62 protein-coding genes (2 of these 62 running past the window's edge) are annotated in these 57671 nt (G+C 48.5%); 16 read left to right on the top strand and 46 right to left on the bottom strand.

The window, feature by feature from the left end:
• The 7 genes from NYE37_RS06735 to NYE37_RS06705 all read left to right on the top strand — a co-directional run.
• A protein-coding gene (locus NYE37_RS06735; protein ID WP_037997239.1) for a hypothetical protein crosses the window boundary here: on the top strand, window positions 1-71 show its 3' portion. It extends 190 nt beyond the left edge of the window; the window shows 71 of its 261 coding nt (coding positions 191-261); the start codon falls outside the window, past its left edge; the stop codon is at window positions 69-71.
• Window positions 58-339 (top strand): hypothetical protein, encoded by a 282-nt coding sequence (locus tag NYE37_RS06730; RefSeq protein ID WP_037997241.1) that lies wholly within the window; start codon window positions 58-60, stop codon window positions 337-339. Before NYE37_RS06735 ends, NYE37_RS06730 begins: the two co-directional genes overlap by 14 nt.
• A gap of 35 nt (window positions 340-374) precedes the next feature.
• The gene (locus NYE37_RS06725) at window positions 375-806 is read left to right on the top strand and encodes a hypothetical protein (RefSeq protein ID WP_037997244.1); all 432 of its coding nucleotides are present in this window, start codon (window positions 375-377) and stop codon (window positions 804-806) included.
• Window positions 807-1171: 365 nt separating this feature from the next.
• A complete protein-coding gene (locus tag NYE37_RS06720) occupies window positions 1172-1387 on the top strand; it encodes a hypothetical protein (protein WP_037997249.1) in 216 nt (71 codons plus the stop codon).
• Between the two features lie 210 nt (window positions 1388-1597).
• Window positions 1598-2095, top strand: a complete 498-nt coding sequence (locus NYE37_RS06715) for a hypothetical protein (RefSeq protein ID WP_198050737.1) — start codon at window positions 1598-1600, stop codon at window positions 2093-2095.
• A 1-nt stretch (window position 2096) separates the two neighbouring features.
• Window positions 2097-2981 (top strand): Na+/H+ antiporter NhaC family protein, encoded by an 885-nt coding sequence (locus NYE37_RS06710; protein ID WP_198050738.1) that lies wholly within the window; start codon window positions 2097-2099, stop codon window positions 2979-2981.
• A 122-nt stretch (window positions 2982-3103) separates the two neighbouring features.
• The gene (locus NYE37_RS06705; RefSeq protein WP_170151242.1) at window positions 3104-3451 is read left to right on the top strand and encodes a PH domain-containing protein; all 348 of its coding nucleotides are present in this window, start codon (window positions 3104-3106) and stop codon (window positions 3449-3451) included.
• Window positions 3452-3495: 44 nt separating this feature from the next.
• On the opposite strand, the gene NYE37_RS06700 is transcribed toward NYE37_RS06705, so the two are convergent.
• Window positions 3496-5010, bottom strand: coding sequence for a coproporphyrinogen III oxidase (locus tag NYE37_RS06700; protein ID WP_198050739.1), 1515 nt, complete (start codon window positions 5008-5010; stop codon window positions 3496-3498).
• 222 nt (window positions 5011-5232) lie between these two features.
• On the opposite strand from NYE37_RS06700, the gene NYE37_RS06695 reads away from it, so the two are divergent.
• Window positions 5233-6186 carry a DPP IV N-terminal domain-containing protein gene (locus tag NYE37_RS06695; RefSeq protein ID WP_049720241.1) on the top strand — a complete coding sequence of 318 codons (954 nt, stop codon included), beginning with the start codon at window positions 5233-5235 and terminating at the stop codon, window positions 6184-6186.
• Between the two features lie 407 nt (window positions 6187-6593).
• Window positions 6594-7709, top strand: coding sequence for an MGDG synthase family glycosyltransferase (locus NYE37_RS06690; RefSeq protein ID WP_049720242.1), 1116 nt, complete (start codon window positions 6594-6596; stop codon window positions 7707-7709).
• 324 nt (window positions 7710-8033) lie between these two features.
• Here NYE37_RS06690 and NYE37_RS06685 read toward each other — a convergent pair whose 3' ends face one another.
• Window positions 8034-10382: a hypothetical protein gene (locus NYE37_RS06685; protein WP_049720243.1), complete on the bottom strand. Its 2349-nt coding sequence runs from the start codon at window positions 10380-10382 to the stop codon at window positions 8034-8036.
• Between the two features lie 147 nt (window positions 10383-10529).
• On the bottom strand, window positions 10530-11873 hold the full coding sequence (locus NYE37_RS06680) for an amino acid permease (RefSeq protein ID WP_037997265.1): 1344 nt from the start codon (window positions 11871-11873) through the stop codon (window positions 10530-10532).
• Between the two features lie 419 nt (window positions 11874-12292).
• Between NYE37_RS06680 and NYE37_RS06675 the strand changes: the two genes are divergently transcribed.
• Entirely contained in the window at window positions 12293-13675 is a 1383-nt protein-coding gene (locus tag NYE37_RS06675; protein WP_037997268.1) for an MDR family MFS transporter, read from the top strand.
• Between the two features lie 49 nt (window positions 13676-13724).
• Here NYE37_RS06675 and NYE37_RS06670 read toward each other — a convergent pair whose 3' ends face one another.
• From NYE37_RS06670 to pyc, 3 genes are all read right to left on the bottom strand, one after another.
• Window positions 13725-15005, bottom strand: coding sequence for a glutamate-5-semialdehyde dehydrogenase (locus NYE37_RS06670; protein ID WP_231855189.1), 1281 nt, complete (start codon window positions 15003-15005; stop codon window positions 13725-13727).
• Window positions 15002-16111 (bottom strand): glutamate 5-kinase, encoded by a 1110-nt coding sequence (proB, locus tag NYE37_RS06665; protein WP_037997270.1) that lies wholly within the window; start codon window positions 16109-16111, stop codon window positions 15002-15004. The genes NYE37_RS06670 and proB overlap by 4 nt, the downstream gene beginning before the upstream one ends.
• Window positions 16112-16423: 312 nt before the next feature.
• Window positions 16424-19861, bottom strand: a complete 3438-nt coding sequence (pyc, locus tag NYE37_RS06660) for a pyruvate carboxylase (RefSeq protein ID WP_037997273.1) — start codon at window positions 19859-19861, stop codon at window positions 16424-16426.
• 248 nt (window positions 19862-20109) lie between these two features.
• Between pyc and NYE37_RS06655 the strand changes: the two genes are divergently transcribed.
• The gene (locus tag NYE37_RS06655; RefSeq protein WP_049720245.1) at window positions 20110-21288 is read left to right on the top strand and encodes an iron-containing alcohol dehydrogenase; all 1179 of its coding nucleotides are present in this window, start codon (window positions 20110-20112) and stop codon (window positions 21286-21288) included.
• A gap of 24 nt (window positions 21289-21312) precedes the next feature.
• Entirely contained in the window at window positions 21313-22194 is an 882-nt protein-coding gene (locus NYE37_RS06650) for a R2-like ligand-binding oxidase (protein ID WP_049720246.1), read from the top strand.
• Window positions 22195-22230: 36 nt separating this feature from the next.
• Here the strand turns inward: NYE37_RS06650 and NYE37_RS06645 are convergent, their stop codons facing one another.
• From NYE37_RS06645 to NYE37_RS06625, 5 genes are all read right to left on the bottom strand, one after another.
• Window positions 22231-23472, bottom strand: coding sequence for a dicarboxylate/amino acid:cation symporter (locus tag NYE37_RS06645; RefSeq protein ID WP_049720397.1), 1242 nt, complete (start codon window positions 23470-23472; stop codon window positions 22231-22233).
• 215 nt (window positions 23473-23687) lie between these two features.
• Window positions 23688-24389 (bottom strand): N-acetylmuramoyl-L-alanine amidase family protein, encoded by a 702-nt coding sequence (locus NYE37_RS06640; RefSeq protein ID WP_037997279.1) that lies wholly within the window; start codon window positions 24387-24389, stop codon window positions 23688-23690.
• 232 nt (window positions 24390-24621) lie between these two features.
• Window positions 24622-25566, bottom strand: a complete 945-nt coding sequence (locus tag NYE37_RS06635; protein WP_131470923.1) for a sporulation protein — start codon at window positions 25564-25566, stop codon at window positions 24622-24624.
• Window positions 25567-25575: 9 nt separating this feature from the next.
• On the bottom strand, window positions 25576-26298 hold the full coding sequence (locus NYE37_RS06630) for a thermonuclease family protein (RefSeq protein WP_340711881.1): 723 nt from the start codon (window positions 26296-26298) through the stop codon (window positions 25576-25578).
• A gap of 104 nt (window positions 26299-26402) precedes the next feature.
• Complete coding sequence (locus NYE37_RS06625; RefSeq protein WP_037997284.1) at window positions 26403-26708, bottom strand: DUF4870 domain-containing protein; 306 nt, start codon at window positions 26706-26708, stop codon at window positions 26403-26405.
• Window positions 26709-26917: 209 nt separating this feature from the next.
• Between NYE37_RS06625 and NYE37_RS06620 the strand changes: the two genes are divergently transcribed.
• Window positions 26918-27052 (top strand): hypothetical protein, encoded by a 135-nt coding sequence (locus tag NYE37_RS06620; protein ID WP_255347204.1) that lies wholly within the window; start codon window positions 26918-26920, stop codon window positions 27050-27052.
• Between the two features lie 278 nt (window positions 27053-27330).
• Here the strand turns inward: NYE37_RS06620 and NYE37_RS06615 are convergent, their stop codons facing one another.
• The 5 genes from NYE37_RS06615 to NYE37_RS06595 form a co-directional block, all read right to left on the bottom strand.
• Window positions 27331-27579 carry a hypothetical protein gene (locus tag NYE37_RS06615; protein ID WP_037997286.1) on the bottom strand — a complete coding sequence of 83 codons (249 nt, stop codon included), beginning with the start codon at window positions 27577-27579 and terminating at the stop codon, window positions 27331-27333.
• A gap of 883 nt (window positions 27580-28462) precedes the next feature.
• A complete protein-coding gene (locus NYE37_RS06610; RefSeq protein WP_037997288.1) occupies window positions 28463-28837 on the bottom strand; it encodes an immunity 22 family protein in 375 nt (124 codons plus the stop codon).
• A 140-nt stretch (window positions 28838-28977) separates the two neighbouring features.
• Window positions 28978-29124, bottom strand: a complete 147-nt coding sequence (locus NYE37_RS06605; RefSeq protein WP_156097753.1) for a hypothetical protein — start codon at window positions 29122-29124, stop codon at window positions 28978-28980.
• A 27-nt stretch (window positions 29125-29151) separates the two neighbouring features.
• Window positions 29152-29406 (bottom strand): hypothetical protein, encoded by a 255-nt coding sequence (locus tag NYE37_RS06600; RefSeq protein WP_131470922.1) that lies wholly within the window; start codon window positions 29404-29406, stop codon window positions 29152-29154.
• 357 nt (window positions 29407-29763) lie between these two features.
• A complete protein-coding gene (locus NYE37_RS06595; RefSeq protein ID WP_037997291.1) occupies window positions 29764-31290 on the bottom strand; it encodes a YifB family Mg chelatase-like AAA ATPase in 1527 nt (508 codons plus the stop codon).
• 186 nt (window positions 31291-31476) lie between these two features.
• Between NYE37_RS06595 and NYE37_RS06590 the strand changes: the two genes are divergently transcribed.
• Both NYE37_RS06590 and ilvA read left to right on the top strand, forming a co-directional pair.
• Complete coding sequence (locus NYE37_RS06590) at window positions 31477-31767, top strand: hypothetical protein (RefSeq protein WP_037997292.1); 291 nt, start codon at window positions 31477-31479, stop codon at window positions 31765-31767.
• 139 nt (window positions 31768-31906) lie between these two features.
• Entirely contained in the window at window positions 31907-33178 is a 1272-nt protein-coding gene (ilvA, locus tag NYE37_RS06585; RefSeq protein ID WP_121874238.1) for a threonine ammonia-lyase IlvA, read from the top strand.
• Window positions 33179-33234: 56 nt separating this feature from the next.
• Here the strand turns inward: ilvA and NYE37_RS06580 are convergent, their stop codons facing one another.
• From NYE37_RS06580 to NYE37_RS06445, 28 genes are all read right to left on the bottom strand, one after another.
• Entirely contained in the window at window positions 33235-33594 is a 360-nt protein-coding gene (locus NYE37_RS06580; RefSeq protein WP_121874237.1) for a YraN family protein, read from the bottom strand.
• Window positions 33591-34397 (bottom strand): ribonuclease HII, encoded by an 807-nt coding sequence (locus NYE37_RS06575; protein ID WP_340711880.1) that lies wholly within the window; start codon window positions 34395-34397, stop codon window positions 33591-33593. Before NYE37_RS06575 ends, NYE37_RS06580 begins: the two co-directional genes overlap by 4 nt.
• Window positions 34372-35268 carry a ribosome biogenesis GTPase YlqF gene (ylqF, locus tag NYE37_RS06570; RefSeq protein WP_037997300.1) on the bottom strand — a complete coding sequence of 299 codons (897 nt, stop codon included), beginning with the start codon at window positions 35266-35268 and terminating at the stop codon, window positions 34372-34374. Before ylqF ends, NYE37_RS06575 begins: the two co-directional genes overlap by 26 nt.
• A 102-nt stretch (window positions 35269-35370) precedes the next feature.
• Window positions 35371-35919: a signal peptidase I gene (gene lepB / locus NYE37_RS06565; protein WP_037997303.1), complete on the bottom strand. Its 549-nt coding sequence runs from the start codon at window positions 35917-35919 to the stop codon at window positions 35371-35373.
• 71 nt (window positions 35920-35990) lie between these two features.
• Window positions 35991-36341: a 50S ribosomal protein L19 gene (gene rplS / locus NYE37_RS06560; protein ID WP_037997320.1), complete on the bottom strand. Its 351-nt coding sequence runs from the start codon at window positions 36339-36341 to the stop codon at window positions 35991-35993.
• A 102-nt stretch (window positions 36342-36443) separates the two neighbouring features.
• Window positions 36444-37169: a tRNA (guanosine(37)-N1)-methyltransferase TrmD gene (gene trmD / locus NYE37_RS06555; protein WP_082240754.1), complete on the bottom strand. Its 726-nt coding sequence runs from the start codon at window positions 37167-37169 to the stop codon at window positions 36444-36446.
• Window positions 37170-37180: 11 nt separating this feature from the next.
• A complete protein-coding gene (gene rimM, locus NYE37_RS06550) occupies window positions 37181-37714 on the bottom strand; it encodes a ribosome maturation factor RimM (RefSeq protein ID WP_037997305.1) in 534 nt (177 codons plus the stop codon).
• On the bottom strand, window positions 37690-37923 hold the full coding sequence (locus NYE37_RS06545) for a KH domain-containing protein (RefSeq protein ID WP_037997324.1): 234 nt from the start codon (window positions 37921-37923) through the stop codon (window positions 37690-37692). The genes rimM and NYE37_RS06545 overlap by 25 nt, the downstream gene beginning before the upstream one ends.
• Before the next feature lie 41 nt (window positions 37924-37964).
• Complete coding sequence (gene rpsP, locus NYE37_RS06540; RefSeq protein ID WP_037997307.1) at window positions 37965-38237, bottom strand: 30S ribosomal protein S16; 273 nt, start codon at window positions 38235-38237, stop codon at window positions 37965-37967.
• A gap of 39 nt (window positions 38238-38276) precedes the next feature.
• Entirely contained in the window at window positions 38277-39626 is a 1350-nt protein-coding gene (gene ffh / locus NYE37_RS06535; protein WP_062843176.1) for a signal recognition particle protein, read from the bottom strand.
• A 25-nt stretch (window positions 39627-39651) separates the two neighbouring features.
• Window positions 39652-39984, bottom strand: coding sequence for a YlxM family DNA-binding protein (gene ylxM, locus NYE37_RS06530; protein WP_037995188.1), 333 nt, complete (start codon window positions 39982-39984; stop codon window positions 39652-39654).
• 106 nt (window positions 39985-40090) lie between these two features.
• Window positions 40091-41083, bottom strand: a complete 993-nt coding sequence (gene ftsY / locus NYE37_RS06525) for a signal recognition particle-docking protein FtsY (RefSeq protein ID WP_121874234.1) — start codon at window positions 41081-41083, stop codon at window positions 40091-40093.
• 22 nt (window positions 41084-41105) lie between these two features.
• The gene (gene smc / locus NYE37_RS06520; RefSeq protein WP_037994832.1) at window positions 41106-44696 is read right to left on the bottom strand and encodes a chromosome segregation protein SMC; all 3591 of its coding nucleotides are present in this window, start codon (window positions 44694-44696) and stop codon (window positions 41106-41108) included.
• A gap of 227 nt (window positions 44697-44923) precedes the next feature.
• Window positions 44924-45190: a hypothetical protein gene (locus NYE37_RS06515; RefSeq protein ID WP_369792446.1), complete on the bottom strand. Its 267-nt coding sequence runs from the start codon at window positions 45188-45190 to the stop codon at window positions 44924-44926.
• A 123-nt stretch (window positions 45191-45313) separates the two neighbouring features.
• Entirely contained in the window at window positions 45314-46066 is a 753-nt protein-coding gene (locus NYE37_RS06510; RefSeq protein WP_049720260.1) for an IucA/IucC family C-terminal-domain containing protein, read from the bottom strand.
• Window positions 46067-46147: 81 nt separating this feature from the next.
• Entirely contained in the window at window positions 46148-46342 is a 195-nt protein-coding gene (locus NYE37_RS06505) for a hypothetical protein (RefSeq protein WP_037994836.1), read from the bottom strand.
• A 65-nt stretch (window positions 46343-46407) separates the two neighbouring features.
• Window positions 46408-47094: a ribonuclease III gene (gene rnc, locus NYE37_RS06500; RefSeq protein ID WP_049720261.1), complete on the bottom strand. Its 687-nt coding sequence runs from the start codon at window positions 47092-47094 to the stop codon at window positions 46408-46410.
• A gap of 19 nt (window positions 47095-47113) precedes the next feature.
• A complete protein-coding gene (fabF, locus tag NYE37_RS06495) occupies window positions 47114-48355 on the bottom strand; it encodes a beta-ketoacyl-ACP synthase II (protein ID WP_037995103.1) in 1242 nt (413 codons plus the stop codon).
• 85 nt (window positions 48356-48440) lie between these two features.
• Window positions 48441-48680 (bottom strand): acyl carrier protein, encoded by a 240-nt coding sequence (gene acpP / locus NYE37_RS06490; RefSeq protein WP_037994838.1) that lies wholly within the window; start codon window positions 48678-48680, stop codon window positions 48441-48443.
• 57 nt (window positions 48681-48737) lie between these two features.
• Window positions 48738-49478 carry a 3-oxoacyl-[acyl-carrier-protein] reductase gene (fabG, locus tag NYE37_RS06485; RefSeq protein WP_049720262.1) on the bottom strand — a complete coding sequence of 247 codons (741 nt, stop codon included), beginning with the start codon at window positions 49476-49478 and terminating at the stop codon, window positions 48738-48740.
• Between the two features lie 17 nt (window positions 49479-49495).
• Window positions 49496-50443, bottom strand: a complete 948-nt coding sequence (gene fabD / locus NYE37_RS06480) for an ACP S-malonyltransferase (RefSeq protein ID WP_049720263.1) — start codon at window positions 50441-50443, stop codon at window positions 49496-49498.
• Window positions 50444-50462: 19 nt separating this feature from the next.
• A complete protein-coding gene (locus NYE37_RS06475) occupies window positions 50463-51452 on the bottom strand; it encodes a beta-ketoacyl-ACP synthase III (protein WP_037994845.1) in 990 nt (329 codons plus the stop codon).
• Window positions 51453-51470: 18 nt separating this feature from the next.
• The gene (gene plsX, locus NYE37_RS06470; protein WP_340711879.1) at window positions 51471-52445 is read right to left on the bottom strand and encodes a phosphate acyltransferase PlsX; all 975 of its coding nucleotides are present in this window, start codon (window positions 52443-52445) and stop codon (window positions 51471-51473) included.
• Entirely contained in the window at window positions 52445-53023 is a 579-nt protein-coding gene (fapR, locus tag NYE37_RS06465) for a transcription factor FapR (RefSeq protein ID WP_037994849.1), read from the bottom strand. Before fapR ends, plsX begins: the two co-directional genes overlap by 1 nt.
• 143 nt (window positions 53024-53166) lie before the next feature.
• Window positions 53167-53349, bottom strand: coding sequence for a 50S ribosomal protein L32 (gene rpmF, locus NYE37_RS06460; RefSeq protein ID WP_082240639.1), 183 nt, complete (start codon window positions 53347-53349; stop codon window positions 53167-53169).
• A gap of 53 nt (window positions 53350-53402) precedes the next feature.
• Window positions 53403-53918 carry a YceD family protein gene (locus tag NYE37_RS06455; protein WP_049720264.1) on the bottom strand — a complete coding sequence of 172 codons (516 nt, stop codon included), beginning with the start codon at window positions 53916-53918 and terminating at the stop codon, window positions 53403-53405.
• Between the two features lie 55 nt (window positions 53919-53973).
• On the bottom strand, window positions 53974-55014 hold the full coding sequence (locus NYE37_RS06450) for a SepM family pheromone-processing serine protease (protein WP_049720265.1): 1041 nt from the start codon (window positions 55012-55014) through the stop codon (window positions 53974-53976).
• Complete coding sequence (locus NYE37_RS06445) at window positions 54998-55804, bottom strand: patatin-like phospholipase family protein (RefSeq protein WP_049720266.1); 807 nt, start codon at window positions 55802-55804, stop codon at window positions 54998-55000. The genes NYE37_RS06450 and NYE37_RS06445 overlap by 17 nt, the downstream gene beginning before the upstream one ends.
• Window positions 55805-55922: 118 nt before the next feature.
• Between NYE37_RS06445 and ylbJ the strand changes: the two genes are divergently transcribed.
• Window positions 55923-57167: a sporulation integral membrane protein YlbJ gene (gene ylbJ, locus NYE37_RS06440; RefSeq protein WP_037994853.1), complete on the top strand. Its 1245-nt coding sequence runs from the start codon at window positions 55923-55925 to the stop codon at window positions 57165-57167.
• Between the two features lie 8 nt (window positions 57168-57175).
• On the opposite strand, the gene coaD is transcribed toward ylbJ, so the two are convergent.
• Window positions 57176-57667, bottom strand: a complete 492-nt coding sequence (gene coaD, locus NYE37_RS06435) for a pantetheine-phosphate adenylyltransferase (RefSeq protein WP_037994855.1) — start codon at window positions 57665-57667, stop codon at window positions 57176-57178.
• Window positions 57636-57671, bottom strand: partial view of a 16S rRNA (guanine(966)-N(2))-methyltransferase RsmD gene (rsmD, locus tag NYE37_RS06430; RefSeq protein WP_037994856.1) — the end only. Its footprint extends 552 nt past the window's final position; 36 of the gene's 588 nt are visible here — the last part of the coding sequence; the start codon falls outside the window, past its right edge; the stop codon is at window positions 57636-57638. Before rsmD ends, coaD begins: the two co-directional genes overlap by 32 nt.

Raw genomic sequence — 57671 nt, 5'->3', positions numbered from 1 at the left:
AAGATGTCTTGCACCGAAACAAATCGGCGCCCTCCCGGACGAGAGGAGGCGCAAACAATGACCTGTTATAGACGGCGAAAGAAACTCCGGAAAAGGAAGAAAAAACCGACTTTGTGCAGGCACTGCCGCAGACTGCTTCTGCTAAAAAACGTTTCCCCCCGCAAAAAACGAAGACGTCCGACACGCCCTTCCTCCGCAGACAGCTCCGTCAACAACGCCGCGACCATCGATGGCGCGATCAGCGGTCTGATTAATATCATCGTCCAAATCCCCGTCAATGTAGGTGATTCCACATCGTTGAATGAAAGTGACCAAAACTCGGTATCCAATGCCGTGTAAGTTCTGTGAACCCCATTGAAAGGAGGTGAAACAGGATGAGTAAAAACTCCTTTACCCCCGAAGAGTTGGAACAAATCCGCGCCATTTTGGACGAAGCCATCCGGGAAAATGTCCCGCAATCCCAACAAGTGGAAGCGCAACAAACCGCGATTGATTTTCTCAATTATATCCTGACTTTGCCCGGAGCCCTCACCGGATCTGCCAGAGTAGCCGTAGCGAATGCAACAGGCATCCTCATTGATTTCATCACGGCACTCGTCAACCTGTTGATGTCGATCCTCATCGGCAACGGAAACGGAGGAACGACAACCGGCGCATCCCTGATGCAATCCCTGGCTCCCAATCTGGTCAATGTCATCGCGAAAAAAGTTCCGGTGACGGAAGAACAAAAAAAGCAAATTGAACAGCAAATCAAACAACAATTCTCCTCCAAGCAATCCGCTGCGGATTCTGAAAAGAAAGAGTAATCCGAATCCAATGTGATCATTTTCCCTGAAAGGAGGTGCAAGGCTTATGCATTGCCATGCAAGAAAGAAAGTCGTGGTCGTTGTAGCCCGCCGCAGACGCCGCCGGTCCTTCAGCGCACGCGCATCCGTCAACAACGCTCCCCGGACCGGTGCACAAAGTGCCGGCTTGCTCAACCTGAACGTGCAAGTACCCATTAACTTAGGAGATGCTCAGGCCTTCAGCGGCAGCAGAGGTAACTCGACCAGCAATCTCCTCTGATGAATGATGCCGGGGGAGTTCATCTCCCCCTTCCCTTCCTGATTTGACATCCACTTCTCCCGACCCGTCTTTGTCCGGCAATCCTTGTGAAAGGGGGTGACGCGGTATGTCCTGCTGCACGAGAAGAAAGAAAGTTGTAGTGGTTGTGCCACACCGTCGCAGACGCCGCCGCGGCGGATGCCAAGCCCGGGTGAATAACGGAGCCACCACCGGAGCTCAAAGTGCCGGTCTCATCAACTTGAACCTGCAAATCCCGATTAACTTGGGAGATGCACAAACCATCTGCGGTGGAAGCGGCAACTCCACCAGCAACCTCTTATAACCAGCGCAACTGCGCTTCCATCCGACACGAGAGGGCAACCGCCCTCTTTTTTTTACGCGTGGATTTTGATGCAATATTTTTCGTTTCCACAAAAAAAAGACTTGGCTAAATGATCGTAACTAAATTTTATTTCTGAATTAATTTATTATAAACTAATAGATATTCCCCAAAAATCAACATTTATCCAAGGCGAAACAAAGGAGGAAATTTATGAAGCATTCCAAGCAACAGGATATTCCGTTTCTTTGGGCATTATTCCCGCTTCTGGTGATGATCGTCACCATGGCCGTTACGATCATCCGGTTTGAAGGACCCCCCCACATCCCGCTGATCGTCGGCACCATCACGGCCGGTCTGGTCGCACACTTTCACGGCCATTCATGGAAGAATATGGAGGGAGGGATGTATCAAGGCATCCGCCTGGCTTTACCCGCCATGTTAATTATCATTCTGGTCGGACTGATCATCGCCACTTGGATCGGCGGGGGAATTATCGCCTCTTTGATTTATTACGGACTGAAGATCATGACCCCTTCCCTCTTTCTGGTCAGCATCTGTTTGATCTGTTGTGTCGTGTCCCTTGCGATCGGCAGTTCCTGGTCCACGATGGGGACCATCGGCGTCGCCGGCATGGGAATCGGGATCAGCATGGGCATTCCACCCTTTCGTGGCGGGAGCCATCATATCCGGAGCCTATTTCGGCGATAAAATGTCCCCACTTTCCGATACAACCAATTTGGCTTCGGGGGTGACGGAAACCGATTTGTTCGAACATATCCGGCATATGTTTTACACCACCATTCCGGGACTTGTCATCGCACTGTCCTTCTATTTTTTTGCAGGAATGCAGTTCAGCGCCCACAACATCCAGGATGGAAATATCCAGACCATGATTTCCACTTTGGAAAAACATTTTGTCATTTCGCCCTGGCTCTTATTGGTTCCCATGCTGGTCATTTTTCTGGTGGCCAAAAAAGTTCCGGCGTTGCCTGCTTTGGCGGTGGGGGTTTTGTCGGGATTCATCTGCCAGGTCTTTGTCCAGGGAGATCCGGCCGGCGATGCGATCCGGGCCATGCATGACGGCTACACCATTGAATCCGGACAGGCATGGGTCGATGAATTGTTTAACCGCGGCGGAATCGAGAGCATGATGTACACCGTCTCCCTGACCATTGTGGCCATGACATTCGGGGGAATCATGGAATCCACCGGCATGCAAAAAGCCCTTGTCAATCAAATCCTGAAATTGGCCAAATCGGCAAAAAGCCTGATTCCAACCACCATTCTTTCAAGCTTTGTCACCAATGTCACCGCCGCGGAACAATATATTTCCATTCTGCTTCCGAGCCGCATGTTTGCAAGCGCTTACAAAAAAGAAACCTTCATTCCAAAAACCTGTCCCGTGCGCTGGAAGACGGGGGCACGGTCACATCCGCCATGGAACACTTGCGGTGTTTTCATCACCTCCACCTTGGGCGTGAACACCTTTCAATATGCTCCCTACGCGATTTTCAATTATACAGTTCCCGTCATCGGGATCCTGTTGGCCGTCCTGGGTGTCAAAGTGGCCGGTTTAAACCGGAAAGAGGAATGAATCGCGGAAAACCCGAAGAGTCCGATCCATCTTAAAAAGGTGGATCTTTTTTTATCAGGCGTCGTACCGGTTGAAATGGAAAAATTCCGGCTATGATGAATGAAGGGGAGGATGCTGGAAAGATGGAAAAAAACCGTGTTGAAAATTCCGCAAAGCATTGGGAACAAATACAAAAATGGCTGTATGAGGGTGAAGAAACCATATATACTTACGGGTTGCTGCTCGATATGGTTGTCCTGACCACCCGGCGGATCGTCTTGATCGACCGGACCCTCTTCGGAAGGGAAAAAGGGATTCTTTCCATCCCGTATTCACGCATCGACAGCATCGGGCTGTATGTCAAAGGGTTCTGGAACCGCGCACATGTCTTGGAAATCAGGACCAAAGGGAAAACCTATGAATTGGAATTTAAACGGGGTACCGACTGCCAAGGGGTTTATCGTTGGCTTTCCTGTTTGATCTGCGAATGATTCAGAAGGCCAAAGAGGGCGGGACACCCTCTTCGCCTCCGCCATTAAAGGGAACCGGTTTGACCGTAGATTTCATCCAAGTGACGGATCTTTTGATCCAGATAGCGGGCAAAGGAATCAATATAGGCCTTGGGTTCTTTGGGATTGGAAAAACGCGTGATCCGTCCCGTATGCGGAGAAACGATTTTGCTGACGGCCCCGCATCCCAATCCGATGATCGTTTGCCGTTCTTCCATAATGATAATGTTGTACATATTTTCCTGCCCGGGCAATGCATACCCGACATTTTCCTGGTTTCCCAGGATATTTTTTTGCCTGTACAAATAGTACGGAACATATCCGGAGGCTTTGCCCCACTCCCGCGCCAACTTCACCATGGTTCTCGTTTCTTCGCGCCCGGCCACTTGATATTTGTCTTTGTTTTGCGTCATCACCGAACCTCTTTTGAAGGAAAGGGTGTGAACGGTCACCGATTCCGGTTTCAATTCCCCCATGGTCTTCAGGGTTTCCCGGAACGTTTGTATATCTTCTCCCGGGAGCCCGATGATCAAGTCCATATTGATGTTTGTAAATCCTTTCTCCCGTGCGAGCCGGTATTTGTCCAAGGTTTCTTTCACTGTATGGTGCCGGCCGATCCATTTCAGGGTTTCCTCTTTGAAACTTTGCGGGTTAATGCTGATCCGGTCCACGTTCCAAGATTTCAAAAGATCCAGCATCGCTTCATCCAACGTGTCCGGCCGCCCGGCTTCCACATTCAACTCACGCACGTTTTCATAATGCGGGATGTGCTTTTTCAACAGCCGGAAGAGACCATCCATTTGCGGGACGGATATGGACGTCGGCGTCCCCCCGCCAAAGTAAATGGTGGTTACCTTCAACTGTTTTTCTTCCAACCACTTGCCAACCGCTTTGATTTCTTCATGAAGACCTGCCAAAAAATCTTCGACGGTTCCGTTTCTCCCTTGAATGGCATAAGCGGGAAATGTGCAATACGCGCATTTGGTCGGACAAAACGGGATGCCGATATATATGCTGACTTCCCGGTCCAGATCATATAAATCGGGCAAAACGCTTTTTTGGCGCCGGGCAATTTCCGCCAGAATCTCCGTCTTTTCCGGATGCAGCAAATAATCTTTTTGCAATTTTTGCGCCGCTTCTTCTTCGGAAAAGCCTTGTTGCAAAAATGAATGGAACAATTTGACCGGACGGATGCCCGTCAGGATCCCCCAAGGCTGATCAATTCCGGTCGCTTTTTCCATGACTTCCAAAAACACATATTTCACCGCTTGCCGGACCCGTTTCACATATTCCTTTCCTTCCACTTCCGCTTCCACTTCGCGTTGGTGAAAAGATTCATGGCATTGGCGGCTCTTTAAATCTTCGAGCCGGATGTTTACTTCCACCGGCTTTCCTTCATGGATGGAAAAAGCCAGAAAATAATCACCGTTTTGTTCTTCGTCCCTGTCGATGACACGGACTTTTTCAAAAAACAATTGAGCAATCAGTTCAATATCCCGAAAAAATTCCGGTTTGAGACCTGAAATCACGAACGTTTTCATGTTCATCCTGCATCCGGTTTCCGATGCATATCCTCCTTTTTCTTTCCAATTTCTTTACACAGTCTAGCGAATGCATAGACAGAAATCAAACAAAATTTTTCTCTATGAAAACAAAATGAAAATATGAGAAAAAATATTTGTAAATTTTGCAACAAACATCCGCAAACATAAAAAAATCCTTTATAATAATTTTTAAATGCGGTACCAGAAAGGAGAGAATCCATGAAAAAAATTTCCAAAAAAGTAACAGGGGTGATGGGGGCACTCATTCTTTCCACCTCTCTTGCTCTGCCGGTTTATGCCAATCAAGAAACACAACCCGGCACCATTTTGTTCAGTGGCGGTTTACATACGCAGAGCATTTATCAATTCAACCCTGAAACTTTGCAAACCAAACGGATCACTTCGGGAAATTCCGTCGATGTCTCTCCTTCCGGTGACATGATTACTTATATTAAGCATGACAGCGTCTATGTTGCCGACAGCAGCGGGAAAAACGCAGTCCGTCTCACCCGCAGCAAATTTCCCCATTTCGATTCTTCCCCACGCTTTTCTCCCGACGGGGAAAAAATTGTCTTTGCAAGGAGCGACGGAAACTTATACACCATCGAGTTGGAAACCAAAAAAGTGACACAGCTTACCGAAGCCGAAGACGGAGTCTTTCATTCCAGCCCGGACTGGTCTCCGGATGGGAAAAAAATCGTTTTCCATTCCACGGATAAAGACGGGAATACCGGCCTTTTCATCATGAACGCCGACGGCAGCCAGATTTCGCCTTTAACCGGCCAAAATGATCAGGAATCCTCTGAGTATTCCCCGCATTTTTCACCCGATGGAAAATCGGTTTTGTTTGAAAAAAGCCAAAACGGACAAACCGACATTTATGTCATGAATCTGGCCACCAAACAGGCCCGAAACATCACGGCGGATCTTGACAAAGCCGCTTCCGGGGCCGTTTGGTCGGAAGACGGGAAACAAATTTTGTTCACCATCAACGAAGAAAATGAAAAAGAGAAAGACTCCAGCTCTTTTTACATCATGAATAAAGACGGCTCCAACAAAAAGATGCTCCAAATGCAGGTCAAATATGCCACCCCTTCCGAATGGAAAACACTCAACGTGAGTGAACAGGAAGAAGGATTTTTGAAAAAAGTCAAAAACTTTTTGTTGGATTAAAAGCCCGCAAAGAACCCTGCATCCATGAACCATGCAGGGTTCTTTTTTTATGCCCCGGCTTTCTTTCTATTTGAATAATTTTCTATGTTAAAGAGAAAATAGAACACATGATTGCGTTCATCGTCACATCCCCGGCCGCTTTTGCCCAATACCCAATGATGCACGGGTTTAATCAATACAGATAAAGGTAATAACATATTTCGGGTCCGGACCACCCCGTCGGAAAGATCTCTGCAACGGGCGTCGCCCCGCCCCTTCCGGGATCCGACCGTTTTATATACGCGGATTCGGACCCGGATGCCGCCTGCCGGTCCGGATAATTTTTTTCAGACGGAAAGGACTTTGCTTGCTCAGCGGGTATTAATGTTGAAAGAAGGATTAAAACGGATTTGGAGAGTGACTGAGCCATGGACAAAATCCTCATTTTAACCGAAACCGTTGCCGGTTATGGTCACTACAGCGCCGCCAGCTCATTAAAGAAAGGGATTGAACTTGAATATCCAAGCAGTGAAGTTCAAATCGTTTCCATCCTGCCAATGATCAGCAAGCAGTTGAAATCATTGATCAAAAAAAGCTATTTGCAGACGTTGCGCTATGCCCCGAACCTCTGGGGCGCTTGCTATCAATGGGATTCCCGGTTCAGCAAACTGTTTCGGGACCCGATGGGAAAATTTGTGGCTCATAAACTCCGGACTCTCATCGAGGGATTAAAACCACAGGTGATCATCTGTACGCATGCCTTTTGCTTGAGCGCCTGCGCCTACTTGAAAAGCCATACTTCCTGCAGCCGCTTTCGGTTGGGTGGCGTGGTGACCGACTTTGATGTTCACAGCTTCTGGATTCATCCCGCAGTTGATTTTTATATTACCGCACATGAAGAAATCGGGCTGAAGATCCGAAAAAAAGGAAGCCAGGCCGATCTCTACAGCACAGGCATTCCCATCAACCCGGCTTTTTTCACGGAACAAAAAGAGAAAAAGGAAGCGCGAAAACAGATCGGCGTTTCTCCCGACCGCTTTACGATCTTGCTGATGGGCGGCGGAAGCGGAATCGGGCCGTTTTACTCTTGTCTGGACGCATTAAAAAACATGGCTTTGAGACAAGATTATCAATTGCTCATCATCACCGGAAACAATCAACCGTTATATAAGGAATTATCCCGGGAACTGAAAAACCTCTCCCATGTCCATCTCTTCCCGTTTGTGCATAACATGGTTGATTTTATGTGCGCATCGGATTTCATCGTCACCAAACCAGGCGGAATGACGAGTTCAGAAGCCTTGGCCACCGGACTCCCCATGGTCATCTGCAAACCGATCCCCGGCCAGGAAGAAAAAAACAGCCGTTTTTTGCTGAACAAGCAAGTGGCCATCCGGGAAGACCAACCGCAACATTTACCCAAACAACTCACCTATTTGATCGAACACCCGGATCCCCTCCAAGAAATGCAGACCAATGCAACCCTTGTCGGAAAACCCGGCTCCGCCATCCATGGCGCACAAATTGTCATGGATTACTTATAAGGAAAAACTCTCGCTTTTTGCGAGAGTTTTAAGAGCGCGGACGATATAAGCCGCAAGCATCCCAACTGGGATAGTGGCGTCCTTTGCGGTGACTGCAACGAAAACTTTTACCATGCGCTTCTAAATATTTACATGTCTCACATTTGTATAACGTCCAAGTCACGCCGTACTCCTTCACCATGGGATTCTTGCTCGTCTCTTCCAATTTGTCCAAATCTACGGTTTTTTGCTTTGTTTTGATTTTCACTCACACTTTCTAATTCTGATTCTTTGATCCATACCCCAAACAGACACCATAAAATATTAACATATTTTTTCTCAATTTTATTGAACAGGAATCCACTTTTTCTCCTGCCAGACCAACAGAACGGACGGCTTGTCGGGAGACAGGGTGATGCCGCGCCCCTTGCCCCCCGCAATGTTGTCCGAAAACACCGTAAACGTATCCGGAGAGGACGAAACCAATTTTAACCGCTGCCCCTCCACAATCCCGTCCGGAATCCCCCGGGCGCAGGAGTTTTTGATTTTTCCTGAAAACCAAATGGTCTCCCCGTCTCCTTTTAACAAACAGTCGGTTAAAGACAGCGCCCAATTTTTTTTCAGCGAACAAAACGCCCCCCTTTGATCCGACACAATGCGGGCAATCTTTCCCTGCAGCACCGAACCTTGGACCGGCTGCGGCCTGGACTGCATCAATCCGGCTTTGCCGGAACGCACCACCTTCAATCCGTCCAACACAAATTGTTCGTAACTGCCCCGCCCGTTTCCTTCAAACAACCAGGAATCGATTTGATCCAACTTCAAATCATAAAGAAACACCCTTTTTCCCTCACCGTCATTGATCAAAAAGCCGGTACGGCAATTTCGCAAACAGATGTCGCGAAACACCATTTTCCCCGGGTATTCCTGCTCCGGAACGGCCGACGGGAAGGCGATCAACACCCCCCGCCTCAATCCTTCGCCTGTCACGTGCTTGACCAAAAGGTCATTGCCGACAGGGAGTAACCGAATCGCCCCGTTGTCCTGAAGAGCCGTGGGGTTTTCGCCATTTCCGCACATCGCCTTAAAATGCATGATTTTCCCGGTCGCCGGCGCTTTCAGCCAAATGCCGAATCCATAGCAAACGGGATCGGCGAGACGGCGTGTGCGTTGCCATTCGCAATGGAGAATCCGGATATTGTGATGCTTCAAAGAGAAAGGATCTTTCACCCCTTGGGCTTCCGCAACAAATCCCGACGAACCGGAGTCGACGGACCGGCAGTGGATAAACGTGATATCCGAACACCAGCCGTTATGCGAGATCATGAATGAAGCCCCTTTTCCTTTTTCGTCCACCACATTCTCCACCCATGCATCAAAAGTCCCTTCTAAATCCACACTGTGGCGCATCCGCCGGGTATATCCGTTCCGGACCACAATCTTCCGGTTTCCGCCGTAGAATTGGATCCCGTAACCTTGACCGGATCCCACCACCTGCGGATCCCTCAAATCAAAATCCTCCACGGTCACATCCATGCTGCGCTGCACTTGAATGGCCGATTCCGCCCCTCTTTCCCCTTTCAATCCCCGGACGAAAAACCCATGCATATTGAAGGCCAAAATACCAAACCCTTTACTGGAACCTTCTTTTAAGCGATAACAAAAATTTTCCACGCAGACGGACCGGAGCGGGTTGATCTTGTAAACATTTTTTTGGCCGGAAGCACGCTTGGGGAGGCGGACCCGGTCTTTCAAGACCATCCGGGTCACTGCGCTTTTAAAGGATACCCCTTTTACCCAAAGCGTACCGCAATCCCCCGGCTTTAACGCATGGACGGAAACAATCACCCGCGCCGCTGCCGCACCGGAAGGCGCCTTCAGATTCCCGTTCACGATTCTCTGCCAATGTAACGGGTCAAATTCCTTCACTTTTGAGCGGGAAAGAAATTGATCCCGTCTGTCATACCAAGCAACATAACAGCTTCCCGTGACCGACCGGCTTGTCTTCACCCGGCAAATCAACTGCAAATTATACCGTTCGCCTTCCTGGATCCCGAAAACCTTCTGTTCGAAGGAAACATATCCCGGTTCCGTCACCGGTTTTAATTCCATTTTTAAAGCAGATTCCCCGGGATCCCAGGCAAAAGAAGCATTCCTGCCCAACGTGCTTTGGTGATTCCAAACCGGACCGGCCCAACTTTTTTCATTCAGGCCGTCCTGGAGCAATTCTTGTTCTGACGGATGAATGCTTTTGATTTCATGGATTTCCACATTCACATTTTTTTGACCGTCCGACCATCTCGTGGAATCATCTGTCAATGCAATCATGTCTCCGGCTTTGATATCCCACGGGGTTTGCAAAATCCAAAAACTCCGGTCCCCTCTTTTCAGGTCATGGGCGAGGCAATAATCATGGTAACCCGTCCCGCCCTCCCATTTCAAAATATAAGGGGCATTGACGTGCACAGGTTCCACGACCGCCTTTTTGTCAAAACAGATGGAAATCGGTTTGCGAATGCAAATCTCCTCCAAAAAATAACGGCCGGGCGGAACCATGAGCCGGGATCCGGAAGGCATTGCATGAATGGCCCGCCGAAATCTCCCGATATCATCGGTTTCATCGGGAAGGCGGGGGAAATCCTCCAAATGATAGCAATTTTCAGATGATTTCCGAATTACTCGGGGCTCAGGCAATCGGTTCACCTCCATCTTTGTTCGTTTCCCTTTTTATTCCATTCTCCACCGGTTCTTCCGGATCCTATCTTTCCGCTTCAAACAAAAAGAGCAGGTCATGCCAAAATTCGGCATCACCCGCTATAAATTATGAAAGTCTGATTCCGCTTATTCCTGTTTTTTCGCTTTCCGCCATCTCTGAAGCCCGTAAAAGACGCTTAAAATCATCACCCAAAACACCCCGATATAAATCGCGTATTTCCACGCCGGATGCAAAAACATGGTGATGAATACCAAAAGCAGCACGACAAACCCAATGGTGGCAACCGGTGAAAAACGTGCCGTTTTTAACCATTGATAGCGGAAATAGGTTAAAAAGATGATCATCCAAGTGAAGATCCCGCCGAAAATCGCGATGCCAAACAACGTTTGATAGGCTTTCGCGTCCGTCACATTGAGCAAGATGGCAATCATCAGTCCAAAGGACGAAATGATCAATGCCGGGACCGGCACTCCTTTTCGGGTGACCTTCCCCAACTTTTCGGGCGCAAACTCACTTTTGGCCAACGAAAACATCATCCGCGTACAAGCATACAAATTGGCATTCATGGTCGACAAAGCGGCCGTCAACACAATAAAATTCATCAAGCCGGCGGCATAGGGAATGTTCAAAAGCTGCAACATCTTAACAAACGGGCTTTGTTCCAACTGTTCCCCGCCAATTTGTTGCCAGGGAATCAAAGCCAGCATCACGGCCATGGACAGCAAATAAAAAAGAATCAATCGAAGTGCCATCCATTTCATGGTTTTGGACAAGGCCCGACGGGGTTCTTTGGCTTCTCCAGCCGTGACGGCAACAATTTCTGTTCCCATGAAACTGAAGGAGGCCATCACCATTCCCATCCAAATCCCAAACCATCCCTGAGGAGCAAATTGTCCGTCACCGGCCAGCCGGTTCATGCTTTCAGCCGGTTCAGCAAAAATGAGTAGCAACCCCAAAACAATAAAGACCGACAATGCGGTCACCTTGACCGTGGAAAACCCGAATTCAAACATGCCGAAATTTTTGACGGACAAGGCATTGATCAAAATAATCATCAGTGAAAAAGCAACCACAAAGATCCACCGGGGCACTTCGGGAAACCAATACTGCATGTAAATCCCGACAGCCGTCGCTTCGCCTCCGATGGCAATGGCATTGGCCGCCCAATACGTATACCGGACCAGATAACCCAACCACGGATGGAGATATTTCTCGGCATGAATCCCGAATGATCCCGTCGTCGGATGTTCCATGGACAATTTTGCAAGACAAAACACCATCATAAACACGATTACAGAAATAAGAGCATAACTCACAATGACACCAGGTCCGGCATAATGAATGGCCAAACTGGAACCGATAAACAGTCCGGTGCCGATGGCGCTTCCCAGGCCGATCATCGTCAACTGCCCGGGCGTCAACTCTCTCTGCAACACATCTTCCTTCGCTCCGACTGGTTCTCTGCTCATACTCTCCTCAACCACCTGTCTCTTCTTTGATCAACTCAACAATTCAAAAACTGTATGAATAAATTCTAATAAAAAATGAATACAAACTCAACCAAATCCGAAACCGCCAAATTCCCGCGAAATTATGTTTGAAAATATTATATTTTATTAATAAATTGTTTTTATATAATAATATTATATATTTTATAGTCTAATCACCTAAATTATTTCAAAACAGGGTGTTAATAGAAAAATCGGCGAGCTATTTAAAAGGAACTTCAAAATTTATATATTGTAATTTTCAAAATAACCGTTAAGATGGAGATGGGATGTTTTCTTCCTGTTTTTGTTTTTACTAGTGTAGCATGAGCATCATTTTGTTGAACGATTGATCCCCGTCAAAGAGGTGGTGTCTCATTACAAACCATCAACCCGTTTTGATGTCGAGAAGAGAACGGCATCAACAAGAACGAATGCATCCAATGGTTCTGTTTCTTCTTTTTGGAACCGGTTTTACCAGAACTGCCTCTTTTATGAGCCTGCCATTTTTGGTGTTTTATTTAACCCATCACATCCAGTTCACCCCGATGCAGGTCGGGATCATCCTCGGAGTGATGGGATTGGGTGCGGCATTAGGGGGATTTGTTGGCGGTTATCTGTCTGACTTGTTTGGTCGCGGGTTTATTATCGTCATTTCTTTGGTTGCCTGGACCTTTTGTTTTTTCGGGTTCGTATTGGCACAGGGGTATGTCACGTTTATCCTGTTGAGTTTTTTCCACGGCTTGTGGCGCGCTTTTTTTGAACCCACTTCCCAAGCGTTAATGGCGGACTTAACCGTACAAAGAAAACGACTGAAAGTATTCAGTTACCGTTATATGGCCATCAATATCGGCATGGTGATCGGTCCTTTGCTGGGGACTTTTTTGTTCCAGTCGATCGGTCCTTACACCTTTGTCCTTACCGGTTTGTTATATGCTCTTTACTCCCTAATGCAAATCGGGTTTTTGCTCAAGTACAAGGAGAAAATCCGACATTCCAGGGATGAAGGCAAGGTTCAGTTGTCCGAATGCTTGCATCTCATGAGAAAAGACCAAACATTGGGATACTACATCATAGGCAGTATGATCTTTTACGGCATTTATGCACAATTGGAAACAAGCTTGCCGATGTTTCTGACCAACGAAATCGTGAACGGGGAACGAATCTATTCCTTCTTGTTAATGATCAATGCAGCCATTGTCATCTTGTTCCAGCCCTTTATCACCAACTGGGCGGAACAGAGAAACCCGTTGAGCAGTATTTTGCTGGGGGTCCTGCTGTTTTCCGCGGGATATGCCTCGCTTTCGCTGGGAGACCGGGAATTGATCTTTATCAGCGGAACCATTTTATTCACCATCGGGGAGATTTTCATTTTCCCGGTAAGCAGCCAAATGATTGACCAGTTGAGCAATGACCGGTTTCGCGGTGCCTATTACGGAGCCGCCAATCTGGCCCAGATCGGATTGAGTTGGGGGCCGTTGGTGGGCAGCTGGCTGTACAATCAAGTCGGGGCGCCGGTGATGTGGTGGATCATTGCGTTGATTGCCTTACATATTATTTGGTTCTATGCCGTCGGCTATCGCAAATACATGAAAAAACAGGGCATCGGCGTCATGTTGATCATATACAAAGTGCTCAACGACTTAAAATTAACGCCCATCCTCAAATTCTCGTTTAAAATCATTCCGATCATCTCGATTCTGACCGGACTTTTGTTTTGGGCGACACAACAGTATGGGGAAAAGCTGAGTTTTCTCCATCACTGGATGCTACCTAGTATGTAATCAAGAAGGGAATGGCAAAGCGGCAACGCTTGCCATTCCCTTTCTTTATTTATTCCCGGACCTGGCCGGTTCCCCGGATCACATACTTGTAACTGGTAAGCTCTTTCAATCCCATGGGGCCCCGTGCATGCAACTTCTGGGTGGAAATCCCCATTTCGGCGCCGAATCCAAACTCAGCCCCGTCGGTAAAACGGGTGGAAGCATTATGATACACGGCCGCCGCATCCACTTGTGTCAAAAAGGCATCCGCCGCTTTTTGATCTTCGGCAATGATGGCTTCGGAATGGCCCGTCCCAAACCGTTCAATGTGCCGGAGCGCTTCCCCGGTTCCCCGAACCACTTTCACAGCCAGGATCAAATCCAAAAACTCGGTGTCGTAATCTTCTTCTGCGGCCGGTTCGATTTTCAGCGAAGATTCATTTTGCAAAATGCGGCAGGTTTGTTCACATCCTTTCACCTGCACCCCCCGGGCCGCCAACTCCCGGGCCAAAAAAGGCAAAAATTCCTCCGCAATGCCCTGATCGACCAATAGGGTTTCCATGGCATTGCAAACCGAAGGCCGTTGGGTTTTGGCATTGACCACCACCGACCGGGCCATCTTTAAATCCGCGGAAGCATGCACATAGATGTGGCAATTTCCCACACCGGTTTCAATGACCGGCACATGGGCATTTTGCACGACCCGTTGAATCAATCCGGCTCCCCCGCGCGGAATCACCAAGTCGACCGATTCTTTGTCCCGGATCAAATAATCAATCGTGTCCCGCTCGGTCCGCTCAATCAATTGAATGGAATCAACCGGAATCTGTGTTTCCGCCAGCCCTTCACACATGACCCGAACCAGTGCCTGATTGGAGAAGATTGCTTCTTTCCCCCCGCGAAGGACAATGGCATTGCCGGCTTTCAATGCCAGACCGGCGGCATCCACGGTGACATTGGGACGTGATTCGTAAATGATGGCAATCACCCCGAACGGAACGCGCACTTTATCCACTTTCAATCCGTTCGGGCGGCAATGGGTTTCCATCACTTCGCCGACCGGATCGCTGCTTTGGACCAATACGTTCAGCCCCTCAATCATGTCGGCAAGGCGTTTCTCATTCAACAGCAGCCGGTCCTGTTTCGCTTTGGACAATCCGTTTTGGATGGCGGCATCCAAATCTTTTTGATTGGCTTCAAAAATCCGTTCCCGCATCTGCCACAATTTCTCGCCCATGCGCATCAATGCTTCGTTTTTTTCCCGGGCGGAAACCATCGTCAACTTCCGTGAAGCCTGTTTGGCTTTGCATGTTTTCTTTTTCACCATGTCTTGCAAATCAACCGTCATCATAAGACTAGCTCCTCCTCCTTCAAAATCACCATCATATCCCGGTGAACCACTTCATGAATCCGTTCATTCCCCTGATTCCAAGCTTTCCGTTCCAGCAAGAGATTGAGGTCGGCACTGGAAAAGCTGGAGATCCCTTTGCCGATAGAGCGGCCGGACGGATCGCAAATTTCCACGACGGCTCCTTCCAAAAAAGTTCCACTGACACGGATCACTCCGCCCAACAGAAGGCTTTTGTTAAACCGGACCAGCGCCTCTTTCGCACCGGAATCCACCGTGATTTTCCCCTTGACACGGGTACTGAACGCCAACCATGATTTTTTGCTCGGCAAGCGGCTGTGCGGATGGAAACAGGTTCCCACTTTTTCCCCTTGCACAATTTTTCTTAATACATCCGGTTCTTTGCCGGACGCAATCACCACCTTCATTCCGGATTGGACCGCGATTTTGGCCGCGGTCATTTTGGTCCGCATTCCGCCGGTTCCCACGATGCTTCCGGAACCCCCGGCAATCTCTTCCAATTCCTTGGTGATGACATGCACTTCCTCAATTTTTTCGGCCTCGGGATCTTTTCGGGGATCTTTGGTATACAAACCGTCAATGTCTGTCAGCATCACCAAAAGGTCTGCTTGGGCCACAATGGCCACCAGACTGCTCAAAGTATCGTTATCCCCCACGCGAATTTCATCAACGGCCACCGTGTCATTTTCATTAACAATGGGTACAATCCCCTTTTTCAACAACGTTTCGATGGTATTGCGAATGTGAATAAACCGTTTCCGGTCTTCCAAATCCAAGCGTGTGAGCAACAATTGGGCCACCGGAAGACCATGTTGTTGAAAGTATTTCTGGTACGTATCCATGAGTGCGCTTTGGCCCACAGCGGCAGCCGCCTGCTTTTCCGGAATGGTAATCGAAGCCGGGGTCCATCCCAACCGTCCGATCCCGGCGGCAACCGCACCGGACGACACAAGGATCACTTCCATTCCTTGCCGGATCAGGGCGGCGATTTGCCCGACCAATGGATTGATTTTTTTCTCTGACAGGACGCCGCCTGCTTCCGTCAGGCTGCTGGAGCCGACTTTCACCACAACACGCTTTTTTCCCATGCTTCTTCCTCCCTCTAAACAAAAAAAGCCTTTCATCCCTGAAGGACGAAAGGCTTTTTCGCGGTACCACCTTCATTGATGCGTCCCACATCCACCGTAAGACGCATCCCCTTTACTGGATAACGGCCAAGCCACCGAATCCGCTTTTCACGGATCGCTCCAGAGGCGGGACAATCCGGTTAAATGACGGGTTTTTCCAGCCGCGAAACCCGCTCTCTGTGCATCGCTCCGGATTGATTCACTCTGTCATCGCACTTTGATATGCAAGTTTTATACATTTATATACATGACATCCGGACGGTTTGTCAATCTCTACTCCATTTCAATCAATAAGTCCCCGGTCTCGATGGCATCTCCATTTTTCACATGAATTTCCTTGACCACACCGTCAAACGGCGCCTGGATCGTCGTTTCCATCTTCATGGCCTCGGTGACGACAAGGTGTTCTCCTTTCTTCACCTTGTCCCCTTTCTCAACCAGGATTTTCACCACATGCCCCGGCATCGTGGCTCCCACATGGCCTTCCACATCCGGATCCGCTTTGCGGCGCGAATCGACCGTTGCTTTGGCTGACAAATCGCGAATGTTCACTTCACGCGGTTGTCCGTTTAATTCATAATACACCGTCCGTGTCCCGTCCGGAGCCAACGGCCCGACTGTAATCAATTTGACGATCAAGGTTTTACCCGTTTCGATCTCCACTTTGATCTCTTCCCCGTAACGGAGCCCGTAGAAAAACGTGGGTGTATCCAACACGGAGAGATCCCCGAATTCCTTGGTTTTCTTTTCTTTGTCCAAGAACACTTTCGGATACATGATGTAACTCATCACATCGTACTCATTGACCGTCCGGCCGGTTTTTTCTTCCAGCTCTTTTTGGACTTCCCCGAAATCAACCGGCTCCAACAATTCGCCCGGCCGGCAAGTGAAATATTCGCGGCCTTTTAAGATAATATCCCTCAACTTTTCCGGGAATCCCCCCGGCGGTTGTCCCAAATATCCTTGGAAAAACTGAATGACCGATTCCGGGAAGTCATAACGGTGGCCTTTTTCATAAACATCCTGTTCCGACAGGTTGTTTTGCACCATAAACAGGGCCATGTCCCCGACCACTTTGGAAGAAGGAGTGACTTTGACAATGTCTCCAAACATTTTGTTTACCGTGGCATAAGCTTTTTTCACTTCTTCCCAGCGATCGCCCAGACCGACCGCATTCGCCTGCTGGCGCAAGTTGGAATATTGTCCGCCCGGCATTTCATGAACATACACCTCGGCGGTCGGCGATTTGATGTCACTTTCAAAACCGGCATAATAAGCCCGCACATCTTCCCAGTAATCCGAGAGCTTTTGGATCTCCTGCAAATCCAATCCGGTTTCTCTCTTATCACCGCGCAATGCGGCAACCAAACCATTCAGGCTGGGCTGTGAAGTGAATCCGGACATGGAACTGATGGCGGTATCCACAATGTCCACCCCGGCTTCATAAGCCTTGATCAGCGTCGACATCTGCACCCCGCTGGTATCATGCGTATGCAAATGAATCGGAATGCCGATCTCTTCTTTTAATGCTTTGACCAGCTGATATGCCGCAAATGGTTTCAACAATCCGGCCATATCTTTGATCGCCAGGATTTGCGCCCCCGCTTTTTCCAACTCTTTGGCCAGATCCACATAATATTTCAGCGAGTATTTGTTGCGGGACGGATCCGTGATATCCCCGGTGTAACATATGGTCGCTTCGGCAACTTTCCCGGTTTCACGCACGGCATCGATTGCCACCCTCATGCCTTCAATCCAGTTTAAGCTGTCAAAAATCCGGAAAACGTCAATGCCGCTCTTTGCAGCCAGTTGCACAAACTTCCGGATCACATTATCGGGATAGTTGGTGTAACCCACCGCATTGGCGCCTCTGAACAGCATTTGAAATAAAATATTGGGAATCCGTTCACGAAGTAAGTGCAACCTTTCCCAAGGATCTTCATTTAAAAAGCGCATTGCCGTATCAAAAGTGGCTCCTCCCCACATCTCCAGCGAGAATAATCCCGGAGCCAGTTTTCCCGTCGCTTCAGCGATTTTTAACAAATCATAGGTGCGCATTCTGGTTGCAAACAAAGACTGATGGGCATCGCGAAAGGTCGTATCCGTCACTAAAAGGCGCTCGCTGTTTTTAATCCAGTCAATCAGTCCTTCGGCTCCCTGCTCGTCCAAAATTTGTTTCGTTCCGCACGGATATTCCCGGTCATAAGGAACAACGGGCACACGTGGTTCGGGAAAATTGGGCTTTTTGTCTTTGGGCAATCCCGGATACCCGTTGACAACCGTCTGACCGATATAATTCAATAATTTGGTTCCACGGTCTCTCCGCTTTGGAAACTCAAACAATTCCGGTGTTGTGTCAATGAACGAAGTATCATATTTCCCACTTAAAAACACCGGATGTTGCACCACATTTTCCATAAACGGAATATTGGTTTTCACTCCGCGAACCCGGAATTCCCTCAACGTGCGCAACATTTTTTGGGCTGCTTGTTCATAAGTCATCGCCCAAGAAGAAACTTTCACCAGCAAGGAATCATAGTGCGGTGTTATGACAGCCCCGGGATACGCGTTACCGGAATCCAAACGAATGCCAAATCCGCCTCCGGACCGGTACGCAAGCAATTTTCCCGTTTCCGGCAGGAAATCGCGCTCCGGATCCTCGGTGGTCACACGGCATTGAATCGCATACCCGCGGGTGGTGATTTCCGACTGCGCCGGCACGCCCACTTCCGGATCGGTTAAAGCATATCCTTCCGCAATCCGGATTTGGGATTGCACGATGTCCACACCGGTGATTAATTCCGTAATGGTGTGCTCCACCTGCACCCGCGGATTCACCTCGATAAAGTAAAACTTTTGATCGCCGGTGACCAAAAATTCAACCGTTCCGGCATTGATGTAACCGGCTTTTTTCATCAGGTTCAAAGCCGCTTCGCAAATCTGTTCGCGCAAATTCTCATCCAACGACACACTCGGCGCCACTTCAATCACTTTTTGATGGCGGCGTTGGATGGAACAATCCCGGTCATAAAGATGAATGACATTCCCGTAAGAGTCTGCCAAAATTTGCACTTCGATATGTTTCGTATTTTCCAAATATTTCTCGATATAAACCGCGGCATTTCCAAAAGCGGATTTCGCTTCGGACCGGGCACGTTCGACCGCGTCTTTCAATTCTTCCGCCTTGCGGACAATCCGCATCCCGCGGCCGCCTCCACCGGAAGCTGCTTTGATGATGACCGGAAATCCGTGCTTTTCTGTAAACTCTTGCGCTTCTTTTAGTGACTGAATCGGATCAGGGGTACCAGGAATGACCGGAATCCCGGCTTTAACAGCCATGTCACGGGCTTCCACCTTATCGCCAAACATTTTGATATGCTCCGGGGACGGACCGATAAATACAATCCCCTCTTCTTCGCACCGTTTGGCAAATTCGGTATTTTCCGCCAAAAAGCCGTAACCGGGATGAATAGCATCCACATCATGGCGTTTTGCTACTTCCAAAATGGCATCAATATCCAAATACGCTTCAATCGGGCCTTTTCCCTCGCCGATCAGATAAGCTTCATCCGCTTTGTAACGATGGAGGGATAAGCTGTCCTGCTCGGTGTAGACAGCGACCGTGCGAATCCCCAGTTCGGTGCAAGCGCGAAAAATCCGGGTAGCAATTTCGCCACGATTGGCTACTAAAACTTTCGAAAAATGCTTCATACCTGTACTCCTTTCGCGAAAAAAAGTCTAACCTCTCCATTACAAACATTATAATCTAAACAAATATATTTCTAAATATCTCACAAATATTAATGTAAGACAATTAGAATCTTATTAATATTAATCGCTTTCAAAAAAGAAAACATTGTATAATAAAATAGGGAGGTTGCTTTTATAAGCCACAGGCCGACCGATCCTTGTAAATATTCATTTGTTTTTATCAATATAACATATACAGGGGTGAAAAAATGACTTTTTCTTCCTTCCAATTTTTTCTCCATTCCCAAGTCCACAGCGGTTCAGGGACTTGTTCCCGTTTGGCTGAATTCGTGCACGGACTGGGAGGAAAACGGGTGGTCCTTTTCACTGACAAAGGTTTAACCCAAGCCGGCATCACGGAAAAAATCAAAAAGCTCCTGGACCAGACGGTCAAACCGGTGCAATTGGTCGGAATATTCGATGAAATCGAGCAAGACGCCAAGGGGGAAAAAATCAATCGTGCGGCCCAATTTTTCCGTGACCGCCAAGCTGATGCACTCATCGCTTTGGGAGGCGGGAGTGTCCTGGATACCGTCAAAGGGGTCAAATGGCTTTTGCATTTGGGAAAACAAGATATTCACGAATCCCTTAAACCGGTTGAACAAATAACCCTGCCGGAAGCAAAACCCATTCCGATTCCGCATATCGCCATCCCGACCACGGCCGGCACGGGATCCGAAGTTTCTCCGGTGGCTGTCATCTTTCATGAGAAATATCAGAAAAAAGCCAATCTGTTTCATCCCTATATCGCTGCCGATATTGCGATTCTCGATCCGGAGCTGACCGTCAGTTTGCCGCCCAAAATGACGGCTGCAACCGGAATGGATGCACTCACCCATGCGGTGGAAGCCTTTTTTTCACCGACCGCTCATCCGTACACGGATGCATTCGCCATCCAATCCATGCAAATGATTTTAAAACACCTTCCGGTGGCGGTGGACAAAGGAAACCATCTCGAAGCCCGTGAACAAATGCTGATTGCCAGTTCATTGGCCATTATCGCTTTTTGTTACTCGTTGACAGCCATCCCCGTTCACAATTTGTCCCACGCCCTCGGCGCCCGGTTCGGGATTCCGCACGGGCTGGCCAATGCAGTCTTGTTGCCCGCTGTCATGGAAGCCCTGCCCTCATTCTATCAGCCGCGAATCGAATCATTTTCCAAAATCATCGGAGTTCCACCGACGCTCGATGCTGTCACCGGGTTTCTGAGAGAATTCCGAAAAGACGTGGGATTGCCGGATACATTTGCTGATTGGCATTTCACCCCTGAACTCGGGCAGGAATTGGTTTCGCTGGTGAAACAGGATCCGGCAGGGATTTATCCGATTCCTGATGAGACCATCTTAAGGATCGTTCGTGAAGTTTTTGACCAACCCATCAACGCTTGAAATGCAAAGGAGGCGATGCGACACATGCGCAAGGAGTTCCAGTCAACCCGTCCGGGAGGTCTCCAGATTGATTCATTTCCTTATCAGCTTTATCAAAAAGCCAAACGTGCCGGTACATGGAACCCGGAGTCCATCGATTTTTCGAAGGACAAAAAAGATTGGGAACGGATGACCGAACAACAAAAAGAAGAAATCCGAGCACGGTCGTCCAGTTTTTTGGCCGGAGAAGAGGCGGTCACTGTTGATTTGCTGCCTCTGATCATGGTCATCGCCAAAGAAGGGCGCCTGGAAGAGGAATTGTATCTGACGACATTTTTATTCGATGAAGCCAAACATACGGAATTTTTCCGGCTGTTTCTCAATGAAATCGGGGAAACCGACGATCTATCCCGATACCATTCCCCCGCATACCGCAAAATTTTCAACGAAATGCTTCCGGAATCCATGAACCGCTTGTTGCATGATGCTTCACCCGAAGCGATCGTGGATGCCGCCACCACTTACAACATGTTTGTGGAAGGCGTGTTGGCGGAAACCGGTTACGCCAGTTTCCATGAAGGGCTGGACAAATCCGGTCTGATGCCGGGGTTGATGGAAGGAATCGGTTATTTGAAATTGGACGAATCGCGCCATATCAGCTATGGCACCTATCTCTTGCAGCGGTTGATTCATGAAAAACCTTCCCTGTTTGACCGGTTCGTCAAAAAAATGGAAGAACTGGCGCCATACGGTATGGAAATTGTATCCCGATACCAGGAAGGAATCAGCCCGCTGGGAGTGGATATGAAAAAAATCCGGCGCTTTGCCGAAAAACAAATCAACGTCCGGATTGAGATATTGTCCCGGGCCAAAAACGGCACATTCGATCCGACCTCCCCTGATCCCCTCTCTTCTGACGGGTTGTAACAAAAAACCACACCTTTTTAAGGTGTGGTTTTTCTGTCATTCCAACGTATCTTCTCCGTCCGGATGATACTCTTTTTCACTTTTGGCCACCACCAAAGTGGCAATCCCGTTTCCAATCATATTGACAATGGCCCGTGCTTCAGACATGAACCGGTCCACTCCCAACAACAACGCCAAGCCTTCCATGGGAATCACTTGCATGGCGCTCAGGGTGGAAGCCAAAACAATGAACCCTCCCCCGGTTACGGTGGCGGCCCCTTTGGACGTCAACATCAAAATGGCCAAGATGGTCAGCTCCTGGGTCAGGGTCAAATCCACTCCGCTGACCTGTGCCAAAAACACAACCGCCATGGTCAAATAAATGCTGGTTCCGTCCAAATTAAAGGAATAGCCGGTCGGAATGACCAAGCCGACCACCGATTTGGAACACCCTGCCTTCTCCATTTTTTCCATCATTTGCGGCAAGACCGATTCCGACGAAGATGTGCCGAGCACAATCAGCAACTCTTCCTTGATATATTTTAAATATTTCAGGAGACTGAAACCGTACATTTTGCAAATCAAATTCAGGATCACGAACACAAACAAAAACATGGTTGCATAAACCGACAACATCAATTTTCCAAGCGGAACCAACGTCGCCAAACCATAATTTCCGATGGTAAAAGCCATCGCCCCGAATGCCCCCGCCGGAGCCGCTTTCATCACGATGTTGACGATTTTAAAGAATACATTGGAAATCCGGTCAAACAGATCAATCACAGGCTTTCCCGTCTCTCCCAGCGAAACCAGGGCAAACCCGAACAAAACCGCAAAGAAAACAACTTGCAAAATATCCCCCTTCGCGAAAGCTTCCACTGCATTAGACGGAATGATATGAATGATGAAATCGGACAGCTTCATTTTTTCCCCTTCTTGGGCGTATTCACTCACTTGGTCGCTTTCGGCTTGGGTTGCTTGAAGGTTCACTCCTTCACCGGGTTCCACCAAATTGGCAACAATCAGTCCGATAACCAAAGCAAAAGTGGTAACGATTTCAAAATAGATCAGGGCTTTTCCCCCGACCCTGCCCACTTTTTTCATGTCTCCCATTTTGGCAATGCCAAGCACGATGGTAAAAAATATTAACGGTGCAATCACCATTTTTACCATGTTGATAAACATTTCTCCCAATGGTTTCATCATTTTGGCTACATCCGGTACAAAGACTCCCAGCAAGATCCCGATAAAAATGGCTGACAGAACTTGAAAAGTCATATTTTTCAACAATTTCTTCATCCGGTACACCTCCACTACCCCCCTGTCTGAACAATTGCTCCATCCTTCATCCGAAGCCTTGTCCAATGGATCTCTTTTCTCTTTCAATATTTTAAAATATTTTATTATAAAAGATCTTATATATGCAAAATAAATATAGTTATTTTTATTCAGAATACCGCTTGGATATGGTGAATAAAATATAAGAAGGAGGAATACATCCTCCTTCCCTTTCTTTAATTCAATTTGTTCAATTGGATTTCATCGGCTCCTTTTCTTACCGCCTCGAGAATGGCTTCCGTGATTTTAGACTCATACGCTGTGTCATAGACCACTTTTCCATTCACCGTAATGCGGTACATTGGTTTCGGTTCCGTTTTTTTCTTTTCCAATCCGTAAATACGGGCAACCCCTTCCACAATGGATTGGGCCAAACCATCGATAAACTTGCCGTCTTTTAATAATTGATTTTCCCTTTCATTGGTGACAAAGAGATTTTCAATCAATATGGCCGCCATCTTTGTATTGCGAAGCACCGCAAAGTCTGCTTGCTTTTTTCCCCGGTCCTTTATTTGGTATTGGGATAAATAATTGGTGATGGTCGAATGCAGTTGATTTTGATAATTCTTGGTTTTGGAAGCGGCATTGGGGTGAATATACGTTTCGAATCCCTCTGCTTGCGAAGAGCTGGCCGAATTGATATGAATTGATAAAAAGAGATCACAGTTTCTTGCATTGGCAAAATCGGACCGCTCATTCAAATCCAGATAACGGTCATCCCAACGGGTCAGGGAAACAGTAACCCCTTTATACTCCCCAAAATAATCATTCATTTTTTTGGAAATTTGAAGAACCACGTCTTTTTCCGCCAATCCATGGGCACTTGCTCCCGGGTCTTTCCCGCCGTGCCCCGGGTCAATCACAACATACACGCTCATCGACATTCCCCCTGAAACAGATTGACAACCACAATATTCAGATAATTCATTCTCCATTAGAATTAATTCTTCATAACAAAAAATAAACCCTTCTACTCCAATTGGAATCTGTTAATCTTAAATTCTACCATTATCATTTTATAATATTCTTTCTTTCGATTTCTTCCACTGTGAACCGCCCGAAAATAAAAAAAGTGATGAATAACCATCGGGTCATTCACCACTTTTTGGATTAATCTTCATCTTCAAAGAAATCTTCCAATGCTTCCAATGCTTCATCATCGTCGTCATCATCGTCATCATCCATCAATCCATCAATCACTTCATTCATGATCATCCCGCCGATCATGCCGGCAGCAAAGCCGCCAATGGCTCCGGCCAACCCGGAAGAACCTTGACTGTGGCTGTGACCGTGACTGTGTTCATGGTAAACCGGTTCATGAGAAAAGCTTCCATGATATCCACCTTGGGCCTCCGCCATTTCGCTCAAAATTTGCTGCAACCGCCCGACCAACTCAGACTCAGGCTCCAATTCTTCATTGGAAATGAAAACTTCCCGCTTGATCTCTTGTTTGCCTCCAAAAGAAGAGTAAAGTTCCAGTTCCAGCAACAACCTGATTCCGTCCGGCTGAACGGCGGCGACAAACTCCAATTCTTCCGCTTGCCCCTGCAAGAAACCGGTCGGGAAAAGTTCAAATTCCTGCACCCGTCCGTTAAACTCCCGGGAGTCATGCTTTTCCCTGAAACCCAATTGGCCCAAAGCGTCGAGCACTTTTTGCAATGGCGCGGGACAAAGGATTTCTATGTAATCGCGATCCTTTTGATCCACCCCGCCGGCAATATCCAAATCAGTGTGAAAATAATAGGTGACGTAGTTTCCTGAAATCAAAAGGTCATAAGGCAATTGATATGCAAACGGAAATTCCCTGGTTTCGCCGGGGCGGATGGTAAATGATTCATAAAAAGGAATCGATGTGATGGTATGAACATGATCCGTATCCCCGTGCCGGATGATGACTTCCAGCTTCACATCAATCTTGTTGATCTTTTGTTCAACCTCGCCACCATGAATGAGCAATTTTCCTTCCACTGTGTCCCCCAATTGGAACCGGCTCTCATCCAGCACCAAATCCACCTTTGCAGCCCCTTTGCCAAACCGGGCCATCAGATCTTTCAACACTTTTTATCACCTTCCCATCATCAATTCATGATACCGATCCCAGCATTCTTTCACCTGACTGCGTTTGCGCTTGTCTTTCATTGCATCCTGCTCGGAATAATAATAAATGATATTGTCCGGTTTGATGTCTTTCACCGCTTCACATCCGATCGGGTGATAAACATCGCTGTTTTTGCTTGCAACAAAAATATTGGTTTCATCTTGTAAAGATTCAACTTTAAATCCGTTTTTCTGGACATACGAATCCCATTGCCAAATGCCGGCTTTCTTACGTTCCGCCTCTTTTTGGGCCTGGTTCAGGTCTTCCAGATACTTGGCTTTTGGATCATCCACATAGGCCACCCGGGCAAAACCGTTTTTCACCAACTCTTCCTGCAACAGTTTGCCGTCCACATGGACATAGGCAAGGAAACGCCCGTACTTGTCTCTTTTGTTCTCTTCCTTTTCCAATTCAATTTGATTGGCTTTTTCGATCAATTGCTTGGTAAATGCTGTGGCTTCCTCTCCGAGCGGTTGTTTTCCCAGCTGAGGATGATTGGTTTCCGGCGTGTCCACCAACAGCAACCGGACGGTCTCCTCTTTATTTTTCAACTTGATTTTAATCGTGTCCCCGTCAATCACGGTGACGGATTTTTTCGGCACTTCCACTTTCTCATCATTTCCACAGCCGGCAGCTATGAGCAACGCAACCAACAAACCCAAAATCGACAGCTTTTTGAAACTCCTCACCATTCCTACTCCTTTTTTCATGATCCAACTGTATATATTTCCATTTGTACTTCTTTTCTAAATTACCACACTCCCGATTAAAAATCAAATTCGGTAAAGAAAATTTAAATCCACTTCTTAATGATCGGATATTGAAACGGACGATTTTGCAACGCACGAATAATGCCCGTCAACGGGACAAACAAAGCCGCCAGTCCGAAAACCACGATGAACGGGAACCCGATCAGAATCCACAATAAATTTGTAGAAATCCATAACAGCGACAAAACGGAACCATGAAAAACCACCGCTTGCAAAGCCAATCTTTTTAATTCCCGGTCACTTCCAAACAAAAACACAATCAACGGCACCAAAATCGGAGCAAACCAGATGCTCGCATGAAGCAACACCCGGATCAACTTCTCATCCATTTCATCACCCCTCCTTAAATGGGCCGGCCGTTTTGGACAGCCTATTTGTTTTTCTTTTAAAATCAAATTGCCTGTTTTATTTTACCGAATGTAAAACCCAATTACGAACCCCCCACCAGGTTACTGAAAAATTATAATATTATTTACAAATTGATAAAAATATGTACAATCGATGTTAGGAGTCACGTTCCCGATTGGGGGGAAGCAGCATGCACTCAAAAAAAGACCAGCTCGTCACAGTGATTTGCCACAAATGTAAAACCGAAGTGTGCAAAGCACTTCCCGGCAGCATGGTCCGCTGCCCCAAATGCAAAACCTGGTCCACTGCCGATCTCTCTTACTGATTCTGAAATACGGACAGATATTGATTGCTGCCATCGCTGTGGAAATATCGCAGCGGCACTTGCAAAGTACCGTTTTCAGCAACATCACATAAGAGATCCATTCTGAACATCGAAGACAACCATCTCTGTATGGACGGACAACTCACATAGATCACATTCTCAACACCCTTTTTTCTTCTCTCAAAAAGAGACACCGTGCTGGTGTCTCTTTTTATCATATGTTTTTCACGTCTGAAGGTGCACCCGGCTCCCGCAACATTTGTGCGGTTTCATGGAGTTCACACATTCTTATGAAAAGACTGATCATGAACCAGCCGGTGTTTTTCTTTGGCTTTGACGATTGCAAACAACAAAGGCACCAACAGCGCATTCAGCAAAGTCAGCCCCCCGCAAACGAGAATGGCAACATTCATGTGATAACTGTACAGCCATCCTCCCACCGATCCCCCGAGTGCATCTCCGACGAAAAAAGCGGATTGAGACGGATAAAAAAACGGATCGTAAAACCAAAATGGCAATGACCACAAGGGGCGGGAATTTCACCATCAAAAGCAAAACCACCACACCGGTCAAAATTTGGGATCCGGTAAACAACAGGACTTTTCTGTGATGGATTTTTTCTCCACTAATAAAAAGAGAGACGATCACCCAAACCAACGTGATCACCGCCATGAGGACCCCGACACTGGTAATGGAGAATCCGCTGTTTTTAATGATCACCGGCAAAAAAGGGGTCAACATACTGGTGATCAAACCGCTGATGACCCCCAGCAGGACCACCCCCGCAGACAAAAAAGCATGGTCCCGCCAACACCACCGGATAGGAAAAGGAGGGAATGCCTAACCAAGCGGCAATAAACCCGACCGACACCTCCCCAAAGCGGCCCCGAAAGCGAATTGAAAAAATTTTCTATAATCTAACAGGTCGATCAACCCCAGAGCTAATGGTACCAGTCAATAAGAGGCTTGAGGTACCGGATTGCGTAATTTGACTCTTCTATACCAAACGACACAACAACTAATTCTTCATAACCATAAATCGATGGTGATATCCTGAAAGACATCTTCTTCTAATAATTCCCAATAATCCTCTAAGCCTTTTAAGTTCTAACCATTGCAAAAGGGTAAAAGTTGATTATGGGTTTCAATGAACAGTCAAATCACAAACTTCTTTAATCCACTTTTCAGTGGGATCCTCTTCATCCAAGTCTCTTACTCCTTCTGATCCCAAATCGTTACCCGAAAGACCATATTTCAGCAACTTCGTGGCATATCTTACCCGCCAGGAAAATTGTTATTTCACATCCAAGGTTAACGCCTTTTGAATTCCTTTCCATGTGAAGTGATCCATGGTGTTGGGGTTGTCCCTGTAAACGGAATCACAATGCTTTAAATGGGAACATTATTCATTTACATATATGGTAACGCCCCCAAAAACCGAAACCGATTTGTTTCTTTTACGGTTCCATCATAGGCAAAGTTATAAAGTAAAATAACTGAATTCACTTCTTGATCCAGATACTCACCGCAAATCCCGATAAATCCAGGAATTATCTTTTCATCATATGAAAACCCCTTAAGAATAACTCTCAAATCATTTGATGGTTCATTGTAAAACTCCACTTCTAAAAAATCTTCATCGTAATATTCAATGCTAAAATCCTTTTCAAATTGCGAATTAACCCAATCCCCGTCCTCTGTATAACTTTGCATCACATAGCTTTCCAGCTCTTCAAACGAACTTACGTCACCAATGAACATGGATACATATCCTTTTTTCTCCAAAAAATTTTCCTCCTCAATTTTTATCTTTCCCGCTGAAGATGATGGGTTTGTGAAATCCAAACGCTAAGATATAAAAGAACCAAAAAAGGGCGATATAGCTCTTTATCGCCCAACAAAATCCTCTTTCCGGATCAGAGCATTTACATTAAAGTCCGTTTGAAATCCTCATCCATCTCAAATGCTTCTTTCAATATTTCCCTTAAATCATCATAATTGCGGAATCCGGCTGCTCTGAAACGTTCGTCTGTACCATCCAATAACTGCTTTAACCTAGTCCCATGGATCACCAATCAGCAACTCCCCATCCATTCGGATCACCGGATAAATTCCAAAAGAGCATAGCTGAGAGAAATATTGAATTTAAATTGAAAAGGAGGGTATTCCTCCACAATTTGAAAGAAATTTTCCCTTTTATCGTTACGGGCCGGATAACCCAATTCATTATCATAATCAAATTCTTCGTCAAAGTCATATTTCGCAGACATATTTTTGTACCTGTTAATAAAATCAATCTTCTCCAATGCTGCCCTGATCTCCGGTGCCAATTGCATTTCTGGTGGTATCTGCATGATTCATTCCTCTCTGCTTTATTTCCATTCCATATTTATATTGGCCAAATCCATCAAACCACTTTTGTGCTCCTGGATGGTAGAGCAGGATTTTTATGATGTTGCAACATGAGGTGGCACCCCAGCCGGCTTGAATTGCTTGTGAGTTTGCTTTGATATGGAGCCGCTTTGATTAACAAGCGGAGAGTGTGTCAAAACAGACACCCAACTCCGCTCTCCATCCGACGTTCATCGAACTGAGGCACACGAGTTTTTGAGAATTCGGCTTGGGAAGCCCGCCGTCATTCGTTGTTCACTGATAATCCCCGGACACGCGATAAGCCTTTTTTTTCGCATAATCCCTTTGTCTAAGATAAATCACTCCCAAAACTTCCGGTCCAGGCTCCGGTACTGGATCGCTTCGGCAATATGGGCAGGCCCGATGTTTTCTTCTCCTGCCAAGTCGGCAATGGTGCGGGCCACCTTGAGGATACGGTCATGTGCCCGGGCACTCAAACCGAGGGTTTCAAAAGCCTGCTTCATCAGCCGGAGCGACGCCGGATCCAACTTGCAGTATTTGCGGATATCGGCTGTGCTCATGGTGCTGTTGGTTTTCGTTTCGCTTCCCCGGAAACGTTCCTGCTGTCTTTTTCGCGCCTGGTTTACCCGTTTTCGGATGGAAGCGGAGGATTCTCCGCTTTCCCCTTTGCTCAATGTTTGAAAATCCACCTTCGGTACCTCGATGTGAATGTCGATCCGATCCAGCAAGGGACCGGAAATTTTGGACCGGTATCGCTGCACTTGGTGCGGGGTGCAGGTGCAACTGCGATCCTCTTCATAACCAAAAAAACCGCATGGACACGGGTTCATGGAAGCGACCAGCATAAATTCCGCCGGATAAGTGTAAACCGCTCTTGCCCTTCCCAAGGTGACGGTCCCGTCTTCCAAGGGCTGCCTGAGCACTTCCAGCACCGTTTTGGAAAACTCCGGCAATTCATCCAGGAAAAGAACACCCTGGTGCGACAAGCTGATCTCTCCCGGCCTGGGAACGGCTCCGCCACCGATCAAACCGGCGCTGGAAATCGTATGGTGGGGAGACCGGAACGGGCGAAAGCGGATCAATCTTCCCTTTTCCTTGATATATCCGGCAATGCTGTATATTTTCGTCACTTCCAAGGACTCTTCCAAATCCATCGGCGGCAGAATGGTGGGAATTCTTTTGGCCAGCATGGTTTTGCCTGAACCGGGCGGACCGATCAACATCAGGTTATGCCCTCCGGCAGCGGCCACTTCCATGGCCCTTTTCACATGGGCCTGCCCTTGGACATCCGAAAAGTCAGCCAAAAAATGTTCCGGTTCTTCTTCTGTTTCGCCGGACACTTCCGGAGGGCTCCATTCTTGGCGCAAATAACCGATCGCCTGCTTCAAGGAATCCACCGGCACGATTTTCATCCCGTCCACCAGTGCCCCTTCCCCCGCATTCCGGCTTGGCAGAATCACTTCCGTAAAACCCGCTTTTTTGGCTGCCATAACCATCGGCAACACCCCACTCAAAGGGCGAAGCCCTCCTTCCAATGACAACTCGCCGATCAATAACAAGCGATCCAGTTGCTTCCCTTCCAATTGACCGCTGGCCGCCAACACACCAATGGCAATCGCCAGGTCAAATCCGGCCCCTTCCTTTTTCACGTCAGCCGGGGCCAGGTTGGTGGTGATCCGCTGCAGCGGAAACGAAACCCCGCTGTTTTTTAACGCAGCCCGGACACGTTCTTTGGACTCGCGAACGGAAGAATCCGGCAACCCGACAATATCAAAGACAGGAAGCCCGTTGCTGATATCCACTTCCACTTCGACAATCAACCCGTCGATGCCCATCAAACTGGCACTGTATAATTTGCTGTACATTTTTTCACCCCCGCCCTGTTTCTCACTTTGCGACAAACCAACTCTATTTTTTCATATTTTACTATATTTTGACAATCCATCGCTTTCTTTCGTCTTTCTCCACAAGAATACAAACGAATTTTTCTGTTTTTTCATAACTTAATAGAGGATCCGAAGGATCCAAATTCCAACAAGGAGGAAGAGATGATGAGCCATTCATGTTCATGCCATCACCGGAGAAGGCGGGTTGTACTGGATCCGGAGAAAAGAAAAAGAAAATTTGTCCATTTAAGACGCGGGCAATCCGTCCTGATCAAATGCTGCCACCATGCACACCATACCAAAACTTGTGTTTTGGAACGGGGAGAAGCCGTCAAAGTTCATTGTGGACACAGCAAAGCGGTGGTCACCTGCGGGCACCCGGATCGATGCCGGAAAGTCCACCGTCTTTGTCTGAAACCGGGTGAAGCCGTTCTGCTTCGTTGCAAACATTGTTAACCGGTGGAAAGCGCCGCATCATCGGCGCTTTTTCTTTTTTCTGTCCTCCTCTTTAAAATTTTCATTTAATATTCCCAAAAATGAGAGGATTGTGCTAAAATACTTCATTAAATACTTCTTAGCCAAAGGATGAGTTGAGATGAGCAAAGTGTTGGATCTGAGAACCGAACGGGTCAAAGTGGAGGACATCCTCATTGCCAATCAGCGGCTCAAAGAAGTTTGCAGGCATACTCCTTTGGAGCACAATCCCCTTTTGTCCGACAAATACGGCTGTCAAATCCATTTGAAACGGGAAGATTTGCAAGTGGTCCGTTCCTTTAAAATCCGCGGGGCTTATCACACCATCATCAGCCTCCCGGAGGAAGAACGGCAACAAGGGGTGGTTTGCGCGAGTGCAGGAAACCATGCCCAGGGGGTTTCCTATTCATGCAATCATTTAAAAATTCCCGGCAAAATTTTCATGCCGACCACCACACCGAGGCAAAAGATCAATCAAGTCAAACATTACGGTGGCAAATTTGTAGAAGTGGTTTTGACCGGGGACACCTTTGATGACGCTTATCATCAAGCCGTGGCTTATGCCAAAAAACATCACATGTCTTTTATCCATCCGTTTGACGATTACCGCACCATTGTCGGGCAGGGAACCATCGGGATCGAAATCCTGAATGACCTGAACCAACCCCCGGATTATGTTTTTGTCGCCATCGGCGGCGGAGGACTGGCTGCCGGGATCAGTTCTTACATAAAAAGCGTTTATCCCCAAACCAAGGTGATCGGTGTGGAACCAGCCGGGGCCCCGGGGATGAAAACGTCTTTTGAGAACGGAAAAGTTACTGAATTAAAAGAAATCGACCCTTTTGTGGACGGAGCGGCAGTGAAACATGTCGGCGAGCTCACTTTTCAAATTTGCCGGGAAAATATCGATGAGGTGGTTTTGGTTCCGGAAGGAAAAATTTGCACCACCATCTTGAACTTATACAATCAGAATGCCATCATTGCGGAACCGGCCGGGGCATTGGCCATATCCGCCCTGGATTTTTACCGGGAAGCCATTCGCGGAAAAAATGTCGTCTGCATCATGAGCGGCGGCAATAATGATATCGACCGGATGCAAGAAATCAAGGAACGTTCTCTCATTTACGAGGGGTTAAAACATTATTTCATTATCAACTTCCCCCAACGGGCCGGCGCTTTGCGCGAGTTTTTGGATGATGTCCTCGGCGAAAATGATGATATCACCCGCTTTGAATATACCAAGAAAAACAACAAAGACAACGGGCCGGCACTGGTGGGAATCGAACTGAAATACCGGGAGGATTATCCTTCACTCATTGAGCGGATGAAAAAGAAAGGGTTCCCGTTTATCGAAATCAACAACGATCCGCGCCTGTTCCATCTGTTAATCTGACTCTTTGTTTGACAAAAACCACCGCTTTCACCGTGAAAAGTGGTGGTTTTCATTATTTAAAAAGCGCCTTCGATATGATTCAGTTGCGGATTTTCTTCATCCCACAATACGGAAATGACATCGAAACGAAGCGGCAAATGGTGCAGACGGTGCCGGCTCACATACAGCACCGCCAAACGTCGCAGTTTTTGTTGTTTTCGGAAACCGACCGACTCAAGACCGTAACCAAATTTGGCACTCCGGGTCGTCCGGACTTCCACAATCACCAGTTGCCCGTCTTTCATCGCAATGATATCCAGTTCTCCCATCCGGGTTGCCCAATTCCGGTCCCAGATGATATACCCTTTTTCCGACAGAAACCGGGCCGCCAGCTCTTCCCCAAGCCGGCCGACCTGTTTTCTTTTGTCTTTTCTCATCGTGATTCTCCTTGCAACAAAAGACGGGCGGTGTTTTTCATACACGAGCGGACCGGCGCAAAGCTTTTCCGGTGAATGGGTGAAGGGCCGAACGCTTCAAGCGCCTTGAGATGTTCCGGCGTTCCATATCCCATATGATGGTCAAACCCGTATTCTGGATACTTTTCGGCCATTTGCATCATCCACTCATCACGAACCGTTTTGGCAATGACGGATGCAGCAGCAATCGAATGGCTTTTGGCATCTCCTTTGATGATCGCTTGTTGCGGGATGCCGAGATCCGGAATGGTCACCGCGTCAGCCAACACCATGTCCGGTTTCACCGGCAATTGTTCGATGGCTTTTCGCATCGCATGGTACGTGGCTTGCAAAATATTGTGCCGGTCAATATAAAGCTCATCCGCCATTCCCACACCAATGGCAATCGCTTCGGACTCAATGCGCTCCTTCAGGCGTTGCCGGTTTTGCGGTGTCATTTGTTTGGAATCATTTAACCCCTCCACGGGAAACGATTCCGGCAGGATCACCGCCGCCGCCACCACGGGACCGGCCAAAGGCCCCCGTCCGGCTTCATCCACCCCCGCAATCATCCAGATTCCTTGTTGGCGATATTTCTTTTCGTAATGCCACATTTGTTCCAAGCGTTCTTCTTCTTTTTTTCTTCGTTCCTGTTTTCTGATATATTGGGCCGCCAATTTTTGCACACCCGCCCGCGAATCGTTTTGAAGTTCCGCCAATTCCTGCGGGCTCAGCCTCTCTTTCTTCTCCAACCATTTCTTAATTTCCGCGATCGTCCCCTGCATTTCCCATCTCCTCTTTTCCGATCCAATCCTCCGGAAATTCAAAAGAAATCCGCCCCAAACGACCGACTCTCAACTCATGCAACAAAAGCTCAGCCACTTTTTCATAATCAATCTCTCCGCCCCGCAACAAACACCCCCGTTTTTTCCCAATCTCCTCCATCAACGTGACTCCGTCTTGTTCCGTTTCCTCCAGTTTGTACCGTTTTTTCAAACGATCCGGATACCGGTCTTTTAAATAATTTAATACATACAAAGCCACTTCATCGATCGGCAAAATCGTTTCTTTGATGGCGCCGCTTGCCGCCAGACGCAAGCCGGTGACGGGATCGTCAAATTTGGGCCACAAAATCCCGGGGGTGTCCAACAGTTCCATGGTTTTTCCGACCCGGATCCACTGCTGTGCTTTGGTCACCCCGGGCCGGTCACCGGTTTCGGCAACGGAACGTTTGGCCAGGCGGTTGATCAACGAAGATTTTCCCACATTGGGAATTCCGGTCACCATCGCTCGAAATTTGCGGGACTGAATCCCTTTTTTCTCTCTTTGTTGGAACAGCGGGGCCAGGATTTTTTCACACGCCGGAATAATCTGTTGGACCCCTTTCCCTGTTTGTGCATCAACCGGAAGCACCGGCATCCGACGGGCTTGAAAATATTTCATCCAAGCCTGATTCACCCGTTCATCCGCCAAATCGCATTTGGTCAATAAAATGAGACGGGGCTTGTCTTTCAGAATTTCATCCATCATGGGATTTCGACTGGATAACGGCAAACGCGCATCCAACAATTCAAACACGATGTCGACCAACTTCAGTTTCTCTTCAACCTGCCGGCGCGCCTTTGCCATATGTCCCGGGAACCACTGAATGGTCATATGTACGTCACACCTCTTCTATCCTGTTGCCAACAGGGGGATTTTTCCAATCGGTGTCAAATGGAAAAGGAGCTTTCAAAAAGGCTCCTTCAATTGAAAAAATCACAACCATTTCATTTCAATAACGGGCCAATAAATAAATTCCGCCCTTCCCACCAGTTGAGACATCGAAACCGCTCCGATCACCCGGCTGTCCGTGCTGTTCAACCGGTTATCCCCCAGAACAAAAACCTTGCCTTGCGGCACTTGCACCTCATCAAAATCCATGGTGCGCATATGGTCGGAAAGATAAGGTTCATCCACGATCTTCCCGTTGATCAGAATTTTATTGTTTTTGGCTTCGACCGTCTCCCCCGGCAAGGCGATCACCCGTTTGATGAAATCTTTGTCTTTACTTTCGTGAAAAACAACGATTTCTCCTCGTTCAGGCTCTCTCATTTTGTAAATCAACTTATTGACCAAAACCAGATCTCCGGTATACATCGTTTCTTCCATCGACGGACCAGATACGGCAAAAGGTTCAAAAACAAAGATACGAATCAACACCGCCAAAAGAACGGCGATCAGAAATGCACGAACCCAATCCAGCACTTTTCCGCCTTTCCCGTATTCCTGATTGTTTTTCTCTGTACGAGGGACATATGAGGTCATTGGATTTCCCCCAATTGGCTCGTCAATGTGAGAAAAGGGCTTGATCCTCAAGCCCTTTTTCTTCTGTCTTATTATTTTTGATGAAGTTCTTTAATACGAGCGGCTTTTCCGCGGCGTTCACGCAAGTAGAACAATTTGGCGCGACGAACTTTACCACGGCGAACCACTTCGATTTTTTCAATACGCGGTGAATGTAACGGGAAGGTACGTTCCACACCGATCCCGTAAGAAATTTTGCGAACGGTGAATGTTTCGGAAATGCCTCCGCCGCGACGTTGAATCACAACGCCTTCAAACACCTGAATCCGTTCCCGTTGTCCTTCTTTAACGCGCACGTGAACACGGAGGGTGTCCCCTGCACGGAATTGAGGAATATCTTTACGAAGTTGTTCTTCGGTAATTTCACGAATGATTGGACGCATCTCATCCAAACCTCCTTTCATCAGTCTCTCCGTCCAATGCCGTCGAACGACCAGAACGGGGATATTTTACCACAGCCACTAATTGAATACAATTTCGCCATCCTAATCCGACAGCTTTTTTAAAAAGCGGCGATCCTCTTCGGTTAATGGGACTTTTTCCAGAAGATCGGGCCTTCTTTGCCAAGTCCGAAGCAATGACTGCTCACGCCGCCATTTTTCAATCTTGGCATGATGCCCGGACAACAGCACCTCAGGCACTTTGAGACCGCGGAAATCCGCCGGCCTCGTGTATTGGGGATACTCCAGCAACCCGGTGGAAAAAGAATCGGTCACCGCTGAAGTTTCATTCCCCAGTACTCCGGGAACCAGACGACTGATGCTGTCAATTAAAATCATCGCCGGTAATTCTCCGCCGGTCAGAACATAATCGCCGATGGAAATTTCCTTGGTGGCCAGATGCTCCCGGATTCGCTCGTCAAATCCTTCATAGTGACCGCAAAGGATAATCAACCGGGAGTGCTGTGCCAATTCCTCGGCCTTTTTTTGCGTGTAGGTTTCACCTTGCGGTGACATCAACAGGATGGGGGGACGTGGTGAGCCTTGTGTCAGATCATCGACGGCACGAAACAGCGGTTCCGGTTTTAAGACCATGCCGCCGCCGCCACCATACGGCGTGTCATCCACCGTACGATGCCGGTCTGTTGCATATTCACGAAAATTGACCAGATTCGCTGAGATCAAACCTTTTTCACGAGCCCTAGCAATCATGCTGGTTTGCATAAAGCCTTCAAACATCTCGGGAAAAAGGGTGAGAACATCGAAATGAATGTGTGCCAAGGTTACGCCAGTCCTTCCATCCACTCAATCGTGATGCGTTTTTCCTTGAGATCGACATCTTTGACAATCTCGGAAATATAAGGAATCAAAATGTCTTTTTTCTGATCGGCCGGCTGAATCACCCAAACATCATTGGCCGGAAGCGGCAAGATTTCTTTGACCCGGCCCAGTTCTTGTCCATCGGTCGTGACAGCCGTCAGGCCGACAATCTGGTGGAAATAATATTCTCCACTTTCTTCATCGACAGGCACCTGATCTTCTTTATGGACCACCAATCGTCCTCCTTTGAAAGGTTCGGCTTGGTTGATATTGTCCCATTCGCGGAACTTGACCAAATAGACGGATTGATGGATGCGGTTTTTTTCCACCGTCAGCACCATCGGTTCCTCTTCTTGCGGAGGAAGGAGGATCAGCCGGCTGCCGGGTGCAAAACGGACTTCTGGAAAATCCGTGTTGGATTGGACACGAACTTCCCCGCGAATGCCATGTGTTCCGACAATCCGGCCCACATTTAAGTATTCATGATTTCCACCCATACCCGTTTCTTCTCCTTCCAGGCAGCAGCTTTGGCCACGGAACGGATCGCCTGCACAACCCGTCCCTGTTTGCCGATAACCTTTCCCAAATCCTCTTTGGTGACGGACAATCGGTAGATGATGACATCATCTTTCTCCACTTCATCCACCCGGATTTCTTCCGGATGGTCGACCAGTGGCGCCGCCATGTATTCAATCAGTTCTTTCAGTTCTTTCATCTTGGTCCTCCTGTCGGATCAAGACCATTTCATTATTTGCCATGTTTTTGTTCGTGAACTTTTTTCAGAATCCCTTCTCTTTTGAACAGGTTGCGAACCGTGTCGGAAGGTTGCGCACCTTTGGCCAACCAAGAGAGGGCTTTTTCTTCGTCGATTTTCACTGTGGCAGGTTCCGTGATCGGATTGTAGTATCCGATTTCGTCAATGGAACGTCCGTCACGGGGAGCGCGGGAATCAGCCACGACCACACGATAAAATGGTGCTTTTTTGGCTCCCATTCTTCTCAAACGAATTTTCACTGCCATCACTTTTCACCTCCTCATCAAAGTCAAGAATGATGTTTATCACATAAAGGGGAAAGGAAAACCTCTGCGTTTTCTCTTCTTCCCGCCTTTTGCCATTTGGGAGAATTGCTTCATCATTTTCTTCATGTCATTAAATTGCTTCAACAGGCGATTCACATCTTGCACCGTGGTACCGCTGCCTTGTGCAATCCTTTTGCGCCGGCTGGCATTGATGATTTCCGGATGGGATTTTTCCTGTGGCGTCATGGAACGGATGATCGCTTCGACTTTCACCAGCTGTTTTTCATCCACTTGAACGTTTTTCAAACCTTTCATCGCCCCCGCTCCCGGCAACATGGAAAGCATGTCCTCGAGCGGGCCCATCTTGCGCACTTGTTGCAATTGATCCAAAAAATCATCAAAAGTAAAAGACAAGGTGCGCATTTTCCGTTCCATCTCTTTGGCTTTTTCCTCATCCACCGCAGACTGGGCTTTTTCGATCAACGTCAGCACGTCGCCCATTCCCAAAATGCGGGATGCCATCCGGTCCGGGAAGAACGGTTCAAGCGAATCCGTTTTTTCCCCCGTTCCGACAAATTTGATCGGGCAATCGGTCACCGCTTTGACGGATAAAGCCGCTCCTCCGCGGGTGTCGCCATCCAGCTTCGTCAGAACCACACCCGTCAGCCCCAGTTGCTGATGAAAGTGTTCTGCCACATTGACCGCATCCTGCCCGGTCATCGCATCCACCACAAGCAGGATTTCATGCGGCGAAATTTTTTCGCGGATCTGCCTCAACTCGTCCATCATCTCATCATCGATGTGCAGGCGCCCCGCCGTATCGATGATGACATAATCAAAGCCTTCTTCTTTGGCCTTTTGGACGCCTTTCTCCGCGATCACCACGGGGCTTTCTTGATCTCCCATGGAGAAAACGGGCGTGTCCAAACTTTCCCCCAACACTTCCAATTGTCTGATCGCCGCCGGCCGGTAAACGTCTCCCGCCACCAAGAGGGCACGGCGATTCTGCTTTTTGAGATAGCGGGCCAATTTGCCAGAAGTGGTCGTTTTACCGGCACCCTGCAATCCAACCATCATGATGATCGTCGGTGACTTCTGGGCTTGATGCAGTTTGCTTTGTTCTCCCCCCATCAGCCGGGTCAACTCTTCATTCACCACTTTGATCACTTGCTGGCCGGGGGTTAAACTTTTCATCACTTCTTGTCCGACCGCCCGCTCTTTCACACGGTCGATGAACTGTTTCACGACTTTGAAGTTCACATCCGCTTCGAGCAATGCCAAGCGGACTTCCCGCATCGCTTCTTTTACATCCGCTTCAGTCACTTTCCCCTTGCCACGCAACTTCCGCATGACGGATTGCAGTCTTTCCGATAAACCTTCAAACGCCATGATGGCCCCCTCCTCACATGGCTGATTAATCGAGCTTCTCCAACTCCCGGATCAACGGCCCGATTGCTTTGGCTGCTTCTGGCATTTGATCTAACCGGCTCTTGATCGTTTCGATCAATTGTTGCCGTTTCAGGTGACTTTTCACCAATCCCAAACTTTTTTCCAAATCAAGCATGGTGGATTGGGCTCGCTTAATCGCCTCATAGACTGCCTGTCGGGAGACTCCCTGATGCTCAGCGATTTCACCCAATGACCAGTCTTCCACATAATATAGTTCAAGCAACGAACGTTGTTTTTCCGTCAACAACGTGCCGTAAAAATCATAAAGCAAATTCATTTGGGTAGTTTGATCCAACACGGGAGTGATCCCCCCAAACGCCGTCAAGGCAATAACCTTTACGGTTGTATAATATATCGGAGACCCAAAGCGATGTCAAGGATTTTTCCTTGCAAGAGAAAATTTTTCAGCCTTCGGAAGCTTCCTCTTCCATCATGTCCTGCAGCAAGGCGTGCAAAAATTGTTCAGAATCAAATTCCTGCAAGTCATCCGCCTGTTCCCCCAGCCCGACCAATTTCACGGGCAATCCCAGCTCATGGTCAATGGCAATCACGATTCCGCCTTTGGCCGTGCCGTCCAGTTTGGTCAGGACGATTCCGGAAACATTGACGGCTTGCCGGAATTGTTTCGCTTGTACCAATGCATTTTGTCCGGTGGTGGCATCCAGCACCAATAAAACCTCATGCGGCGCTCCGGGCACCTCCCGGGTCACCACGCGGTGAACTTTTTTCAACTCTTCCATCAAATTCACTTTGTTTTGCAGCCGGCCGGCCGTATCACAAAGCAATACATCCGCTTTGCGGGACTTGGCCGCCTGAATGCCGTCATAAATGACCGCCGCCGGATCGGAACCGGCTTGATGTTTGATCACATCCACCCCGGCACGTCGGCCCCAGGTTTCCAGTTGTTCAATGGCCCCGGCGCGAAAGGTGTCTCCCGCGGCCAACACCACTTTCTTCCCTTCATTCTTAAGCCGGTGTGCCAGTTTTCCGATCGTGGTGGTTTTTCCGACACCGTTGACTCCCACGAACAAAAAGACCGTCAGGCCGTCTTCATTAAACCGCAATCCCTGTTCCTCTTCATCCTTCGTGAGAATCTCGGCGATCAATTCCGACAACAGCGGTTTTAATTCCACGGGGTCTTTGATTTTCCGCTCTTTCACCTCATCGCGCAGACGCTCCACCAAGTACATCGTGGTTTGGACCCCCACATCGGCGCCAATGAGAATTTCCTCCAATTCTTCATACAAATCCTCGTCAATTTTGCTGCGTCCGCTGAACAGGTTGGAGATGGCCCCGACAAATTGATCCCTGCTCGTGCTCAATCCGGTCACAAACTTCTGGGTGACCGTCTCCGTTTTTTTGGACACGCGATCCTTTAATTTCCGGAAAAAACTCATGTTGTTCCTCCCATCTCTTGCATTATTCCTTTGTGGCGGCAACTTCCACTTTATCATCATACTCTTCCAGCTTCACCGATACCAGTTTGGATACGCCCGATTCCTGCATGGTAATTCCATACAACACATCGGCACCTTCCATGGTATGTTTACGATGGGTGATAATAATAAACTGCGTTTCCCCCGAAAATTCCTGCATATATTGCGTGTATCTCGTCAGATTGGCTTCATCCAAAGCCGCGTCCACCTCATCCAGCACACAAAACGGAACCGGCTTGATCCGGAGCACCGCAAACAAAAGTGCCAACGCCGCAAGGGCTCTTTCCCCGCCGGAGAGCAGATTCAGGTTTTGCAATTTTTTTCCGGGTGGCTGTGCAATAATGTCAATGCCGGTCTCCAAGAGATTGTCCGGCTCGCTGAGTTTCAAATCGGCCCGGCCGCCGCCAAACATTTTCACAAACACATCTTGAAACTCGATGCGGATCAGTTCAAAACTTTCTTCAAACCGCCGGCCCATTTCTTCAACCAATTGATGGATAATCTCAAAAAGTTTTTCTTTGGCTTCCAGCAAGTCGGTTTCTTGCGATTTCAGAAAGTCGTAACGTTCTTTCAACCGTTCATACTCTTCAATCGCTCCCAGGTTGACATCGCCGAGGGCGGCGATTTTTCCTTTCAGTGAACGGACTTCCTTTTCCGCCTGTTTGGGTTCTTCCGGGACGGGATACTGTTGCTTGGCCCGTTCGAAACTGATCTCATATTCTTCCGCCAACTTGTTCAACAGGTGATTCAATTCCACATCCAGGCGGTTGCCGCGCACTTCCAATTCATGCAAATCTTGCTCCTGTTGCCGGTGCGACTGTTGCATCTGTCTGACTTCTTTTTCCTGGCTCTCCCGCATGAGCAACATCTGTTCACGCCGCTTGCGGATTTCATTCAATTGCATCTGGACTTGCTCTTTGTTTTCTTTGAGATGCCGGATGGTTTCTTCCAACCGGTCCATTTGAACCTGGTTATTCTCCTGATGGTCTTCGAGCGCCTCCAGTTCCCCGGCGGCCGCTTCTTTTTGACCGGTGACCCGCTTGATTTCTTTCCGCGTGCGATGCAAGTTTTGTTCCAAGTTTGTGATCTCCTGGCTGACTTGGGCCACTTGAATGCGCAATTCCGTAATTTTTTCGCTGACTTCCTCCCGGGTGTGGGCCTGCTCTTTTGCTTTTTCCTGCGACTCTTTCAGCAGTTGTTCAAGAGCTTCCTGCTCTTTTTGCAACGCGGCGATTTCCCGGTCGATGTTTTCCAACTGCGCACGGTAAGCTTCTTTTTGCTTTTGCACCTGCCCGATCTCTGCCAGGATTTCTTCTTTTTTCTGCACCACATTTTGCCGGGCCAAAGACCATTCGCGTTCTCGGCTGCGCAGCTCCTGTTCTCTCAGCCTCCGCTCTTCTCCTTGTTTGCGGACCTGTTCCCACTTGTCTTCCAATTCCTGCTTGCGGCGGTTGATCTCATCCAAGGTCTGCTGTACTTGGCGCACCTTTGTTTCGGCATCTTTCAAACGGGTTTCCAATTCTTCCAATTGGCGGTTTCGGCCCAGAAGATTGGTTTTGCTTTGTTTGCGGCTTCCTCCCGTCATCGATCCCCCGGGATTGACAACGTCTCCATCCAGGGTCACCACCCGGTAGCGGTAAGATAAAATCCGCGCCAGTTGATTGGCCTGTTCCAGGGTCCGTGTCACAACCACTCTGCCCAACAAATAAGAAAACAATGCTTGGTAACGCGGATCATACTGAATCAAGTCGGACCCGACGCCCACAAAACCGTCCACCCGGCGGCAACTGTCCAATTCCCATGACTCCATGTTCCGTGGCTTGATGACAGAAAGCGGCAAAAAAGTGGCCCGTCCCAATCTTCTTTCTTTTAAATACCGGATTCCGCCGCGTCCGGTGGCTTCATCTTCCACGACGATATGTTGCAATGCACTTCCCAAAGCGGTTTCCAGCGCCGCCTCATATTCTTCCGGCACCTGAAGGAGTTCGGCCACCGCCCCGTGAACCCCCTTCAAAGAAGGAACGCCCCGGTCACGGGCACGCAAAACTTCTTTCACCCCTTGCATAAACCCTTGATGCTCCGCTTCCACTTCCCTCATCCATTCCAACTGGGAGCGGAGGCGGTTAAACACCTGCTCGGCCTGGCGCAATTCCCCCGTCCATTTTTTCTCTTCTTCTTCCAACCGTTCGCGTTCTTCCGCAAGGGTGCGCACTTCATCCGCCGCCTGTTTCAATGCCTGCTCCACTTCATGGATTGAAGCGGCCAATTGTTCCGATTGCTTTTCGTGTTCTTCTTCCTCTTTCTCCAATTGCTTTTTCGTCTCACCGAGCGACCGGGCCCGTTCTTTTAACTGTTTGAGGTGATCTTTCGTATATTGCTTTTCACTGGAAAGAGCCACCAATTTTTTCTCATGGGCCTGCCACTTCTCATTTAATGATTGCAGTTGCTCGCCCTCATCACCGGTGACTCCCGTCAGTCGCAATTTAAATACCGCAAGCTCTTTTTCCTTTTCCTTTAATTCTTGTTTTTTCCGCTCCAGTTCCCCGGCTGCCTGCTCTTCTTCGCTTTTCAACCGCTTTAATTCTTCCTTCAACAGGGAAATCCGTTCAATTAATTGTTGTCTGTTTTCTTTGCGGTTTTTCACCCGCTCCAATTGCACTTCTTTTTGTCCTTCCGCTTTTTCCAGCTCTTCGCTGATGGTGATCAAACGGGTTTGGACCTGTTCCCATTGGGTCTCCACTTCGTGCAGTGTTTGTTTTAATTCTTCCAAAGCGGTTTCTTTTTTTGTGATTTCGGCCGCCAGTGAAACCTGTGTATTTTTCAATTTTTTCGCTTGCGTCGTCACTTTTTCCCATTCATCGTGCAACGATTCAATTTTATGTACATATAAGCCGATCTCCACATTTTTCAAGGTTTCTTTCAATTCTTTAAATCTTTGGGCTTTATCGGCCTGTTCTTTTAAAGGCTCCACCTGGCTTTCAATTTCATGGATCAGATCATGGATGCGCGCCAGGTTTTGTTCGGTGTCCTCCAGTTTTTTTTCGGCTTCTTTTTTCCTCGTTTTGTATTTGACAATCCCGGCCGCCTCTTCAAAAATAATGCGGCGGTCTTCGGATTTTGAGCTTAAAATTTCATCAATCTTGCCTTGCCCAATCATGGAGTAGGCATCTTTCCCGATTCCGGTGTCCATGAACAGCTCATGAATGTCTTTCAACCGGCAGGGTTGTTTATTCAAGAGATACTCGCTTTCCCCTGAACGGTAAACCCTCCGGGTGATAGTCACTTCGGAATAATCCAGGGGCAGGCGGTGATCCGAATTATCAAACGTCATCGAGACTTCACAAAAACCGACCGGTTTCCGGGTGTCACTGCCGGCAAAAATCACATCCTGCATTTTATTGCCGCGCAGGGATTTGGCGCTTTGTTCCCCCAGTACCCAGCGGATGCTGTCGGTCACATTGCTTTTTCCGCTGCCGTTCGGCCCGACCACGGCGGTGATCCCGGGAACAAATTCCAATTCCGTCCGGTCGGCAAAGGATTTAAAACCATTCATCTCCAGTCGTTTTAAATACACAAACAGCCCTCCTCTCCCCAAAAAATAATGCTCTTCTCATGTCTGTAAAGAAAGAGCACAACCCTTACAAAGTGGATGAACTGATATATTTTAGCACAAAAAAACGGGCGGGATTGATTTTTTTCATATTGATCACAGATTCATCAACATCCGTCTGTCAATAAACCCTGCTTCCCAAAGGAGCTTCATGATCGTTGTCCAAGAGTGTCACCCCGCCTTGGACCGAATCAACTCCGAGCACCAACACTTCCGATTGAAAATCGGCGATCTGCTTGGGCGGCAAATTGGTGACCGACCACTTTCCGGCCCTCCAGCTCTTTCGGCTGATACCGTTTTGTCACTTGGGCACTGCTTTTTTTCACTCCCAGCTTTTCGCCAAAATCGATCCACAATTGGTAGGCGGGTTTTTTGGCTTTGGGAAAAGGAGCAACTTTGACAATTTGCCCGATCCTCAGTTCCACTTTTTGAAAGTCCTGATACGAACAAAAATCCATGATCCTTCCTCTCCTTTCAGACCGCTTATTACTTGATTTTCCGGTTTAACCGCTATTTCCTCTAAAAAAAAGCCGCCTCCCGGTAAATGTCGAAGCGGCTTTTCCTGAAATATCGTCCTTGTTTCATCCATTTGCCGGGCCGCGTTGTTGTAAGCGCGGACAATTTTGGCAACAAACCTGATCTTCACTGGCCAGATAATACAAACAACAAGTTTTTCGGACTCTTGCCTGAGCACCGGCATAGTAACGGCCAATGGGTTGAACTTTTTCGCGAAACATGCCGGCCTCCGCCCCGGAAAGCAAATAATGAAAATCATCTTGGGCCAAGGACGGATTCACCTGGTCATCTTCTTTTAATTTGGATTCATATAACCAATAAATATATCCGGCGAGGTTTTCCCACAAAATCGATAAAGGAATGCCAATCAGACGGTGCAATTGATGCCAAAGGGGAGCAATATGATGAGTAAATAATGATGTCAATAATTGCTCACGCAAAAACTTCCGGTTTTTCTCCCTCATCGCTTGTGCTTTCCAATCGCGCAATTGCAATTGCATGTTCAAACGCTGATGTTGCCAAGTGGTTTGAATCCGCACATTGTCCGGCGAAAAATCCAATCGTTCATTTAATGCGCTCATCGCATACAAAGCAGGAACCACAACCGTAAAACTGTAATGTTTGGAAAATTGAGAAGCCACAACGCTCAAGGAATTCACCTTCATCCGTTCCGACCACTCTTCCAACAAACGAACGCACACTTCATGTTTCAACAGTTCCCGCCCGGAAAGCAACATGAAAGAGGAATCATTTTCTTCCGGAAAGACAATATGAAATTGCGTCGGTAAGATATCCACTGCATAACTGACAGGGGGCATGTTGAAAACCCCTTTCCGCTTGCTGAAAATGATATTTATTATCAATTATAATGGATGCAAACGGAAAGGTCTATCCCCTTTTCAGTTTTGTTCATCTGGGTGCTCCTCATTTTTCGGGTTTTGGCCACCTGCAAACTTTTCCAAGGTGTCCCGGATCCCTTCCAATGCTTTCACCCCTCTGTACAACAGGAACAAAGCAAAAATCCCCCCGGAAACAGGGAGAATGATGGCCATGATTGAAAAAACTTGAAAAAAAACAGGCGCAATCACTTCCATGTTTCTCCCCCCCTCTTATCAAAAACAAAAACCACCGTAATGTATATTTGCGGTGGTTCATACGCTTAAGTTCTCCATCTTGCCAACGCCTCTGAAGCAGCACGTTGTTCCGCCTCTTTTTTGGACCGGCCCGTCCCTTTCCCGATAGGTTTTTGGTCCAAGCACACCTCGACGACAAAATGGCGGTCATGAGCCGGACCTTTTGTCTCCACAATGCGGTATTCCAAAGTTCCCAGCCGTCCTTGCTGAACGACTTCCTGCAATTGACTTTTGGCATCCAGCATGTTTTTCAGCCAATCACTATTCACTTTTGGAAACACAACGCGCTCCAAAAACTTTTTCACCTGCTCCAGCCCGCTGTCCAAGAAGAGCGCTCCGATAAACGCTTCGAACACGTCAGCCAGAAGAGATGGCCGTGAACGTCCTCCGGTCATCTCTTCTCCTTTTCCCAAGCGGACATGTTCACCAAATCCCAGCTCTTTGGCAAAGGAGGCCAATGAAGCTTCACACACGACACGGGCCCTCGTGCGTGTCAAGTCTCCTTCGCTCATTTTGGGATACCGTTGAAACAAATACTCTGAAACCGCCAATTCCAAAACGGCATCCCCCAAAAATTCCAACCGCTCATTATCCGGATGCACGCCGGTCGCCTTTTTCTCATGCGTAAATGAAGTATGGGTGAACGCTTGTTGGAATAGTTTTCGGTTATGAAACTTTAATCCGGTGATTTGCTCCAATCGTGCCAGATCCATTCCGTTTCACCCCTTTTCCTTATGCCTCCTGATATTCTTTCAAGGCAATGGTTGCATTATGCCCCCCGAATCCGAGCGAATTGGACAGGGCCGCACGCACCCGCATTTTCCGCGCTTCATTCGGAACATAATCCAAATCACAATCCGGATCCGGATTTTCCAAGTTGATGGTCGGCGGAACAATGCCTTCTTTAATGGCGAGTGCCGTTGCAATGGTTTCAATGCCGCCGGCTGCCCCCAGCAAATGGCCGGTCATGGATTTGGTCGAGCTAATGGCCAAACGTTTGGCATGCTCGCCAAATGCGCCTTTGATCGCCATGGTTTCAAATTTGTCATTGTAATCGGTGGACGTGCCGTGTGCATTGATGTAGTCCACATCTTCCGGCTCCAGTCCGGCATCTTTGACAGCCATCAGCATGCTGCGTTTTGCCCCGTCCCCTTCCGGATCAGGACTTGTCAAGTGATAAGCATCCGCAGTCATGCCGTATCCGACAACTTCCGCAATGATGTTGGCTCCACGTTTTTGTGCATGTTCCAAGGTTTCCAGAACCAACACGCCGGCGCCTTCCCCCATGACAAATCCGTCACGGTCCCTGTCAAACGGACGGCTGGCTTTTTCCGGAGCCTCATTGTTGGTGGACAATGCCCCCATCGCTGAAAAACCGGCAACTGCCATCGGCAAAATGGTGGCTTCGGTTCCACCCGCGATCATGACGTCTGCATCGCCGCGTTGCAAAATTTTAAAAGCATCGCCGACACAGTGCGTTCCGGTGGCACATGCCGAAATGGCCGCGCTGTTGGGTCCCTTGGCCCCGATTTGAATGGAAACGATACCGGATGCCATATTGGCAATCATCATGGGAACGAAGAAAGGACTGACCCGCCGCGGTCCCCGTTTCATCATGACTTTGTGCTGTTCCTCCAACGTTTCCAGTCCGCCGATTCCCGAGCCGATGTAAGTGCCGACCCGTTCTTTTTCCACTTTGTCCATGTCCAGTCCGGCATGCTCAAGAGCCATTTTGGATGCGGCCACGGCAAATTGGACAAAGCGGTCCATTCTTTTGGCATCTTTTTTATTCATAAAATCCAATGGATTAAAATCTTTCACTTCCGCAGCAATCTTGACTGCAAAATCCGAAGTATCAAACCGCGTGATCGTACTCACTCCGGATTTTCCCTGAATCAAATGATTCCAAAAGGTATCAATATCATTGCCCAGAGGAGAAATGACTCCAAGACCAGTGATGACAACCCGGTTCATCTGGTCCACCGCCTTTCCTCATTCATACGATTAGGTGTGTAAAGTCCCGCATGATACGGGACTTTAGAATAAGTACAAAAAATGCTTATTGTTGGTTTTTTTCGATGTATTCCACGACATCTCCGACCGTGGCGATTTTTTCAGCCTCTTCATCGGAGATCTCCATGTCAAACTCATCTTCAAGTTCCATGATGAGATCCACCACATCGAGAGAGTCTGCACCGAGATCTTCTTTGATGTTTGCTTCCAACGTTACTTCACTCGGTTCAACGCTTAAGTTTTCCACAATGATTTTTTTCACTCGTTCTAACGTTGTTTCTGCCATTTCTTTCACCTCCCTTTCGTATTATACGCATTTGATTGTGGACAAGCAATCAACGGATTACATGACCATGCCGCCATCCACCTGAATGGTTTGACCGGTGATGTAAGCGGCGGCATCGGAAGCCAAAAACTTGACGACTTCCGCCACATCTTCCGGTTTGCCAAACCGGCCCAGCGGAATGGCGGATAACATCTGCTCCTTGATCGTGTCATCCAACCGGCTGGTCATGTCGGTATCGATGTAACCCGGTGCCACGGCATTCACGGTGATCCCGCGGCCGGCCAGTTCTTTTGCAATCGTTTTGGTCATCCCAATCACTCCGGATTTGGCCGCGACGTAATTGGCTTGTCCCGGGTTGCCGACAATGCCGACAATGGAACTGATGTTGATGATCCGGCCGCTCCGCTTCTTCATCATGGTGCGGGCAACAGCTTTGGTGCACAGGAAGACCCCTTTCAAGTTGGTGTCAATCACCTGTTCCCAGTCTTCTTCTTTCATGCGCATCAATAAGTTGTCCCGCGTGATGCCGGCATTGTTCACCAAAATATCCACTTTCCCCAAAGTGGATTCCGCTTTCTTAAAAGCGCGTTCCACTTGATCCGCTTTGGAAACATCAACTTGAACCGCCACGGCATTGCGCCCTTTTTCTTTGATGGCCGCCACCGTTTCTTCCGCAGCCTGATGGTTTCCCGCGTAAAAGACGGCCACGTCGCAACCGGCATCGGCCAAAGACAGCGCCACGGCTCGTCCGATCCCGCGCGAACCGCCCGTCACAAATGCAATTTTCCCTGTCAACATCCGCAGTCTCTCCTTCCCTATTTGAGAGATTGTAAGGTTTCAACCGCTTGTTTTAACGATTCCGGATCCTGAACGGAGAGGGTCTTGACTTTCCGGTCCACTTTTTTGATCAGTCCGGACAATACGTTACCGGCTCCGATCTCGACAAAGACGGTGACCCCTTCCTCCAGCATGTATCGCACACTGTCTTCCCACAAAACCGGGGAAGCCACTTGTTGCACCAACAGTTGCTGAATCGCTTCGGAATCCGTCACTCCCCGTGCCGTGGCATTGGCCACCACCGGCACTTTCGCCTCGCGGATCGGAACCGATGCCAGGTGGTCCGCCAAACGGTCTGCGGCCGGTTGCATCAGCGAAGAGTGGAACGGTCCGCTGACCGAAAGCGGAATCACACGGCGCGCCCCGGCTTCCACCGCTTTTTCCCCTGCCTCTTTGACCGCCGCTTGGTGACCGGAAATCACAATCTGGTTCGGGGAGTTGAAATTTGCCGGTTCCACCACGTGTCCTTCGTGCGACACTTCTTTGCAAATTTCCACCAGTTTGTCGCGATCCAGGTTCATTACGGCAGACATTGCCCCCTCTCCGGCCGGAACCGCTTCTTCCATGTAGGTTCCGCGTTTATGTACAGTGAGAACGGCATCCGCAAAAGAAAGGGAGCCTGCAGCCACCAATGCGGAATATTCCCCCAAGCTGTGTCCGGCTACAAAATCCGGTTTTCGGTCCAACTGCGCATCCAGCACTTTCCACAAGGCGATGCTTGTCGTGAGGATGGCAGGCTGTGTGTTTTTCGTCAAGCGAAGCTGTTCTCCCGGCCCTTCAAAGCAAAGTTGCGACAAGGCATACCCCAACGTTTTGTCCGCATCGGCAAATACTTGTTTCGCGGTCTCCGTGGCCTTGTATATTTCCAATCCCATGCCGGTTTTTTGCGAACCTTGGCCCGGAAAAACAAAGGCGATCTTGCTCACTCGGATTCCTCCCTCTTCTTTAATCCAACGCCCATTTCAAAACGGTTGCCCCCCAGGTCAGGCCGCCGCCAAAACCGCAGAGAACCATCGTATCCCCTTTTTTAATCAGTCCGCGTTCCACCGCTTCATCGAGAGCAACCGGAATCGAGGCGGATGACATGTTCCCGTAGCGGTCCAGGTTCACAACCACTTTGTCTTCGGTCAGGCCCAGCCGTTTCACTGCAGAATCGATAATGCGAATATTCGCCTGGTGAGGAACAAGAAAATCGATGTCTTCTTTTGACAAACCTGCTTTGGCCAGTGCTTCTTCCGTGGCATTTCCCATCACGCGCACCGCAAATTTAAACACTTCCCGTCCGGACATATGCACATAATGAAGGCGCTCCCGGATGGTTTTCTCAGAAGCCGGAAGACGGGATCCTCCCGCCGGCAAATTCAACAAATTGCCTCCCGAACCGTCTCCTCCTAATTCGAAAGACAAGAAACCATATCCTTCTTCCACCGGACCGAGCACCGCGGCTCCGGCACCATCGCCGAACAACACACAAGTGTTCCGGTCGGTCCAGTCAACAATGCGCGACAGGCATTCCACCCCGATCACCAGCACATATTTGTATACACCCGTTGCAATGAACTGTGCACCTGTTGATATTCCGTAAATAAAACCGGTGCATGCGGCCGACAAATCAAACGTGGCTGCTTTTTTGGCACCGAGCCGGTCTTGCACCAAGCAAGCCGTCGCCGGAAAATTCATATCCGGTGTCACGGTCGTGACGATGATCATGTCAAGCTCCTCGGCACGGATCCCGGCTTTTTTCAGTGCTTTTTCCGCCGCTTTGACGGATAAATCGGAAGAAGCTTCTTCCGGAGCCGCAATCCTGCGCTCACGAATGCCTGTCCGGCTTACGATCCATTCATCATTGGTATCCACCATTTTCTCCAAATCGGCATTGGTTAACACTTTTTCCGGCAAATAGGATCCCGTTCCCAATATACCCACTGACCTCATTTTCCAGCTCCTCTCTTCCTAAGACAATTCCTCTTCCATCCGCGAAATCACATCGTGTTGCAAAAAACGGCGTGTTTGCCGGATGGCATTACAAAAGGCTCTGGCATCGGAAGAACCGTGCGCTTTGATCACGGGCCCCTTAAGCCCCAAAAGCGGAGCTCCTCCATGCTCCTTGTAATCCATCGCTTGGGCAAACTTTTTCAAGCGCGGTTTCAACAAGGCCGCCATGGACTTTGTCATCAAATTGGCCGTGAGTTCCTGTTTCAAACGGCCAAAAACCGCTTTGGCCACCCCTTCGGTGTTTTTCAGAAGCACATTTCCGGTAAAACCGTCACAGACGAGCACTTCACAAGGCCCTTCCAAAATGTCGCGGGCTTCCACATTTCCCACAAACCGGGCTGCCAAATCTTTTTCGATCAGCGCATAGGCTTCCCGGGTAAGTTCTGTTCCTTTCCCCTCTTCGGTCCCGATATTGAGCAACCCGACACGCGGAGACTCAAAACCCAACACCTTTTCGGCATAAATGCTTCCCATCGTCGCATACTGCCTTAAATGCTCCGGTTTGGCCTCCGGGTTTGCGCCGACATCCAACACGAGAATTCCTTTTCCGTTGAGGGTCGGAAAAACGGGAGCCAGTGCGGGACGGTCGACTCCTTTCAACCGGCCGACGTGGAAAAAACCCGCCGCCATCAGCGCACCGGTGTTTCCCCCGCTGATAAACGCATCGGCCTCTTTCTTTCTGACCATCTGGCAACCCACAACGATGGAAGAATCTTTTTTCCGCCGAACGGCTTGGGTCGGTTTGTCTTCCGGTTCGATTTTTTCCGTCACCAGCCGGAACTCAACGCCATCCAAGGCCAATTGATCTTCCATGTCCTTCAGGCCGATTAAAATGATCTTTAAATCCGGCCATTTTTCTTTCGCCTGTCTGATCCCTTCCACCACTGCGTCCGGAGCATGATCTCCTCCATGTGCATCAATTGCTATCCGCATCAAAGCTCCTCCTTAACAAGCTCCTTATCTTCCAGGCAATACACATCAAATGTGCCTTGAAAAACGGTTTCGCCGTTCACTTTTGTCAGCACGTCCACCTGCAACCGGGAAGATAATTTTTTGACGACCTTGGCTTTGGCAATGCATTTTTCCCCCAGATAAACCGGTCTGACAAAACGGATTCCCGCCGCCCCGGTCAGGGCGACTTCCGCGTTGGCAACGGCGATGGCCAGCGAATTGGCTTGAGCAAACAGAATATGCCCCCGCGCAATGTGATTGCGTGCAAAAACATACTCCTTTTTTATTTCAAGGATGGAAACTCCGCTATGGTCGAGCTGCAAATCCACCACGTCACCGATCACTTCATCCAACGACAAGGACCGGACACGATCCAAATGGTTCTCAGCCATGTGCTTGATACGTTCGCGCAATTCCGGAATCCCCAGCTCCCACCGGTCCAAACGGATGGTTTGAATACTCACGCCAAATCGTTTGGCACATTCTTCATCCGTCAAGAACGGTTCGTCTTCAAAAGCCCGGATCACTTGCTGTTGCCGTTCTTTTTTGGATAACCGCATAACGGAGTCACCACCTTTCCCGTTTTTATGATCAATTATTAATACCTGGTACTAATTCAGTATATAAAAAAAAGAGTCATTTGACAACAAAAAAAAGACTGGCGAACCAAAGCGCCAGTCCTGTTGTCTTTGGAGCCCGTGAATCAGTCGTTCACGACTCCTTCCACTTCAGAGCCTTTATAATATCCACACTCTTTGCATACGCGGTGGGATAATTTGGGTGCTCCGCATTGCGGGCAATTTACCATACCCGGTACAGAAAGTTTGTAATGAGTACGACGTTTGCGTTTACGCGTTTTAGATGTACGCCGAAAAGGTACTGCCATTTGTTTCACCCCCTCTAAGAATGTAACACAAGCCCGGGAAGTTTCATATACTGTTACGCATCATTTTGAAACCAGTCCCCCAGAACCGCAAGCCGGGGGTCGATTTTTTCAACCCGGCACCGGCACGATTCGGTGTTCCGGTTTTTTCCGCATTCCGGACACAGCCCTTTGCAATCTTCCCGGCACACAGGAATATAAGGAAATTGGAGCAACAAGGCTTCCCGAATAAACGGAGTCAAATCCAGTTTATTTTCATCGGCCAAATGAATTTCCTGCTCCTCGGATTCCACGGCCCGGTGCGGATCATCTGTAAAATGTTCTTCAAAGCTCGCTTTGATTTCCTGCTTGAATTCACTCAAACATTTGGCGCAAGAAAACACAGCGGTGGTTGATAATTCCCCTTTGGCAACAAAAAAATGAGGATCAACCATCTCCACACGGGCTTTCACGTCAACCGGCGCTAATTGTTCAAGTCCGGATACTTCTTCATCCAATGTCAAGTGAATCGTATCCTCTACAAACAACAGCCCATCTTTTGCCTGGTTTAATTGGTGCAGAGAAATCTGCATAATTCCACTCCTTGTATAAAAACAGGGTTATTATAAGATATCAAACCAATCTCTGTCAATGTTTTTGACTTGGCAACCGTTTCAAATACTCCACGGCCTCGTTTAAAGAACGGACCGGGATCACTTTCATCGGAAATTTCTTTGCTTTCACCGTCGCTTTTGCCAACTTTTCATTTTGGTCAGCAGGGGTTTTGTCTGCGGGGCAAAAAAAGAGTTCCGCCCCTTTTTCGGCCGCCGCCGTGATTTTATACTCAATGCCCCCGATTTGCCCGACTTGCCCGTCCGGCGAGATGGTGCCGGTGCCCGCGATCCGGTAACCACGGGTCAAATCTTCCGGCATCAACCGGTTTAACACCTCCAGGGAAAACATCAACCCGGCTGAAGGCCCTCCGATTTTTGCACTGTCAATCCGGACAGAAGGATCGGTTTGAATTTCGGTTTTTAAAACGGGCACAATGCCGAGGCCGGCTTTTTCTTTTCCTTTCGTTGCCGGCAGGGAAGTCAATCGGACCAGAAGGTCCCGGGGGGTTTGTTGGCGGACGACACGGACATGAACCTTCTCCCCGGCTTTTTTCCGGCTGAGGTAACCGGTCAACTGTTCCACCGACCGGACGGGTTGATGATCGATTTGCGTAATCAGGTCCCCTTCCTCAAGCCCGCCGGACCCGTCGATCAAACGCAAAACTTCGATTCCCCGCACCCGGACCGTGACCGGTTTCCCGGCATACCGGTAAGCGGCGATCACAGCATGATTTTGTGACATTTGCATGCTTTCCGCTTGCCTGCGTTCATAGTCTTCGTCCGACTCGCCTTCGGCCAGCACTTTCTCTTCGGGAATCAAATCCACATTCCCGGACAGGAAACTGTACAGATAATCAATCAGGACCCCTTCCTTCATCGAGACCGTCGTCAGATAAAAATCCCCCTGCTCATCAGGCGGATGCCCCTTTACGTTCACCAACGGACTCACATCTTCAGCCGATCCCGGCGAAATCGTGTAATACGGGATGGGAACAAGAAACAGGGCTCCGATGACCGCCACCAGTCCGATGAAGGCAATGACAGGAATCCGTTCCCGTTTAGTCCATGAATTCATTCAATGCTTTCTCTCCTTGCCAGTGATGGATTCGTTCTTTCAATTTGTCGATTTGGGCTCTGGCTTCTTCTTCCCCCCGCCGGATGCATTCTTCCACCCTGGAAAAAGATGTCACTTGGATGTCCCCTACATCCGGATGGATCAAAAAGTCGGCGGTTGACCGTTTTTGGCCGGTTATTTGTTTTTCCATGATAATTAAAGTTTGTGTAATTACATCAAAAATATTTCGGATCTCAGCTTGCGGCGCCCTCGGGATGACATCCACGGCGATCACGAAATCAGCCCCCAGTTTTCTCACCACCGAAACGGGCAGGCGGTCCGCCACCCCTCCGTCGACCAGCACCTGATCTCCCCGGATCACCGGCTCAAAAATGCCCGGAATGGAAATGCTGGCCCGAACCGCTTGATCGACAGGCCCTTCGGTAAACACAACCGGTTCCCCTGTAACGAGATCAGTGGCCACAATCGCGGTCGGAATCTGCAATTCTTCCAATTTCTTATGATGTGCAAGCAGGCAAATCAACGCTTTCACCTTTTCCCCCGGGACAAATCCCTTTCGCGGAACCGTAAAATCAAGCCAATATTTTCTTTTTAAAGAACAAGCAAGTTTTTCGCACATGTCAAGATCCAGGCCGTTGGCCAAAAGAACAGCCATGATGCTTCCCATGCTGCTTCCGGCCACACAGTCGACGGGAATACCCTCTTCTTTCAGGACTTTCAAAACGCCCAAATGGGCAAACCCCCTGGCCCCTCCCGAACTCAAAGCCAATCCGATTTTGGGTCTGGTCATCCCTTTCCCACCTTTCTTTCTCATCTGCATTTCCGAAACATTTGGACAAAGCGGTCTAATCCACCATCCCGTTGCGTAGACATGGTATTGATGCAGCTACTGTGAGGAGAGAATGCATATGAATCCAGCCCTTCTCCGAAGTCAATTAAAAACCGTTTTGCTGGCATCCGTCGCTTTATTCATCGCGGTGATCCTGGTCATGTACCCGGAGCAAGCCGTGAAATCATCATTAAGAGGATTACATATTTGGTGGGACGTCGTTTTTCCTGCATTGTTGCCGTTTTTTATCACGGCGGAAATGATGATGGGCTTCGGAGTGGTCCATTTTCTCGGCGTATTGTTGGAGCCTTTGATGCGCCCCATCTTCCGTGTTCCGGGTGCCGGTGCTTTTGTCATGGCCGTGGGCTTGATTTCCGGCAACCCCATGGGCGCCAAACTGACCGCCCGTTTAAGGGAACAAAATCTGGTTTCCAAAGAAGAGGGGGAGCGTTTGATATCCTTTACCAGCACCGCCGGACCTTTGTTTATTTTCGGAGCGGTGGCTGTTGGTTTTTTTGAAAATAAATCCGTCGGCTTGATCCTGGCCGTTGCCCACTACATCAGCGCATTTATCGTCGGATTTTCCATGCGCTTTTATGAAAAACAAGCCACGCCGACCCCTCCCCCCGGCATCAAGAAAGGGTTTATTTTGACCCGTGCCATGGCGGCAATGCACCGGGCCCGGATTCAAGACGGCCGGACACTGGGGCAACTCATCGGGCAATCCGTCACATCCGCCATTCAGACCTTGCTTTTAATCGGCGGGTTTATCATGATGTTTTCCGTGTTGACCCATCTGATCAACTATGTGGGGGTCACGGCACCGCTATTGAAAGGCATCTCCAATCTGTTGACCTTTTTTTCATTTCCGCCGGAACTGTCCGAATCCATTTTAGCCGGGTTGTTTGAAATCACCGTCGGTTCGCAAGTTGCCAGTTCCGTCGACCCGTCCGTCCCGATTCTTTATAAATTGGCCATTGTCAGCTTGATCATCGGATGGAACGGCCTTTCCATCCATGCCCAAATCGCCAGCATGATCAGCCGGACAGACATCCGGTATTATCCTTACTTTGCCGCCAAAATCCTGCACGGGTTCCTTGCGGCACTGATCACCATCATCATTTTTCCGTTTTTCAATTATTCTCTGCAAAATGACACAACCATTCTTTCCGTCTTTCACCCGGTCACCTCCCCAGTGGCTTTTTCCGTCTGGGGAATCTTACAGGGTTTTGCGGTCACCGTCACCCTGATTTGGTTTTTGGCGCTGGTTTATCAGGAAACGAAAGCCGTCGCCCAATCCTTCCGTTACAACAAAACCCGCTGATCCTGGTTTCAGCGGGCAAATTTTTCACTGAATTTTTTTCTGAGCGCTTTCTCCACGGTCCCGGGAACCAAATCTTTGACATCCGCCCCGTATCGGGCCACTTCTTTGACCATCGACGAGCTGATAAAGGAATGTTCGTTGCTTGTCATCAGAAAAAAGGTTTCAACCTTGTCGTTTAATTTTCGGTTGATGGAGGCAATCTGCAATTCATACTCAAAATCGGAAATCGCCCGAAGGCCGCGTAAGATGGCATGGGGATTTCTTTTTTTCAAGTAATCGACCAACAGGCCGTTAAAGCTGTCCACTTCGACATTGGAAAGATGCCGGGTCGCCTCCCGGATCATTTCCGTTCTTTCTTCTACTGAAAATAATGGATCTTTCGAAGAATTAATCAGGACAGCCACGATGATCTTGTCAAACACTTTTTTTCCGCGCTCAATGATATCCAAATGGCCATACGTAATCGGGTCAAAACTTCCCGGATATACTGCCACTTTCACTCGG

Origin of the sequence: Thermoactinomyces sp. FSL K6-2592, from assembly GCF_038006465.1 — a bacterium.
Classification (GTDB): Bacteria; Bacillota; Bacilli; order Thermoactinomycetales; family Thermoactinomycetaceae; genus Thermoactinomyces; species Thermoactinomyces vulgaris.
The sequence above is the reverse complement of the archived record's forward strand: the minus strand, read 5'-3'. Positions and strand labels throughout refer to the sequence as shown.

Coding starts and splice junctions, on each gene's coding strand:
- NYE37_RS06730 (WP_037997241.1), top strand. CDS start 58: ATGACCTGTTATAGACGGCGAAAGAAACTCCGGAAAAGGAAGAAAAAA.
- NYE37_RS06725 (WP_037997244.1), top strand. CDS start 375: ATGAGTAAAAACTCCTTTACCCCCGAAGAGTTGGAACAAATCCGCGCC.
- NYE37_RS06720 (WP_037997249.1), top strand. CDS start 1,172: ATGTCCTGCTGCACGAGAAGAAAGAAAGTTGTAGTGGTTGTGCCACAC.
- NYE37_RS06715 (WP_198050737.1), top strand. CDS start 1,598: ATGAAGCATTCCAAGCAACAGGATATTCCGTTTCTTTGGGCATTATTC.
- NYE37_RS06710 (WP_198050738.1), top strand. CDS start 2,097: ATGTCCCCACTTTCCGATACAACCAATTTGGCTTCGGGGGTGACGGAA.
- NYE37_RS06705 (WP_170151242.1), top strand. CDS start 3,104: ATGGAAAAAAACCGTGTTGAAAATTCCGCAAAGCATTGGGAACAAATA.
- NYE37_RS06700 (WP_198050739.1), bottom strand. CDS start 5,010: ATGAAAACGTTCGTGATTTCAGGTCTCAAACCGGAATTTTTTCGGGAT.
- NYE37_RS06695 (WP_049720241.1), top strand. CDS start 5,233: ATGAAAAAAATTTCCAAAAAAGTAACAGGGGTGATGGGGGCACTCATT.
- NYE37_RS06690 (WP_049720242.1), top strand. CDS start 6,594: ATGGACAAAATCCTCATTTTAACCGAAACCGTTGCCGGTTATGGTCAC.
- NYE37_RS06680 (WP_037997265.1), bottom strand. CDS start 11,873: ATGAGCAGAGAACCAGTCGGAGCGAAGGAAGATGTGTTGCAGAGAGAG.
- NYE37_RS06675 (WP_037997268.1), top strand. CDS start 12,293: ATGTCGAGAAGAGAACGGCATCAACAAGAACGAATGCATCCAATGGTT.
- NYE37_RS06670 (WP_231855189.1), bottom strand. CDS start 15,005: ATGATGACGGTTGATTTGCAAGACATGGTGAAAAAGAAAACATGCAAA.
- proB (WP_037997270.1), bottom strand. CDS start 16,111: ATGGGAAAAAAGCGTGTTGTGGTGAAAGTCGGCTCCAGCAGCCTGACG.
- pyc (WP_037997273.1), bottom strand. CDS start 19,861: ATGAAGCATTTTTCGAAAGTTTTAGTAGCCAATCGTGGCGAAATTGCT.
- NYE37_RS06655 (WP_049720245.1), top strand. CDS start 20,110: ATGACTTTTTCTTCCTTCCAATTTTTTCTCCATTCCCAAGTCCACAGC.
- NYE37_RS06650 (WP_049720246.1), top strand. CDS start 21,313: ATGCGCAAGGAGTTCCAGTCAACCCGTCCGGGAGGTCTCCAGATTGAT.
- NYE37_RS06645 (WP_049720397.1), bottom strand. CDS start 23,472: ATGAAGAAATTGTTGAAAAATATGACTTTTCAAGTTCTGTCAGCCATT.
- NYE37_RS06640 (WP_037997279.1), bottom strand. CDS start 24,389: ATGAGCGTGTATGTTGTGATTGACCCGGGGCACGGCGGGAAAGACCCG.
- NYE37_RS06625 (WP_037997284.1), bottom strand. CDS start 26,708: ATGGATGAGAAGTTGATCCGGGTGTTGCTTCATGCGAGCATCTGGTTT.
- NYE37_RS06620 (WP_255347204.1), top strand. CDS start 26,918: ATGCACTCAAAAAAAGACCAGCTCGTCACAGTGATTTGCCACAAATGT.
- NYE37_RS06600 (WP_131470922.1), bottom strand. CDS start 29,406: ATGCAGATACCACCAGAAATGCAATTGGCACCGGAGATCAGGGCAGCA.
- NYE37_RS06595 (WP_037997291.1), bottom strand. CDS start 31,290: ATGTACAGCAAATTATACAGTGCCAGTTTGATGGGCATCGACGGGTTG.
- NYE37_RS06590 (WP_037997292.1), top strand. CDS start 31,477: ATGAGCCATTCATGTTCATGCCATCACCGGAGAAGGCGGGTTGTACTG.
- ilvA (WP_121874238.1), top strand. CDS start 31,907: ATGAGCAAAGTGTTGGATCTGAGAACCGAACGGGTCAAAGTGGAGGAC.
- NYE37_RS06580 (WP_121874237.1), bottom strand. CDS start 33,594: ATGAGAAAAGACAAAAGAAAACAGGTCGGCCGGCTTGGGGAAGAGCTG.
- NYE37_RS06575 (WP_340711880.1), bottom strand. CDS start 34,397: ATGCAGGGGACGATCGCGGAAATTAAGAAATGGTTGGAGAAGAAAGAG.
- ylqF (WP_037997300.1), bottom strand. CDS start 35,268: ATGACCATTCAGTGGTTCCCGGGACATATGGCAAAGGCGCGCCGGCAG.
- lepB (WP_037997303.1), bottom strand. CDS start 35,919: ATGACCTCATATGTCCCTCGTACAGAGAAAAACAATCAGGAATACGGG.
- rplS (WP_037997320.1), bottom strand. CDS start 36,341: ATGCGTCCAATCATTCGTGAAATTACCGAAGAACAACTTCGTAAAGAT.
- rimM (WP_037997305.1), bottom strand. CDS start 37,714: ATGGGTGGAAATCATGAATACTTAAATGTGGGCCGGATTGTCGGAACA.
- rpsP (WP_037997307.1), bottom strand. CDS start 38,237: ATGGCAGTGAAAATTCGTTTGAGAAGAATGGGAGCCAAAAAAGCACCA.
- ffh (WP_062843176.1), bottom strand. CDS start 39,626: ATGGCGTTTGAAGGTTTATCGGAAAGACTGCAATCCGTCATGCGGAAG.
- ftsY (WP_121874234.1), bottom strand. CDS start 41,083: ATGAGTTTTTTCCGGAAATTAAAGGATCGCGTGTCCAAAAAAACGGAG.
- NYE37_RS06515 (WP_369792446.1), bottom strand. CDS start 45,190: ATGGATTTTTGTTCGTATCAGGACTTTCAAAAAGTGGAACTGAGGATC.
- NYE37_RS06510 (WP_049720260.1), bottom strand. CDS start 46,066: ATGCCCCCTGTCAGTTATGCAGTGGATATCTTACCGACGCAATTTCAT.
- NYE37_RS06505 (WP_037994836.1), bottom strand. CDS start 46,342: ATGGAAGTGATTGCGCCTGTTTTTTTTCAAGTTTTTTCAATCATGGCC.
- rnc (WP_049720261.1), bottom strand. CDS start 47,094: ATGGATCTGGCACGATTGGAGCAAATCACCGGATTAAAGTTTCATAAC.
- fabF (WP_037995103.1), bottom strand. CDS start 48,355: ATGAACCGGGTTGTCATCACTGGTCTTGGAGTCATTTCTCCTCTGGGC.
- acpP (WP_037994838.1), bottom strand. CDS start 48,680: ATGGCAGAAACAACGTTAGAACGAGTGAAAAAAATCATTGTGGAAAAC.
- fabG (WP_049720262.1), bottom strand. CDS start 49,478: ATGTTGACAGGGAAAATTGCATTTGTGACGGGCGGTTCGCGCGGGATC.
- NYE37_RS06475 (WP_037994845.1), bottom strand. CDS start 51,452: ATGAGGTCAGTGGGTATATTGGGAACGGGATCCTATTTGCCGGAAAAA.
- plsX (WP_340711879.1), bottom strand. CDS start 52,445: ATGCGGATAGCAATTGATGCACATGGAGGAGATCATGCTCCGGACGCA.
- fapR (WP_037994849.1), bottom strand. CDS start 53,023: ATGCGGTTATCCAAAAAAGAACGGCAACAGCAAGTGATCCGGGCTTTT.
- rpmF (WP_082240639.1), bottom strand. CDS start 53,349: ATGGCAGTACCTTTTCGGCGTACATCTAAAACGCGTAAACGCAAACGT.
- NYE37_RS06455 (WP_049720264.1), bottom strand. CDS start 53,918: ATGCAGATTTCTCTGCACCAATTAAACCAGGCAAAAGATGGGCTGTTG.
- NYE37_RS06450 (WP_049720265.1), bottom strand. CDS start 55,014: ATGAATTCATGGACTAAACGGGAACGGATTCCTGTCATTGCCTTCATC.
- NYE37_RS06445 (WP_049720266.1), bottom strand. CDS start 55,804: ATGACCAGACCCAAAATCGGATTGGCTTTGAGTTCGGGAGGGGCCAGG.
- ylbJ (WP_037994853.1), top strand. CDS start 55,923: ATGAATCCAGCCCTTCTCCGAAGTCAATTAAAAACCGTTTTGCTGGCA.